The organism is Novosphingobium silvae (assembly GCF_009856825.1).
Classification (GTDB): Bacteria; Pseudomonadota; Alphaproteobacteria; order Sphingomonadales; family Sphingomonadaceae; genus Novosphingobium; species Novosphingobium silvae.
The window spans coordinates 278,832-333,748 of record NZ_WVTD01000002.1 but is presented as its reverse complement, the minus strand read 5'-3'; the positions used below and the strand labels follow the sequence as shown (position 1 = coordinate 333,748).

The following is a 54,917-nucleotide window of genomic DNA, read 5'->3' as shown; positions in this document are numbered from 1 at the left end:
CATCCGCGACGTTGCCGCCTGGATCAAGGATCCGTCCGGCAAGCAGACCTTCAGGCTGTTCGGCTTTGCCGGTACCGGCAAGACGACGCTGGCAAGGGAGCTGGCGTCAAAGGTGAAAGGCAAGGTGCTCTACGCCACCTTCACCGGAAAGGCTGCGCTTGTCCTGCGCAAGAAGGGCTGCAAGGACGCCTCCACGATCCACTCGCTGATCTATAAGGTGGAGATCGACGAGGCGACCGGGGCAGCCGAGTTCAAGCTGAACGATGAGAGCGACCTGGCCGACGCCGCGCTGCTGATCGTGGACGAGGTGTCCATGGTCGGCGAAGATCTGGCCCGCGATCTGCTCAGCTTCGGCAAGCGCATCCTCGTCCTGGGTGATCCCGCGCAGCTGCCGCCGGTGAAAGGCGAGGGCTTCTTCATCAACGGCGAGCCCGACGTCATGCTGACCGAGGTTCACCGGCAGGCGCAGGACAATCCGATCATCCGCATGTCGATGGACATTCGACAGGGCAAGCCGCTGCAGGTCGGCGCGCACGGCAGCAGCCTGGTTACGCGCAGCGCCACGCTCGGCCGGGACCGCCTCGGCGAGCTCGTGCTTGGTGCCGACCAGCTGCTCTGCGGCCTCAACCGCACCCGCGTGTCCTACAACCAGCGCATCCGGGCCATGAAGGGGCTGCAGGGCGTGGCGAAGCCATGGCACCCCACCGTCGGCGATCGGCTCATCTGCCTGCGCAATGACAAGGAAAAGCACATCTTCAACGGCGGCCTGTGGGACGCGCAGAAGATCGAAGAGCTCGGTGACGGCAAGCTGGCGATCCAGGTGGCATCGCTCGACGAGAAGCGCGACCCAATCAAGGTCGATGTGTTCGAGCACTTCTTCAACGGTACTGAGCAGACCATCGACTGGCGCACCCGGCGCGGCACGCAAGAGTTTACCTTCGGGTGGGCGATCACGTGTCACAAATCGCAGGGCTCCCAGTGGGACAACGTGATCATCTTCGATGAGAGCGGTTCGTTCCGGGATGCGAAGCGCAACTGGCTCTACACGGCGGTCACGCGCGCCGCCGAGCAGGTCACGGTGATCGTATGACGCCCGGAGAACTGCTCGAACTGGCCCGCGCCGCGCGCATGGTGCCCATCACTGCCGAAGATCGGGAAGAGTTCGGCAGAGCCCTGGTCCTGCAAGGATACACGCCAGAGCCCGCCGCCCGCATGGCCGTTGGCGAAATCCTCGACAACGACGGGGCGCTGCAAATGCTCGCCCGACACCGCATCCGCTACAGCCAAGAGGCCAAGGCCCATGTCTGACAACCCGCACCAGTGCTTCACCGTTGAAACGACGGCATACCTGCGCAACCTGAGCGCGGAAGATCGCCGCGAGGAATGCTACGCGATCTACTACCAGGACGCCCCCGAGAATCTGGGCGACGGTACCACACGCATTCACATGAGCGCGCCGGTTCTGATCGTCTCGTTTTGGATGGGCGAGCAAAAGGCTATCGCCGAATGCGTGTCGGGCATCTTGAACGCCCATTGGGATGAGAATGCCAGCTTGGCAGCCAGCGCCGCGGCCCTCCGCGACGCCGGTCTACTCGCCCCTGCTGACTACCACCGCACCATCAACCGCATTGAGGCCCGTGAGCGCCTCTGCCGCCTCAAGGAGATCGTGGCATAATGGGCCTCATCATCGACAACTTCGCAGGCGGCGGTGGCGCCAGCACCGGCATTGAGGCCGCGCTGGGCCGCGCCGTCGACATCGCCATCAACCACGACGAGGAGGCGATCCGGATGCACGAGGCTAACCACCCCGGCACCGTGCACATCCGCAACAACATCTGGCAGATCGATCCGAAGGAAGTCACCGGCGGAAAGCCCGTCGACCTCGCGTGGTTCTCGCCCGACTGCAAGCATTTCAGCAAGGCCAAGGGCGGCAAGCCCCGCGAGAAGTCGATCCGCGACCTCGCATGGGTGGTGGTGCTCTGGGCGCAGCGCGTCCGCCCGTCGCTTATCCTGCTCGAGAACGTCGAGGAGTTTCGCACTTGGGGCCCGCTCTGCGACAATGGCTTCCCGATCAAGGAGCGCGCGGGCGAGACGTTCGACAAGTGGCAGCGCGAGCTGCGGAAGGCCGGATACAAGATCCAGTGGAAGGAACTGCGCGCCTGCGACTACGGCGCGCCGACGATCCGCAAGCGCTTCTTCATGATCGCCCGCTGTGACGGCAAGCCCATCGTCTGGCCGGAGCCGACCCACGGCAAGCCGGGCTCGCCCGAGGTTCTAAGCGGGAAGCGCAAGCCGTGGCGCACGGCAGCCGAGATCATCGACTGGTCTATCCCGTGCCCGTCGATCTTCGACCGCAAGAAGCCGCTGGCAGAGAAGACCCTGCGCCGCATCGCGCACGGCATCATGAAGTTCGTCGTCAACAACCCGGCGCCGTTCATTGTGCCGGCCGTGATCGTCGGGTGTGGCGGCCGCCGCGGTCAATCGGCGCCGGTGGGGATGGATCAGCCTTATCCGACCACCACAGCAAAGGCTGATGCATGCCTGGTCATGCCACACATCACCAAGTTCCGATCCGGCGCGATCGGCCACGAAGCGACCGAGCCGCTCCACACTGTCACCGCGAACAGCTTCGTGAAGCGCCCGGGCGGCAGCGCGCCGTTGGGCGTGGTCGAAGTCGCGGCTGCACCGTTCTCCACCTATGCCCAGCAAGGCGGGGCGAACCGCTCGGTCGAGGATCCGCTGCACACCGTCACGGCTTCGAACAAGGATCAGAACTGCGTCGCGGCGGCGCACCTGGTGCACGTTGGCAATGGGGAACGCCAGGGGCAGGCTCCGCGCGCGATGGACGTGCAGGCACCGCTTGGCACCGTAGTGGCGGGTGGGATCAAGCACCATGCCGTCACCGCCTTCATGCAGAAGTTCGCGCAGAATGGGCAGGGCATCGACCCGTCGGAGCCGCTGCATACCGTCATGGCCGGTGCGCCGCGACACGCAGTCGTCTGCGCGCACCTCGAGCAGGCGAACGGCGGGCCGAACAACGACAACCTTGCTGGTCGCGCCGCCGATGCGCCGCCCTCGACCGTAGCCACCAGCGGGAGCCAGCAGCGCCTCGTCACCTCGAACCTGATCAAGCTGCGAGGCACCAGCGACGCGCATATCGAGAGCAGCGCGAGCGGTGTTGACGAACCCGTCGACACCATCAGCGCAGGCGGCACCCACATGGGCGAGATCAGGGCTTTCCTGATCAAGTACTACGGCAACGAGGAGGACGGGCACGGCCTGGGCAACCCGCTCGGCACCGTGACCGTGCAGGACCGGTTCGGCCTCGTCACAGTGATGATCGAGGGCGAGGAATACGTCATCGTCGATATCGGGATGCGGATGCTGTCGCCGCGCGAGCTGTTCAACGCGCAAGGCTTCCCAGCCGATTACCAGATCGAGTTCGACGCCCACGGCAAGCCGATCACGAAGACGGCGCAGGTCGCCAAGTGCGGCAACAGCGTCTGCCCGCCGCTCTCCGAAGCGCTGGTACGCGCCAATATGGCCGACGAGATCGCGCAGCGGGAGGCCCAGGCCGCATGATTTCGGAGCACCCCTCGAACCCAGGAGGCCGCCATGTAACCGGCAGCGCGTCGCGCGCACTCGAAAGCCAATCCGAAGCGGGACGGCGTCATGCCGGAACAGCAGGGAGGGGCGGCCGCTCCTCGCGTCGTCCCGTATTCAGAAAAGGCGTGCGGCACGGTGGAAACCGATGCAGCACGCCCGTCGTAGGAAGTGTATCAGTTCGTCGCGTCCTCTGCGGCGCCCTCGGCGGCGTCGCCCACCGACTTTGCGGCGTTGCCGATATCATTGGCCGCGCCGGCAACCGCGTTATCTTTGGCGACTTCGCTGTTCGAACCGCGGCTCAGGAAGTAAACACCTGCAATCACGACAATCAGCAGGGCTATCGCGGCGATGATGACGCCGCTCGAGCTACGACGGCCTTCAACTACGGTAGTGTTGCGTTCGACGACCATTTTGTGAACATCCTTATGGTTGTGACCGGAGACGACAACACGGCTCCCCATAGCTGGTTGCCCAGACAGAAAGCCTCAAAGCGGCGGTATCCACGCCCGCAGCCGGGAACGCCGTTGGCGTTTGCAGCTGGCTCATGAGCGCAATCTGGCCCTTCGGCACCATGCGTCCCATGTCCTACGGCGCCCTTCTGGTCGACCCGCCGTGGCGGTTCGCCAACTACTCGGCCAAGGGCGAGACGAAGAACCCCTCGGCCCACTACAGCTGCATGTCGCTCGAAGACATCGCGGCGCTCCCGGTCGCGCATCTCGCCGCGCCGGACTGCGCGCTGTTCATGTGGGCCACGGCTCCGTTGCTCCCGCAGGGCTGCGATCTGATGCAGGCGTGGGGCTTCACCTTCAAGTCGGCCGCTGCCTGGGCGAAGCAGTCCAGCACGGGCCAAGCATGGGCGTTCGGCACAGGCTACGTCTTCCGCAGCGCCGCCGAGTTCATCCTGGTCGGCACGATCGGCAAGCCCAAGGTCCGGTCGCGATCCATCCGCAACCTGATCGTCGCGCCGGTCCGCGAGCACAGTCGCAAGCCCGAGGCGCAGTACGAGATGGTCGAGGCGCTCTACGCCGGACCCTACGCTGAGATTTTCAGCCGCAATACGCGCCCGGGCTGGGATGCTTGGGGCGATGAAGCCGGCAAGTTTGATGAGGACGCAGCATGACCGCCCCGGCACGCATCACTCAGGCCGACGTCGAGCGCGCTACCAAGTCGGTGAAGGCGGCCGGCTTCGAGCGCGCGCGGATCGTCATGGATTTGGTGAATGGCCGCATAGAGATCATCCTCGGCGAATCGGGCGAGCCGCCCAAGGTCAGCCGCGGTGGTTGGGAAGAAGAGTGATGGTCCGCAAGCGAACAGGGACGAACCGGTTTCTGCCGAAGCACGTCAGCAAGTTCGAGAGCCAGCATGGCACGGTCCGCTACCGTTTCCGGAAGGCGGGCCTGCCAAGCGGCTATTTCACAGCCAAGCTCGGATCTGAGGAATTCCGGGCCGAGTATCAGGCCTTCCTCAACCCGGCAGATCTGCCGAAGCCGGAACCGGTGATCCGCGCCGCCAAGGGCACGATCGACGAATTGCTCGACCGATACATGAGCGTCCCGGAGCGCCTGGGCCCCACCAAGATCACCCAGGACAAGATTCGCGCCGTGCTGGAAGACTTTCGCCGTGGCGATACCGCAAAGGGACGAGGGTGGAGGATGGTCGCGCCAACGACGTTCGAGGACATCGACAAGATCGTGGCGAAGAAGCTCGTGAAGACCGGAACCGGCAACAAGACCAAGGGCGGGGTCCACGCAGCCCGCAAGCTGCGCAAGGAGCTGGTGCGGCTATTCGACTTCGCTGAGAAATCGGGGATGATCGCGCGCAACCCGGCGAGGCTGTCGGAGAAGGTGAAGGCGCCGGCCGCTGCGAAGTCGCATGGCTTCCATACGTGGACCGAGGAAGAGATCGAGCGGTACCGCGCCTACCACGAACTGGGCACCAGGGCGCGACTCGCGATGGAGTTGGCACTGTGGACCGACCAGCGCCGATCCGACGTCGTCAGCATGGGCCGCGCCCAGATCCAGAACGGGCGCCTGCCGGTGACGCAGGAGAAGACTGGCGAGGTCCTCTGGCTTCCCGTCGCGCCGCAGCTGCTCGAGGCCATCGTGGCGATGAAGCCGGGTGATACCAGCCCGTTCTGCTTCCTCATTACCGAGCGGGGCCGCCCGTTCAAAAATGCGGCCAGCTTCGGTACCTGGTTCAAAAAGCAGTGCGTTGCCTCCGGCCTGCCTCACTGCACGATGCACGGCCTGCGCAAGGCGACGCTACGCCGCATGGCCGAGTTGCGCATGACCAATAAGGACATGAAATCCGTCAGCGGTCAGCGGAGCGACAAGACGCTCGCCAAGTACATCGAGATGGCCAATCAGAAGCGCTTGGCGGATGCCGCGATGAAGCAGCTTTCGGCTTGGGAAACGTCGGTGAGGACTGATGCCAGCGGCTTGAAGGACGCCGTGAATGACTAAGCGACTACCGAAATACGTGACGCGGTTCGTGAGCCAGCATGGTTCGGTACGCTACAGGTTCCGGCGGAAGGGCCACCCCTCGTACTACTTCGTCAGCAGGTACGGCTCGAAGGGCTTCCGTCAGGAGTATGAAGCCTGTCTAGCTGGCGAGCCACAGGTCAAAACCGAGCGAAGATCGTTTAGGACCAAGAAGCCGCTCACCTCAGCGAGCGAAGGGCGGGTTTACTTCATCGGGAGCCGAACGGGGCCGATCAAAATTGGCTACTCCAAGAATCCGGCGTCTCGTCTACGCGAGCTTCGAATTGGCTCTCATGTCGAGCTGAACGTGCTGGCTTCGCGACCTGGAACGCTTGCTGACGAATGGGCCCTTCATGAGCGATTTTCGCATCTGCGTCTGAGAGGCGAATGGTTCGACAGGGCGCCAGAGCTGATGGCTGAAATCCGCTCGTCGCAAAAATAGTTTGTCTCCGCCGCCGCTGGGCCGGAGACATTCGATACCCCGAAGGGATTGATTATGCTGGGCTATCTAGAAGATGTTGGCTCCCCGAGTAGGATTCGAACCTACGGCCATTCGATTAACAGTCGAATGCTCTACCGCTGAGCTATCGGGGAGCAGCCTGTCAGTGTTACCACCGCCGGGCAGGGGTGCGCCTATAACAGCGCCAGAAAGATTGGCAAGCCCGTTGAGGCAGAAATTTCACGCGACCTGCGATAAAATCTGCCGAGGCGGCGACCGGAGGCGCCAGGACCCGGATCGACGGCGCTCAGACCTGGAACTGCTCGGCGAAGATGCGCTCTTCCAGCGTGAAGCCGGGGTCGAACAGCAGGGTCAGTTCCTTCTTGGCCGAAGCGATGATCCGCACCGATGCGACGTCGCGCACTTCCTTCTGGTCCGCGACGGCGGCGACGGGCCGCTTGCCCGGCTCGCGGATCCTGAATTCCACTTCGGCGCTTTCGGGCAGGATCGCGCCTTTCCAGCGGCGCGGGCGGAATGGGCTGAGCGGCGTCATCGCCAGCATGCGGCTGCCCAAGGGCAGGATCGGGCCGTTCGCCGAAAGGTTGTAGGCGGTGGAGCCCACCGGCGTCGCGACCAGGATACCATCGCCCACCAGTTCTTCCATGCGTACGTGGCCGTTGATGCGCACTTCCAGCTTCGCCGTCTGGCGCGTTTCGCGCAGGAGCGAGACTTCGTTGATGGCATAATAGCTGTATTCGCGCCCATCGTTCGCCCGCGCGTGCATGCGCAGCGGGCGGACCGGCACGCGGTGCGCCTCGGCTACGCGGGTGGAGATCGGCACCCCGTCGTGCGGGCCGTTCATGAGGAACCCCACGGTTCCCAGGTTCATGCCGTAGACCGGCTTGATCGGCTGACCGTCGAGCATCTCGTGGAGGACGTGGAGCAGGAAACCGTCCCCGCCGAGCACCACGAGGATGTCTGCCTCCTGCTGGCTGACCCAGGGATGGGAATCGCGCAGGGCCCTTGCGCCGTCCTGCGCCTTGGCGCTGTCGGATACGATCAGCGCCAGTTTCGCGTCCATGCTCGTCATTTCCGGGATCGTCCAGCTACAGGGCGTGATCGTCCTGTTCCGGGACCGGGGCTGTAGAATTTTGAAGGGATTTGCAAGGCCTTTGGGCTATGGCGAGGCGATGCGGTCAAAACCAGACGACACGGTTGCGGGCTCCTCCAGAGGCAGGGCTGCGGCAAAGGGCGCGGCCAAGGGCATCGCCGACAGGCTGACCGGCATTCCCGGCGTGGAGGCGGTGTTCGAGCGGATCGCCGCATGGCGCGCGGATCCCGTGCTCATGCCGCACATGGCCCACGTCCACGCCATGCTGCTCAGCCTGCGGCGGCTCGACGCGATCAACATGGCCTATGGCGAGGCGGCGGGCGACGGCGCGCTCGAGGAAGTGGCGGCGCGCATCTCGCATTTCGCCGAGGAAGAGCTCGACGGGCCCTGGCTGCTGGCGCGCGCGGGCGGCGGCAGCTTCATCCTCGTCGCCAACGAGGCCTGCAGCCGCGAGCGCTGGCAACTGGTGGCCGACCAGCTGGCGGACATGATCGCGCGGCCGATCCCCGTTCCCTCGGGCATCCTGCGGCTCTCCCCCCGCATCGCGCTGATCCGTGCGCTGACCGGCGAGAGCGTCGAATCGATGCTCGACCGGCTCGGCCATGCGCTGGGCGAGGCGCACGAGCAGCAGGGCACGCGCCTGGCCTGGGCCGACGGGGAAGTGACCGTGCCCGGCCGCTCGGCGCAGCAGCTCGAGGCGGACCTTCTTGTCGCCATCGACAGGGACGAGATCGAGGTGCTGTTCCAGCCCCAGTTCGACCTTGCCGACGACAGCCTGACGGGCGCGGAGGCGCTGGCGCGGTGGAACCATCCCGAGCTTGGCCGGATCGGGGCAGGGGCGCTCTTCGCGATTGCCGAGCGGGCGGACCATGTGGGCCCGCTCTCGCGCCACATTGCGCGCAAGGCGCTGTGGGAGGCGCGGGAGTGGCCGGGATCGCTGCGCCTGTCGATCAACGTGACGGCGGCCGACCTCGCTTTCGGCAGCTATACCCGCCAGATGCTGGACCTGGTGCGCGAGAGCGGCTTCCCGCCGCGCCGCCTGACGCTGGAAGTGACCGAGCAGACGCTGATCGGCGACATCACCATGGCCGCGCAGACGCTGGCGGACTTTTCCGCGCAGGGCATCCGGATCGCGCTGGACGACTTTGGCGCGGGGTTCTGCAACTTCCGCTATCTCAAGGTGCTGCCGATCCACTATCTCAAGCTCGACCGCTCGATGATCGACGGCATCGTCACCGACCGGCGCGACGTCGCCGTGCTGCGCGCGATCGTGGCAATGGCCCGCGCGCTCGACCTTCAGGTCATCGCCGAGGGCATCGAGGACGAGGGCCAGCGACAGGTCGCCGCCCGCGAAGGCTGCGCCTACTTCCAGGGCTTCCTGCGCGCCCAACCCATGAGCGCCGCCCTGTTCGCCAGACTTGCCCTGAGCACGCCCAAGCAGCCCGGCAGCATCCCCCTCAGGAGCGTGTCACAAGCGGGGCCTGAGTAAGCGCGGAAAGCGGACGCGCTTTTCCTTTCAGGATCAGAGCCCAAGTCCGCTCGGGCCGAGCCCGCCGAAGGCCGTCTTGAATGCCGGGAGGAAGTTCCGTCAATCCGCTCACCCGGCGAGTGCCGGTATCCCGCTCGACGCTTCTTGCCGGACAAAGGCGACATAGGGGCACGCGGAGACGCGGAGGCGCGGAAGGTGTCCCGCAAGCCGCAGCCTTTCCTTGCTTCGCGAACCTGGCAACAATCGCAGCATCGAGGGAAACGTGGCGTCGCCGAAAAACCATCCTCCGCGTCTCCGCGCGGATAATGTTTCATCTTCTGCGCCCCGATCAGCGGCCGCAAAGGGTGGACAGCGGACGCTAGCTTGGAGGAACCTCATATCGATCATCCTCGGTCGCTTCATAGGAACCGAACTCATCGACGCAGCGCTTGTCGAGCCATCGTTGCCGTATGAGAGCTAACCGATAGAAGTACAAACCGAAGAAGGTTACAAGCAACCCAACAGCAGCCCAAAGGCCGTATGTAGCGACTGGTTCTGGAGAGAGCACAAGCAAAACGCATAGCGTTATCAGCGGCACTATGAGCCTAATCCATGTCCAGCGAGGAAAGTGAATAGCCGAAATTGTTGAGTTGAAACGCTTGACACCAAGCGGCTTTCTGCTGGCGGCTTGAACGCTGTTCAACGAGGCGACCACATCTTGATCGATAAGCCTGACGAGCCATTTCATAGATCGAACATAGCGCACCAATTCAGCGCGGCAAGGAAATGTCAGCAACGGGGCGTTTGCGGAAAGTCCGTCAGTCGCTTCATGTTTCATGAAAGCGGACGCGGCGCTTAGTGCCGTGTCTGATCGCTGCTCGCTCCGACACCGTTCTTTGCCTGCGAGCCGTTTTCAGACGCAGCGCGTCGCCGCCCGCCACGGTCAGGACTTGCGGGCGACGGCGCTGAGGCCTTTGGTCAGTTGCAGCAGGCCGTTCAGGCGGCTCTTCGGATCGCCCCAGGCGCGCTGCAGGACGAGCTTGTTGTCGGGGCGCAGCTTGACCGCGCCGTTGAGGCGTTCGGCGTAGGCGATGAGGCCTTCCGGGTTGGGGAAGCTGTCGTTGTGGAACGTCACCAGGGTGCCGCGCGCGCCGACGTCGATCTTCGCGATGTGCGCCTCGATGGCCTGCCGCTTGATCTGGATAAGCTGGACAAGGTTCGCGGTGGGCTGGGGCAGGGGACCGAAACGGTCGATCATCTCGGCCGAGAGCGATTCGATCTCGTCCTTGCTGTCGGCATCGTTGAGGCGCCGGTAAAGCGCCATGCGCACCGCGAGGTCGGGAACGTAGTCTTCTGGGATCATGATCGGCGCCTCGACCGTGATCTGCGGGGAGAGGCCCGTGGTGTCTTTTTCCAGCCCGACGCCGCCCGCGCGCGCGGCAAGGATCGCATCCTCCAGCATGGACTGGTAGAGTTCGAAGCCCACTTCGCGGATATGGCCGGACTGTTCGTCGCCCAGCAGGTTGCCGGCGCCCCGGATGTCGAGATCGTGGCTGGCAAGCTGGAAGCCCGCGCCCAGCGAATCGAGGTCGCCCAGAACCTTGAGGCGCTTTTCCGAGACTTCGGTGAGGCCCTGGCCCGGCGGCGTGGTGAGATAGGCGTAGGCGCGCAGCTTGGATCGCCCCACGCGGCCGCGCAGCTGGTAGAGCTGGGCAAGGCCGAACCGGTCCGCGCGGTGGATGATGATCGTGTTGGCACGCGGGATGTCGATGCCGCTCTCCACGATCGTGGTGGAAAGCAGGACCTCGTACTTGCCCTCATAGAAGGCGCCCATGCGCTCTTCCACCTCGGTGGCGGACATCTGCCCGTGCGCGGCGATGACCTTGACCTCGGGTACATGCTTGTGCAGCCAGTCCTCCATCTCCGGCATGTCGGAGATGCGCGGCACCACGATGAAGCTCTGGCCGCCGCGGTGATGCTCGCGCAGCAGGGCCTCGCGCATCACCATGTCGTCCCACTCCATGACGTAAGTGCGCACGGCCAGGCGGTCCACCGGCGGGGTCTGGATGGTGGAGAGTTCGCGCAGGCCCGACATCGCCATCTGCAGCGTGCGCGGAATGGGCGTGGCGGTGAGCGTCAGCACGTGCACGTCGGCGCGCAGCTGCTTCAGCTTTTCCTTGTGCGTGACACCGAAGCGCTGCTCCTCGTCGACGATGACGAGGCCGAGGCGCTTGAAGCTTACGCTTTTCGACAGGATCGCGTGCGTGCCGCACACGACGTCGACCGTGCCGTCAGCCAGCCCCTCGCGCGTGGCCTTCGCTTCCTTTTCGGGCACGAGGCGCGAGAGGCGGCCCACCTGCAGGGGAAAGCCGTTGAAGCGCTCGGCGAAGCCCGAATAGTGCTGGCGGGCGAGAAGGGTGGTGGGGGCGACCACGGCCACCTGATGGCCGGCCATAGCCGCGACGAAGGCGGCGCGCAGCGCGACCTCGGTCTTGCCGAAGCCCACGTCGCCGCAGACGAGGCGATCCATCGGCCTGCCGCTGGCGAGGTCTTCCAGCGTGTCCGAGATGGCGGCATCCTGGTCGTCGGTCTCCTGCCAGGGGAAACGGTCGACGAACTGGTTGAAGGTGGAGTCCTCGGCCGCGAGCACCGGGGCCTGGCGCAGCGCGCGTTCGGCCGCAGTCTTCATCAGCTCGCCCGCGATCTCGCGGATGCGCTCCTTCAGCTTGGCACGGCGCTTCTGCCACGCCTCGCCGCCCAGCTTGTCAAGCGCGACACCCTCGGCCTCGCTGCCGTAGCGCGAAAGGACGTCGAGGTTCTCGACCGGGATGTAGAGCTTGTCGCCGCTTGCGTAAGTCAGCATCACGCAGTCGTGCGGGCTTTCGCCGACGGGGATCGACTGCAGCCCTTCGTAGCGGCCGATGCCGTGGTCCATGTGGACGATGAGATCGCCCGGCGTCAGCGCCGCCAGTTCGGCGAGGAAGGCGTCGGAATCCTTCTTCTTTTTCTTCCGCCGGACCAGGCGGTCGCCCAGGATGTCCTGCTCGGTGATGACCTCGAGCGCATCGCTGGAGAAGCCGGTTTCGAGCGGGAGCACCAGCGCGGCGGAGCGGCCCTGCACCGCAAGGCCCAGGGCTTCCTGCCAGGCATCGGCGAGGCGCGGCTCGGGGCCATGCGCTTCGCCCAGGATCGAGGCGATGCGCGCGCGGCTGCCGGTGGAATAAGCCGCGAGGATCGCCTTGCGGCCCGACTTGGAGATCGCCTGCAAGTGCCGGGCGGCCGCTTCGTAGGCGTTGTCTCCCCGGGCCCGTTCGGGCGCGAAGTCGCGTGCGTTGCCGAAGCCGAAGTCGATGACTTTGGCCGATTCCGGCTGGGCGAAGGGATCGGCGCGGTGCACCGGATGAGCCGCGACGAGCCCGTCGATCTCTTCCTTGCCGAGATAGAGCGCATCGGCCGGGAGCGGGCGGTAGGAGCCGGCCTTCTGGCCCGAGGTGTCGAGACGCGCCTTGTGATAGTCCGCGATGTCGGTCAGCCGCTCGTCGATGGCGCCGAGGGCGGCGGAGTCCACGACGATGACGTCTTCGGGTCCGAGATGGTCGAACAGGGTGACCAGCCGATCCTCGAACAGCGGCAGCCAGTGCTCCATGCCGGCAAGGCGGCGCCCGTCGCTCACTGCCTGGTAGAGCGGATCGGCGGTGGCGTTGGCACCGAACATCTCGCGGTAGCGGGTGCGGAAACGCTTCACCGTCTCGTCGTCGACCAGCGCCTCGCTCGCGGGCAGCAGCAGGTGCTCGGGAGTGGTGCCGGTGGAGCGCTGCGTCCCGGTATCGAACAGGCGCAGCGTCTCCAGCTCGTCTCCGAAGAAGTCGAGGCGAAGGCCTGCCGAACCTTCCCCGGATTCCAGGCCTGAGGGCACGATGTCGAAGATCGAGCCGCGCACCGCGAACTCGCCCGCGTCGATCGCAGTGTCGGCTCGGTGGTATCCCTGGCGGCGCAGCAGCGCGATGAGGCTTTCGTGCCCCACTTCCATGCCGGGCTTGAGCAGCCGGACCGATTCGCGGATGCGGAACGGGGTCAGGACGCGCTGGAGCAGGGCGTTCGTGGTGGTGACGAGAAGCTGCGGACCCTGTCGCTTGAGCTGCAGCGCATGAAGTGCGGCGAGGCGGCGGGCGCTGACGGAAAGTGCCGGGCTCGACCGGTCATAGGGCAGGCAGTCCCATGCCGGGAATTCTATCACCTGCAGTTCGGGCGCGAAGAACTGCGCGGCGCTGGCGATGGCGGACATCGCCGCCTCGTTGTCCGCCACGAAAACGGCGCGTCCTGCCTTGGCGGCGGCGCGGGCGAGGTCGGCCATGACCAGCGGCTGGCTGCCACGGGTTACCGAAGCCAGCGTCAGCGGCGTCGAGGCGGAGAGGATGCGGGAAAAGTCAGGCATGTGAGGGAGGAAGCGAGATATGAGGAAGGGGTTGCAAATACAATGATGTTCTTGATCCGTGCTGCACGGGCACAGAGGCGGCCTCGGGAGGGCTGTCAGGGCCTCGCCTTGACAGATATAACCAATTGGGTTATAAGCCTCGCCATCGATTACGATCGATCAAGCGGCGGAACGGAAAGAAGCGCGCAGCTGACGCTTCTCCCGCTTCTTTTCGCAAGCGGTCGGCGCCCGGCAGCAGCACCGGTGATTGCCGCAAGAGGATGCGTGGACGAAGATGAGGGTATGCCCTCAGGGAAGACGGCCTGGACGCGAGCCCTGCCCGTCACCCCCACGCACCGCACGGGCCGAGCCCGGGAGAGCAAGGCCGCTCCCGAGCCGTTCGCAAACGAGAGCCGACCGGCAGCGCCCGCGTGATGCCCGCGAGCAAAAACACCAGCGTCGACCGCTTTTCCGTCCGCTGACTTTCCCAACCGGCGTTATCCCGCACTCGCCAGCGGGCAATCAGGCTTGTCCGAAGATGGCGGCAGTAGCTGCGGCTGAGGCTGCGATTGCGGCCGTTCAGTCCCTCGGGATGATGACGTAGTCCAGCTTCATCATGCGCTCCACCAGCGGCCCGCGGTATTCCTCGGGGATGCTGAGCGTGCCGAGCGCCCAGCCCATGATGTCGACGTCTTCCTCTTCGATCATGCGCTCGAACAGGGCGATCTCGTCCTCGGACCACTGCGCGTGGAAGCGGTCGAAGAAGCATCCGATCATGTAGTCTGCCTCGCGCGTGCCGCGATGCCAGGCGCGGAACTTGAGGCGGGCGAGGCGGGGTGAGAGGTCGCTCATGCCCGCGCGTTACAATGGCGCACGGGCATGAGCAAGCCGGAGCCGGGTGGCGGCCCGGAGCGGTCAGCTGTGAAGGACGCGGATGATCTCCTGCGTCGGGCGGCCGGTCAGCGTCTTGGGCACTTCGCCCAGCAGCACGCCTTCGAGTTCCTTGTGGTAGTGTCGGCGCATCTGGCCGAGCGACTTGGGATCGGCAACGACCACCAGCTTGTCGATCTGGCGGCTGAGCACCTGCGAGTTCAGCCACTGGGCCACGGCGGTGACGTGCGCGGCCTCCTCCATCTTGTCGAGCCGGTCCTTGGGCGCGCCGGACTGGAAGCGCGAGATCTTGTCGTGGTCCTTCGCGGCCGAACTGTAGTTCGTGGCCTCCAGGTCAGGCGTCTCGATCGCGGTGAGCTGCGGCTCGGCCTCGATGCCGGAGTTACGGTAGAGTTCGAAGTTCTCCCCGTCGACGATCGCGAACACGGTTCCGTGCGGCAAGAGCATGAGCTTCTCCTATGAGGGTGACGGTCTCTGGTTGACGGTGATCCAACGGGGGCGTGACAGGCAAAGTTCCATTCGCTCTGGCGAAACGCTCCGCATCCGCGCCGGAGCGGGCCCCATCGTTTTCCCTGCCGAGCGGTGTTTCCACCAAGCCCGAAAAGGCTCTAAGAGGCGCGCGTCATGCGGCCCGAAGCGCTCAATCCCCTTTTCGTCGAAGTCGAGGCGCTGGAAGGCGTCGGCCCCAAGCTGCGCAAGCCGCTGGAGAAACTGGGCCTGACCCGCATCCGCGACCTCGCCTATCACTTGCCCGACCGCTTCGTGGAGCGGCGCGCGGTCACCAGTCTCTACGAGGCGAGCGTCGGCGAGAACGTGATCGTCGCGCTTACCGTGCGCGAGCATCGCTCCCCCGCCGGGCGCGGGCCCTTCCGGGTCATGGCCGAGGATGGGGCGGGCAACATTTGCACGCTCACTTACTTCGGGCGGGCGTCCTATTCCGCGCGCAAGCAGCTTCCGGTGGGCGAACTGCGCTGGGTGGCGGGGCGCATCGACCAGTATGGCCAGATGCTGCAGATCGTCCATCCAGAGCATGTCTCCGAAAACGCATCCGCGCCGCTCGGCCAGCTCTGCGAGGCGGTCTACCCCCTTTCCGAAGGCCTGACGCAGGGCCGCGCCGCCGCTCTCGTCGCGCAGGCGCTGAAGGCCCTTCCGGTGCTGTCCGAATGGATCGAGCCCGGCCTCCTGAACAAGATGGGCTGGCCCGCCTGGCACGATGCGGTGGTCGAGGCGCATCGCGGCGTCCACCAGCCCGCGCGCGACCGGCTCGCCTACGACGAACTGCTCGCCAATGCGCTGGCGCTGATGCTGGTGCGCGAATCCAACCGCTCGCAACGGGGCACTCCGCTGGCCGGGGACGGAAGCCTGCGCGCCCGGCTGAAGCTGCCTTTCGCGCTGACCGGCGCGCAGGCCCGCTCCATCGCCGAGATCGAGGGCGACCTTGCCCAGGCCGCGCCGATGCTGCGCCTGCTGCAGGGCGACGTGGGTTCGGGCAAGACGGTGGTGGCGCTCACCTCGATGCTGATCGCGGTGGAAGCGGGGGCCCAGGCCGCGCTGCTCGCGCCGACCGAGATCCTCGCCCGCCAGCACTACGAGACGCTCTCGCGGATGCTGCAGGGCACAGGCGTCGAGATCGCGCTGCTCACCGGGCGCGACAAGGGCAAGGCGCGGGAGGCGATCCTGATGGGGCTGCTGGACGGCTCCATCCAGATCGTGGTGGGCACGCACGCGATCTTTCAGGACGCCGTGGCCTACCGCAACCTCGCGCTCGTTGTGATCGACGAGCAGCATCGCTTCGGCGTCGGTCAGCGCCTGATGCTGGCGCGCAAGGGCCGCCGCACGCCGCATACGCTGGCGATGACCGCGACCCCGATCCCCCGCACGCTGACGCTCGCGCAGTACGGCGAGATGGAAGTCTCCAAACTCGACGAACTGCCGCCCGGGCGGCAGGCGATCGACACGCGCGTGGTTGCGGTGGAGCGGATGGACGATGTCGCCGCTGCGCTCGCCCGCCATATCGAGACGGGGCAGCAGGCATACTGGGTCTGCCCGATGGTCAACGAGAGCGAGACCGACGACCTCGCCGCCGCGGAAGCGCGCTACGCCGCCTTGAAGGAGCGCTTCGGCGATGCGGTCGCGCTGGTCCACGGGCAGCTGCGGCCCGAGGCCAAGGACGCGGCGATGGAGCGTTTCGCGCGCGGCGAAGCGAGCCTGCTGGTCGCCACCACCGTGATCGAGGTGGGGGTCGACGTGCCTAATGCCACGCTCATGGTGATCGAACAGGCGGAGCGCTTCGGCCTTGCCCAGCTGCACCAGCTGCGCGGGCGCGTGGGGCGCGGCTCGGGCAAGTCCACCTGCCTCCTGCTGCGCGGAGCCCAGCTGTCCGAAACCGCGCGCCAGCGCCTGGCGCTCATGCGCGAGACGCAGGACGGCTTTCGCCTTGCCGAGGAAGACCTGCAACTGCGCGGCGGCGGCGAACTGCTAGGCACGCGCCAGTCGGGCGACACGCCGTTCCGGATCGCCAGCCTCGAGCAGATCACCAAGCTGCTTCCCCTGGCGCATGACGACGCACGCCTGCTGATCGAGCGCGACGGCGGTCTTTCCGGGCCCCGGGGCGAAGCGGCGCGCCTGCTGCTCTACCTCTTCGAGCGCGACTGGGGGGTACAGCTGCTTCGATCTGGCTGATCGGTGCGATGCCGGTGCGAGCCATGCGGCCCGGAGCGTTGCTGCTCGCCTTGCAGGAGAAAGGAACGGAAGGGGGAGCGGCTGGGCCCGGAACGACAAAGGGCGCATCCCGAAGGACGCGCCCTTTGCGAATAAATGGTCGGGGAAAGAGGATTCGAACCTCCGGCCCCTGCCTCCCGAAGACAGTGCTCTACCAGGCTGAGCTATTCCCCGACCGGAGGGCGATCCGAAGACCGCCCGAGGCAGGAGCGCGCCTATAGAGAGCGATTCCGGGGGTGGCAAGGGGGCTTTCGTGGAAAAATGTCGGCGCAGGGCTGCGCAGGCGCATGCCGGGTTCTTGCGGCGAGCGGGGGAACGGGAATGCGTGCGCCTTTTCATCGGGGAGCCCTCCGGTTAGGCTCGCGCCCATGACCACCGCCACGCTTGACGCCGCGCCCGCCGCCACTTGTGCAAACCCGCACTGGGAGCACCAGTACCTCGATCTCATGCGCCGAATCTGGACGCAGGGCGACGAGCGGGTGGACCGCACCGGCGTCGGCACGCGCTCGCTGTTCGGGGCCACGATCCGCTTCGATCTGTCCGGCGGTGCGATGCCGCTGCTCACCACCAAGCGCGTCTACTGGAAGACCGCGACGCGCGAACTGCTCTGGTTCCTGACAGGCGACACCAACATCCGCGCCCTTTGCGCGCAAGGGGTGGAGATCTGGACCGACTGGCCGCTCGATCGCTATCGCCGCGAGACCGGCGAGGCGATCGAACGCAAGGATTTCTCCGCAAGGATCGTCGCGGACGAGGCCTTCGCGCGCGAATGGGGCGATCTTGGCCCCGTCTACGGCAAGCAGTGGGTGGACTGGCCGACCTACGAACCGGCGGGAGAGGAGGGGCTGTTCCGGCGAGGGCCGGGCGTGAACCAGATCGCGCAGGTGTTGGAAAGCCTGAAGTCGAACCCCGGCAGCCGCCGCCACATCATCGAGGGCTGGAACGTCGCGGAGCTGCCGGCCATGGCCCTGCCGCCCTGTCACAAGACCTACCAGTTCCACGTCTCCGACGGGAAGCTGTCCTGCCTGCTCTACCAGCGCAGCTGCGACCTGGGCCTGGGCTTTGCATTCAACATGTGGTCGCTGGCGCTGCTGACTCGGATGATGGCGCAGCAATGCAACCTCGAGCCGGGTGAAGCCGTTTGGACAGGCGGCGATGTCCATCTGTACCTCAACCACGGCTCTCTCGTCGAAGAGCAGCTTTCGCGCACGCCTTCGGGAGAAGCGCGGATGACGATCCTGCGGCGCCCCGAATCGGTGTTCGACTACCGGATCGAGGACTTCGACGTGAGCGGATATGCGCCGCAGGGCCATATCGCGGCGCCGGTTGCGGTCTGATTGACATTGCCCAGACTTGAAATAATATGACTGAACCGTAGAATTTTGAAACTCAAGGTTCTCGCGGCCCGACATCGGCGGGAGAGCAGAAAACATGGGTGAAGGCCCGATTCCTGAAAGCACCCGGCGCGGCAACCTGCCGCCGCTGGAACTCTATGTACCCGAGCCCCGGTACCGACCGGGCGACGTGGTCGATTATTCGCACCTTCCGGTCCCGCCTGCAGGGCAACTGCCGCGTCCGGACGAATCCTGCGAGGCGGCCGAGACATGGCCCCTCACGCTCGACATGATCCGCGTGCTAGACGAGGACGACCGCGCGGTCGGTGCATGGAACCCCGGCCTCGATGCCGAGACGCTGCGCCGCATGCTGCGCATGATGGCGCTCACCCGCGCCTTCGACGACCGCATGTACCGCGGCCAGCGCCAGGGGAAGACCAGCTTCTACATGAAGAGCGTGGGCGAGGAGGCGATCTCGGTCGCCCATGCACAGGCCCTCGCGCGGGACGACATGGTGTTCCCCACCTATCGCCAGCAGGGCATCCTGATCTCGCGCGGGTATCCGCTGGTGGAGATGATCAACCAGATCTACTCCAACCGGGCGGACACCCTGAAGGGCCGGCAGTTGCCCGTCATGTACTCCGCGCGCGATTACGGGTTCTTCTCCATCTCGGGCAATCTGGCGACCCAGCTTCCCCAGGCGGTGGGCTGGGGCATGGCAAGCGCCATCAAGGGCGACACGCGCGTCGCTTCGGCCTTCGTGGGCGAGGGATCGAGCGCGGAGGGCGACTTCCATGCCGCCATGACCTTTGCCGCCGTCTACAATGCGCCCGTGGTGCTGAACCTCGTCAACAACCAGTGGGCGATCTCCAGCTTCTCGGGTTTCGCGGGCGCGGAGCGCACGACGTTCGCCGCGCGGGCGACCGGCTACGGCATCGCCGGGCTGCGGGTGGACGGGAACGATGCGCTGGCGGTCTATGCCGCCTCGCGCTGGGCGGCCGATCGCGCGCGGGCGAACAAGGGCCCGACGCTCATCGAGCATTTCACCTACCGCGCCGAGGGGCACTCCACCTCGGACGACCCGTCCGCCTACCGTTCGGCGCAGGAGCGCGAGGAATGGCCGCTCGGCGATCCCATCATGCGCCTCAAGAAGCATCTCATCGCGCTCGGCGAATGGTCGGAGGAGCAGCAGGAAGCGATGGACCGCGAACTCGTCGACCAGGTCAAGGTCGCCACCAAGGAGGCCGAGAAGAACGGCGTGCTGGGCCACGGGCTGCACCACCCGTTCCACACCATGTTCGAGGACGTCTTCGAGGAACTGCCCTGGCACCTCGAGGAGCAGGCCGCGCAGGCGATCCGCGAGCGCGAGATCAAGTGGCCTCACTGGAAAGAGGAGGGGCGGAGCGATGGTCATGATTGAGGAAGCCGCAGCCGGCGTCCACGATGCGCCCACCCGCCATATGAACATGATCGAGGCGATCAACGACGCGCTCGACATCATGATGGGCCGCGACGACGACATCGTCATCCTGGGCGAGGACGTCGGATATTTCGGCGGCGTGTTCCGCGCGACGGCAGGCCTGCAGAAGAAGTACGGCCGCAACCGGGTGTTCGATTCGCCGATCAACGAATGCGGCATCGTCGGCGCTGCGGTGGGCATGGCTGCCTACGGTCTGCGGCCGGTGCCGGAAATCCAGTTCGCGGACTACATCTATCCCGGCCTCGACCAGCTCGTCTCGGAGGCGGCGCGCATGCGCTATCGTTCGGCGGGGGAGTTCACCGCGCCGATCACGATCCGCTCGCCGTTTGGCGGCGGCATCTTCGGCGGGCAGACCCACAGCCAGAGCCCGGAGGCGCTGTTCACGCACGTCGCGGGCCTGAAGACGGTCATCCCCTGCACGCCGCGCGACGCCAAGGGACTGCTGATCGCAGCGATCGAGGACAACGATCCGGTCATCTTCTTCGAGCCCAAGCGCATCTACAACGGCCCGTTCGACGGCTACTACGACAAGCCTTCGCGGACCTGGAAGGGGCATCCGGGCGGCGATGTGCCCGAGGGCTACTATCGCATACCGCTCGGCAAGGCGCGGATCGTGCGCGAAGGCGCGGCGCTGACCGTGCTGTCCTACGGCACGATGATCCATGTCGCCGAGGCGGTGCTCGCGGAGAAGGGCATCGACGCCGAGATCATCGACCTGCGCACGCTTGTCCCGCTGGACATCGAGGCTGTGGAAAAGTCGGTGGAGAAGACCGGCAAATGCCTGGTGATACATGAGGCGACCCGCACCTCCGGTTTCGGCGCCGAGCTTGTGGCGCTCGTCCAGGAGCGCTGCTTCTACCACCTCGAGGCACCTGTGGAGCGCGTCACCGGTTTCGACACGCCTTATCCGCACAGCCTCGAGTGGGCCTATTTTCCCGGTCCCGTCCGCATCGGCGAGGCGGTCGATCGTCTGATGAAGGACTGATCCCATGGGTCGTTATACGTTCACGCTGCCCGACATCGGGGAAGGCATCGCCGAGGCCGAGATCGTCGCCTGGCACGTCAAGGTCGGCGACAGGGTCGAGGAAGACGGCCGCCTCGCCGACATGATGACCGACAAGGCCACGGTCGAGATGGAAAGCCCGGTATCGGGCACCGTCATCGAAGTGGCGGGAGCGGAAGGCGATGTCGTCGCCATCGGATCGCCGCTGGTCGTGATCGAGGTGGAAGGCACAGGCGAGCCCGAAGGGCAGGCGCCTGCTCCCAAGGCCGCTGTGGTGGAAGAGCGCATCGAGGTGGAGAACCCCGATGCCGGTGACGCCGAGCGGGTGCAGGCCGCAGCAGCTGCCGCCGGGGAAGAGGCTCCCGCCTCGCCCGGGCCTGTGCCTTCGCATGACGAGCTGGCACCAATTGCAACACCAACGCCGCCGCCGGCCGTAGACGCAGAGAAGAACCGCGTGCTTGCCAGCCCCGCCGTGCGCAAGCGCGCGAAGGACCTTGGGATAGACCTCGGGCAGGTACGGTCCGCCGAGGACGGCCGCGTGCGGCACGCGGATCTGGACGCGTTCCTCTCCTACAACGCGGGCGGCGGTTTCCACGCCGCAGGCGTCAGGGGCAAGGACGAGCAGGTTCGCGTCATCGGTTTGCGGCGTCGCATCGCCGAGAACATGGCCGCGTCCAAGCGCAACATCCCGCACTTCGCCTATGTCGAGGAATACGACGTGACGGCGCTGGAGGATACGCGGGCGCAGCTGAACGCCGGGCGCAGCAACCGCCCCAAGCTGACCATGCTGCCTTTCCTCATCACCGCCATCTGCCGCCTGCTGCCCAGCTATCCGATGCTGAACGCGCATTACGACGATGAGGCAGGCGTGGTGACCCGCCATGGCTCGGTCCACCTCGGCATCGCGGCGCAGACGCCGGCAGGGCTGATGGTGCCGGTGATCCGCAACGCCGAAAGCCGCAACCTGTGGCAGCTCGCAACGGAGATCTCGCGCCTTGCGCAGGCCGCGCGCGACGGATCGGCGAAGTCGTCCGAACTCTCGGGCTCGACGATCACCGTCACCTCGCTGGGCCCGATGGGCGGCGTGGCGACCACGCCCGTCATCAACCGTCCGGAAGTGGCCATCATCGGTCCCAACCGGATCGTCGAACGGCCGATGTTCGTGAAGGGCGCGGACGGCACGGAACGCGTGGAAAAGCGCAAAATCATGAACATCTCGATGAGCTGCGATCACCGCGTCGTCGACGGGTTTGACGCGGCCAGCTTTGCGCAGGACCTCAAGAAGCTGATCGAGGCTCCGGCACTCATTCTCGCAGGCTGAGGGAAAGGTGGCTGGCATGGACCGGGATTCGCGCGTGGACGCTTACATCGCCGCCATGGCGCCTCCGGTTCAGGCCATGCTGCAGCACCTGCGCGAAGCGATCGCGGCCGCGCTTCCCGACGCTGCTGAGACCATAAAGTGGAAAGTGCCGCACTACACCGTGGCGGGTCGCAATGTAGCGGGCCTGGCGGGGTTCAAGGCACACTGTTCGCTCGGCATCCACGGCGACAAGGAACACAGCCGCTACATCAGGATCGGATCGATGGCGGACATGCCGGGCCGCCACGAGCTTGCCGCCATCCTCGTCGAAGCGCGTCAGCGGATCACCGCTCCCAAGCCCTGAGAGCGGCGTACGCGGCGATCTTCCGCCACTGCGGCACCAAATCATCGTCAGACGTGACGCTCCCACTGCTCTGCAAGGCTTGCGAAGGCGGCGGAAAGTACCGGAAAGCCCGGGCAATCCGGCGTACGCCAGACCGGCGGAAGTGGCTCTCAGAAAAAAGTCCGCGCGGCCTCTGCAAGGCTGTTGACAGCCCTGCGAGGCTGGCCTAGTGGCGGCGCTCCCAAGCGGACGCAACCGCAAGAACGCGGGTGTAGCTCAGTTGGTTAGAGTGCCGGCCTGTCACGCCGGAGGTCGCGGGTTCGAGCCCCGTCACTCGCGCCACTTGGGGCAGTTTCTCTCTTTCACAAGAGGGGGACGGTCCGGCCTGAAGGCTGGAGATGCCGGTAACCCGGTGGTTTGAAGCCTGCCTCAAGGTTTCGCACACATCGCTGCGCGGGTGTAGCTCAGTTGGTTAGAGTGCCGGCCTGTCACGCCGGAGGTCGCGGGTTCGAGCCCCGTCACTCGCGCCACTTCTTGAACGAAGTGGCCAGCAGCGCACAGCATGTGGAAATCCCCGAAAACTGGATTGTTGTCCCGGACTTGCTCCGGGGGATGCCTCTGGCTTGCAGGAGCGTTGTGCGGACTTGCCGGGGCTACCCGGCAGGGTCCTTCTCAGGCGCGCTCCAGCGGCCGGTTTCCATCCAGATCAGGAACCGCCCCAGCGGCAGGATCCAGACGATCCCCAGGACCACGTAGACAGGCGTCTGTGCAAGCGCGTTCCACCCGCCGATGAGCGGCGGCACGAAAGTGGCCACCGCAATGCCGTAGAGCGCCAGCACGCCCACGAGCGCGAGGATACCGACAGGGATGCGCCAGGTGGGTGTTTCCCGCATAGGCTCAGCCTTCGCCTGCCGTTTCGGCGTGGTAGATGCGCGTGGGCGTGACCACCGCGACCAGCGTGCGGTCATGGCTCTCCACGGGCAATTCGGCGGCCAGCTGGCAGTCCCAGGCCAAGCCGATGGCGGGGACGCGGGGATGGGCATCGAGCCAGCGATCGTAGTGGCCTCCGCCCTGGCCGAGCCGATGGCCTTCGGCGGTGAACGCCAGCAGAGGCACCACCACGATGTCGGGGGCTGCGACCGGGGCGTCGGCGGCAGGCTGCAGTGCGCGCCAGGGGCCGGGCGCCAGAAGGCTTTCGTCCCAGGGGTTGTCCCAGATGCGAAAGTCCATGGGCGCGGTCCGCGATGCGAACCAGGGCAGGGCGACGCTCCACCCGTTCTCCGAGAGCCAGCGGGCCCAGCCCAGCGCAGGCGCCTCCGATCCGACCGGGTGGTAGAGGCCCACGGTCGCTCCTGGCGGGATCATCTCGACCACCGGAGCAGGGGGACGGCTGAGCATCAATGCGCGAAGACCGGCGGGCAGGCCTGCGACGTGTTCGGCCCGGGCCTGCCGATAGGCGCGCCGAAGCGCGGCCTTGGCGTCGGCGAAGGAGCCGGAAGATATGGGGGGTGACGGGTCCACCATGGGTCGTTTCCTAGAAATCCTCTGACGCCTCGACGTCAGGTGGGGACCATGTGCTTCGGACCAGGATCCGGGCAGGGACAGCCCCCAATGGATTGCTTATAGCCTCAGGGATGTTCGAACGGCACGTGCCGGGCAGATCCCGTCACGCCCTATCTAGGCGCTCTTCTTCTCCCCCTCAAGGAGGGATGCGAGATTTTCGATCCGCGCGGCGATGCGGGCCAGCCTTTCCCCGGCTTCCCGGGGCATCCGTGGTGCTTCGATGGGCGAAGCGACGGGTTCGGGAACAGGTTCCGGAGCGGGGCGGCTGCGCAACTCGTGCAGTTCGTCGGCAAGCATGAGCGAGGCGAAGAGCAGCATCCGCGTCTCCGTCTGCCCGCTCACGCCGGCGGCGCGGACCTTCTCGTCGATGAGGCGGCCGAGTGCCTCGACATGGGCCTCCTCGCCGTTCGCGCTGGCAAGCGTGAAGCTGCGGCCGCCGATGGAGAGCGTGACGTTGCCCATCAGGCGTCACCCCGCTGGCCAAGCAGTTCGTCGAGGTCTGAAAGCGAGCGTGCGACGCTCGCCTTGAGCGCTTCGTGGCGGCGATGCAGATCGTCTTCGCGCTCGCGGGCGGCGGGCTCGTCCTGCACTGCCTGCGCGGCAGCTTCGATCCGGGCCAGGGCTTGCTCGATACGGTCGAGCGCCAGCAGGGCATCAGCCTCGTTCATGGCTTCTCGCTGGCGACATAATGTTCGCCTCGCAAGCACTTGCACGCGCTTGTTCACAATCTTGTCACGCACGCATGGTTCAAAGGGCATCTCATGCGACGGGACGCATGCCGCTTGCGGCCGTTCGCAGGGGCGTCCTCGCGAAAACCGGTGCCGAACTTGACGGAACGCAGCCTCTCCCTAAAGGGGGTCCCAGTTTTCGAATCGTCCCGCAATTTTCGCATACCCGGAGCTCTCCCATGACTTTGTCTCCCGACCGCCTTGCGCCGATGGCCAACGCCATCCGGGCGCTGTCGATGGATGCGGTCCAGGCGGCGAACAGCGGCCATCCGGGCATGCCGATGGGCATGGCCGACGTCGCCACGGTGCTCTTCTCGAAGTTCCTGAAGTTCGATCCCGCCGTGCCGGACTGGGCCGATCGCGACCGCTTCGTGCTGTCGGCGGGCCACGGCTCGATGCTGATCTACTCGCTGCTGCACCTCACCGGCTATGCGAGCCCCACGCTGGAGGACATCCGCAACTTCCGCCAGCTCGGCTCGGTCTGCGCCGGCCACCCGGAGAACTTCCTGATCCCGGGCGTGGAATGTACCACCGGTCCGCTGGGTCAGGGCGTGGCGATGGCCGTTGGCATGGCGATGGCGGAGCGCCACCTGAACGCGACCTTCGGGGACGATGTGGTCGACCACAACACCTGGGTGATCGCGGGTGACGGCTGCCTGATGGAAGGCATCAACCACGAGGCGATCGGTCTTGCGGGCACGCTGAAGCTCAACCGCCTCAAGGTCCTGTGGGACAATAACAAGATCACCATCGATGGCGACACCTCGCTTTCGACCTCCGAAGACATTCCGGCGCGCTACCGCGCATCCGGGTGGGACGTGTTCGACTGCGACGGTCACGACTTCGACGACATCGAGCGCGCGCTGGCCGCCGCCGCCACTTCGGACAAGCCCGCGCTCGTGTCGTGCCGCACGGTGATCGGTAAGGGCGCTCCCAACAAGCAGGGCGGGCACGATGTCCACGGCGCGCCGCTTGGCGAATCCGAGATCGCCGCTGCGCGCAACCACCTGCTCTGGACGTCCGCCCCGTTCGAGATCCCGGCCGAGATCGCGGCTGACTGGCACTTCGTCGGCAAGCGCGGCACGGCCGACCGCCAGGAGTGGGAGGCGCGTCTTTCGGGCCATCCGCAACAGGCCGAGTTCGCGCGGCGCATGGCCGGTGACCTGCCCGAGCTGGACACCATCCGCGAAACGCTGACCCAGTGGGTTGCCGGCGATTCCACCGTCGCCACGCGCAAGGCCTCCGAGAACTGGCTGAACGTGCTGGCTCCCGCGATCCCCGAGATGATCGGCGGCTCTGCCGACCTCACCGGTTCGAACAACACGAAGGCCAAGTGCCAGGCGCCGTTCACGCCCGAGGACTACGCCGGCCGTTACGTCTATTACGGCATCCGCGAGTTCGGCATGGCCGCCGCGATGAACGGCATGGCGCTGCACGGCGGCGTGATCCCCTATGGCGGCACCTTCCTGATCTTCTCGGACTACTGCCGCAATGCGATCCGCCTCTCGGCGCTGCAGCAGACCCGGGCGATCTACGTACTGACGCATGACAGCATCGGCCTTGGCGAGGACGGGCCCACGCACCAGCCCGTCGAGCACATCATGTCGATGCGCCTGATCCCCAACCTCAACGTGTTCCGTCCCGCCGACGTGGTGGAGACGGCCGAGTGCTGGAACCTCGCGCTGGAATCGAAGGAAACGCCTTCGGTCCTCGCGCTTACCCGCCAGAACCTGCCGCAGCTGCGCACTTCGGGAGAGATGCTTTCGGCTCGCGGCGCCTACACGCTGCGCCGCGCCGAGGGCGAGCGCAAGGTGATCCTCATCGCCACCGGCTCGGAAGTGGAACTTGCCGTCAAGGTGCGTGACGAACTGCAGGCACGGGGGATCGGCGCCGACGTCGTGTCGATGCCGTGCATGGACCTGTTCGCCGCCCAGGAAGAGGCCTACCAGCGCGAGATCCTGCCCAACGACCCGTCGATCCTGCGCGTTTCCATCGAGGCGGGAACCACGCACGGCTGGGAACGCTACACTGCCTTCAGCCGCAACGGCGGCCTGAATATCGGTCTGGACCGCTTCGGCGCGTCGGCCCCGGCCAAGGTCCTGTTCGAGCGCTTCGGCTTCACCGTCGATGCGATCGTACCCAAGATTATGGACAAGCTCAGCGCCTAACTAGGAGGAGAATTACATGGCGACGAAGGTTGCGATCAACGGTTTTGGACGTATCGGGCGCAATGTCGCTCGCGCCATTCTCGAGCGTACCGACCATGATCTCGAGCTGGTGTCGATCAACGACCTGGCCGACGCCAAGGCCAACGCCCTCCTTTTCAAGCGCGACAGCGTGCACGGCACGTTCCCGGGCGACGTCGAAGTCGACGGCAGCGACCTGATCATCAACGGCAAGCGCATCAAGGTGACTGCCGAGCGTGATCCGGCGAACCTGCCGCATGCCGCGAACGGCATCGACATCGCGCTGGAGTGCACCGGCTTCTTCGTGGACAAGGACAGCGCGTCCAAGCACATCGCCGCCGGCGCGAAGCGCGTGCTGATCTCGGCCCCGGCCAAGGGCGTGGACCTGACCGTCGTCTACGGCGTCAACCACAAGGACCTGACGGCCGAGCACCTTGTCGTCTCGAACGCCTCGTGCACCACCAACTGCCTCGCGCCGTTCGCCAAGGTCCTGCACGAGAAGATCGGCATCGAGCGCGGCCTGATGACCACGATCCACTCGTACACCAACGATCAGAAGATCCTCGACCAGATCCACAAGGATCCGCGCCGCGCCCGCGCCGCCGCGATGAACATGATCCCCACCAGCACCGGCGCCGCCGTTGCCGTGGGCCTCGTTCTTCCGGACCTCAAGGGCAAGCTCGACGGTTCGTCGATCCGCGTGCCCACCCCGAACGTCTCGGTCGTCGACCTGACTTTCGTGCCCAAGCGCGACACCACCGCCGAGGAAGTCAACGCGCTGCTCAAGGAAGCGGCCGAGGGCGAGCTCAAGGGCGTGCTCGGCTATACCGAGGAACCGCTGGTCTCGATCGACTTCAACCACGATGCGCACTCGTCGACGATCGACAGCCTCGAGACCGCCGTACTCGAAGGCAAGCTCGTGCGTGTGCTTTCGTGGTACGACAACGAGTGGGGCTTCTCCAACCGCATGGTCGACACGGCCGGCGTGATGGGCGGCCTGCTCTGATCGAAAAGACGGCGATGGCGGGACGCCTCATCGGTATCTCACGGCGGCAACGTCGCCGTGCTCCGATGGAGGACCTGCGCTCTGCCGTCGTAACTGCCGCCGCGGGAGTCCACGGGGACTTTCGCGGCGCGGTGCGTCCGGGAAAGGTGCCGAGGCGGCAGGTCTCCCTTATGGAGATCGAGAGCTGGCGGGCGGCTCTGGACGAGGTGCATGCAACCGATCTGTTCGGGCAGCGCCCGCCATGGCATGCTCGCCGTGCGAACCTTCTGGTCGAAGGGCTGCGCCTGCCGAGGAAGGCGGGCGCGGTCCTGGTGATCGGCAGGCACCTGCGCATCGAGGTCACCATGGAATGCGATCCGTGCGGCCGCATGGAGGAAGTGGCGCCCGGCCTCGAGCGCGCGCTCACGCCGGACTGGCGTGGCGGCGTGCTGGGCAGGGTGCTGGATGACGGCGAGATCGCCGTCGGCGACGAGATAAGGATCGAGAGATGAGCGCTTTCAAGACCCTTGATGACCTGGGTGACGTGAACGGGAAGGTGGCGCTCGTGCGCGTCGACCTCAACCTGCCGATGCAGGACGGGGCCGTTACCGACGATACCCGCATCCGCGCGGCGGCGCCCACCATCCTGGAACTGACCGAGAAGGGCGCCAAGGTCCTCCTGCTCGCGCATTTCGGCCGCCCCAAGGGCGAGCGCGTTTCCACGATGTCGCTTTCCATGGTCGTGGGCGCGGTGGAGAAGACGCTCGGCAAGGAAGTCATGTTCGTGCCCGAGATCGCGGGCGACGTGGTCAGGCAGGCCATCGGCATCCTGCGCGCAGGCGACATCGCCATCCTCGAGAACACCCGCTTCTGGAAGGGCGAGGAGAAGAACGACCCCGAACTCGCGCAGGCGATCGCTGCCAACGCGGACTTCTACGTGAACGATGCGTTTTCTGCGGCGCACCGCGCCCATGCGACCACCGAAGGCCTCGCCCGGGTCCTGCCTGCCTATGCGGGACGTTCCATGCAGGCGGAGCTGGAAGCGCTCGACAAGGCGCTCGGCAATCCCGAAAAGCCGGTCGCGGCCGTCGTCGGCGGCGCCAAGGTCTCGTCCAAGCTCGACGTGCTGAAGCACCTCGTGACCCAGGTCGATCACCTGATCATCGGTGGCGGCATGGCCAACACCTTTCTCGCGGCCAAGGGCGTGGACGTGGGCAAGTCGCTGTGCGAGCACGACCTGACCGGCACCGCCAACGAAATCCTTGCAGCGGCCGATGCCTCGGGCTGCACCGTCCATCTGCCCTACGACGTGGTGGTGTCGAAAGAATTCGCGGCCAACCCGCCCAGCCTGCGTACCTGCAACGTCCATGAAGTCGCGGCCGACGAGATGATCCTCGACGCTGGACCGAATGCCGCCGAAACCCTTGGCGACGTGCTAAAGACCTGCCGCACCCTCGTCTGGAATGGCCCGCTCGGCGCGTTCGAGATGGCGCCTTTCGATGCCGCGACGGTGGCGCTCGCCAAGACCGCGGCAGCGCTCACCGCCGAGGGATCGCTGGTGTCCGTGGCCGGCGGTGGCGATACGGTCGCCGCGCTCAACCACGCGGGCGTGGCGCAGGATTTCAGCTATATCTCGACCGCGGGCGGCGCTTTCCTCGAATGGATGGAAGGCAAGGAGCTTCCGGGCGTCGCGGCGCTTTCCGCCTGATCGCGACAAACGGGACCAAAGCGAGTATGCGGCGCGCATGAATCACCATCGTCATGCCGCCGCGCCGCCCTGGGAAGGGCGGTACGTCACGCTGGACGGGATGCGCGGGATCGCCGCGCTTGCCGTGGCGCTGTTCCACTACAACATCTCGCAGGCGCCCCACGGCTATGTCGCCGTGGACTTCTTCTTCGCGCTGTCCGGCTTCGTTCTATGCCGCACGTACCTGCCGCGCTGGCAGGCCGGGATGACGGCCGGGGCTTTCATGAAGCAGCGGCTGATCCGGCTCTATCCGCTGTTCCTTGTGGGGATCGTCGTCACCACGCTGTCCGCCATTTCCAACCATTTTACCGGGCAGGGCAACCTCTACGGCTATGGCATGATGGCGCGCGCGCTGCCCTTCAACGTGCTGATGCTTCCTTCGCCGGTGACGAACACCCTGTTCCCGCTCAACGTGCCGGCATGGTCGCTGTTCTTTGAACTGGTGGCCAACCTCGGCCTGGTGCTGGTGCTGTTCCGCCTGCCGCGCATCGGGCTGCTGGCTGTGGTCCTGGCAGCCGCGCTCTGGTTCGTGCCCGTGGTGCTGGAGAACGATGGCGGCAACCTGGGAGCAGTCTGGCATCAGGTGGGGACCTCGATGGTGCGCACCACGATGTCGTTCACCGCCGGCGTGCTCCTCGCCCGTCTCCCTGCCGCCGTCGCGCGTCCCGCCGGTTGGCTGGGCGCCGCCTGCCTCGCCGCGATCGCGGCCATGCTGATGCTGGACCCGGTGTCCATTCCGGATGCCTGGTACGACCTTGCGTGCAGCATCGTCGTCTCGCCCCTGCTGGTGTGGCTGGGTGCGCGGTGCGAGCCGCCCCGGTTCCTTGCGCCGCTCGCCTGGTTTCTGGGAGAGGTGTCCTATGCCGTCTATGCGGTGCACTGGGCGCTCATGGAGCCGCTGCGCTACTTCAAGGACGACCTCGGCTATGATCCGGTGCTGATGGGCGCCATCTATCTGGCATGCTGCGTGTTGCTGGGATGGGCGGCGGTACGCTGGGTGGACCTGCCGATGCGTACCCGGATCAACGCCGTGCTGCGCGCCCGCGCGGCCATCCCGCAGCCGATGAAGGAGCGCGTGCTGCCCAATTAAGGCTTACCGCAGCCTTGCTGCTGTTGCGGGACATGTCCCCGCGCGATAGGCTCGAAAGCAAGTGCTGAACACACTAGGAGGAGAACCCATGCAGTATTCAGAGATGACCGCCAAAATGGCGGACGGCGACGGTTTCATTGCCGCGCTGGACCAGAGTGGCGGTTCCACCCCCAAGGCTCTCAAGGGCTACGGGATCGAGGAAGGTGCATGGTCGAACGAGGAGGAGATGTTCGGCCTGATCCACGAAATGCGCGCGCGGATCATTTCGTCTCCTGCCTTCACCGGTGAGAAGGTCATCGGCGCCATCCTTTTCGAGCGCACCATGGATGGCCAGGTCGAAGGCGTGCCGACCCCCCAGGCACTGCTCGCAAAGGGCGTGGTTCCGTTCATCAAGATCGACAAGGGCCTTGAAGACGAAGCCAACGGCGTTCAGCTGATGAAGCCGATGCCCACTCTGGATGCGCTGCTGGCGCGCTCGAAGGCGCTTGGCGTGTTCGGCACCAAGGAGCGCTCGGTCATCAACTCGGCCAATGCCGAGGGCATCGCCGCCGTGGTCAAGCAGCAGTTCGAGATCGGTCTGCAGGTGCTCGGCCACGAGATGATGCCGATCATCGAGCCCGAAGTGAACATCAAGAGCGAAACGCGCGCCGAGTGTGACACCATCCTGCGCGACGAGATCCTCAAGAACCTCGACGCCCTTCCCGAAGGCAAGCAGGTGATGCTCAAGCTTTCGCTGCCGGTCGTTCCCGGCACTTTCGATGCACTTGTCGAGCATCCCAAGGTCCTGCGCGTGGTCGCGCTCTCGGGCGGCTTCTCGCGCTCGGAAGCTTGCGTCGAGCTTGCCAAGAACAAGGGCATTATCGCGAGCTTCAGCCGGGCGCTCCTGTCCGACCTGCGCTCGCAGATGAGCGATGCCGAGTTCAACGCAGCGCTGGCGGAAGCGATCGACGAGATCTACCAGGGTTCGACCCAGAAGGCCGAGGCGGTTCCTACTGCCTGAACCCCGGGCCAGTCCCGCTGAACAAGGAAAGGCGGCGCCGGAAGGTGCCGCCTTTTCCGCCTGCTAACGAGGGCGGAAGGCCGGGCTTCAGTACCCGCCCATGAACCGCAGGCCGAAGCGATAGTCCGCCGGCCTCACCGCTCCGTTGCCGGTACCCGCCATCTTTTCGGGACGGACTTCCACAAGCTCCAGCGTGCCGTCGGCGACCATCGCCGGCTTGCCCGTGGTCAGTTCCACAACGCCGCCCGTGCCGCTGTCTATCCGGACCTTCAGCCTGACCTGCCCGGCCCAGACACAGCGGGCATTCATCGGGCAGCGGCTGTCTTCCAGCACTTGCAGCGGCGTGACGCGCGGGCCGTCCACCGTCACGCTCTCACCCAGTCGGGCATAAGTAAGCGAGGGGGCCTGGTCCGGAGCGGCCCGAGGAAGCGGCTCGGGAGAGGGCACGGGCGCATAGGGCGGCGCATAGGGCATGGGGGCGGGCGCGGTATGGACCGGCGCGACAGGGCGAGCCCGGACATGGCCTCCAGCCATTCGCGACGGGTCGGCCGGCGGTATGACGGTGCAGCCCGCAAGCACGCAGGCAGTCGCAGCGGCGAATGCTGGGAGGGTCCTCATGGCGCACGATGCAACACGTGCGCGCATGAACGGTTCCGGAACGCTTGGCCTCGAGCCCGCGCGGAGGTAGAGCGGCGGACATGAAAGAAGATATTCCGCGCGAACCCACGCAGCTTTACCTCATCTCGCCGCTGGACGTGGGAGGGACTTTCGCCGACCGTCTGGCCCGTGCGCTCGATGCAGGGCCGGTGGCCGCGTTCCAGTTCCGGGTAAAGGACGTGGACCAGCACGAGGCCGCGCGGTTGGCGGAGCCGCTGCGGCGCCTCTGTGCGGACCGGGAAGTCGCCTTCATCGTTAACGATTCGATCGGGCTGGCCAAGCGGCTCGGTGCGGATGGCGTGCACCTGGGGCAGGATGACGGTACGATCGAGGAAGCACGCGACGCGCTTGGCCGGGATGCGCAGATCGGCGTGACTTGCCATGACAGCCGCCACCTTGCCATGGAAGCCGGCGAGCAGGGCGCCGACTATGTGGCCTTCGGCGCATTCTTCCCGACGGCGACCAAGCAGACCAAGCATGTCGCAGGGCTCGACCTGCTCGAATGGTGGCAGTCGATCTTCGAGATTCCGTGCGTCGCCATCGGCGGTGTCAGCCCCGACAACTGCGCGCCCTTGGTGCGGGCGGGAGCGGACTTCCTTGCCGTGTCCGGCGCCGTCTGGAACGGGAACGAGGAAGCCGCCGTGAAGGCCTTCCACGAGGCGATCGTCGCCGAGTTCTGAGAGGTTTTCGAAAACGGCGGAGCGTTCGCAGCGCATGGCGGTGGATGCTGCGGCGTTCAGAAGTCGATCCTGGAGATGACTTCCTCCCCGAACCTCTGCGCCTGCTCCAGATATTCCACGCGGGTCGCGGCGTGGATGGTCGCGCCCGAACCATCGACGCCCAGCGACTTCAAGTGGGCGAAGTGGTCCAGTGCTTCCTGCGGATTCCAGCCCACTCTCACAGAGTAGGTCGAGGAGGCGATGACCTGCGGCGGGGACGAGCGGCCTATCTTCTCGCAATGCTCGGCCATATAGGCGATCGCAGCCACGATGTCGTCGTCGCCCTCGAGACTGGCGGTACGGGCGGTGTCGGTCATCGCTTTGGGCACGAAGAAGGGGTGCCATGCATCGCCCAGTTCCACCGCCCGTCGCAGCGCACGCTTGGAGTTGCCGCCCACCAGCAGTGGCGGATGGGGTGTCTGCGCAGGGGTCGGCCGTACCCGGTTGCCCGGCGCGGTGTAGCCGTTGCCCTCGAACGTGAAGTCCTCTCCCGTCCAGGCCAGCTTCATCGCTTTCATGTACTCGTCCATGATGTCGTTCCGGCGGTCGAAATCGACGCCGAGCGCCTTGTATTCGCCCTTCATGTAACCGGCGCCCACGCCCAGGATCACGCGGCCAGCGGTGAAGTGATCGAGGCTCGAAACAGCGCGTGCGGTGATGAACGGGTTGCGATAGGGAAGCACCAGGATGTTGGTCTGCAGCCGAAGCGTGGTCGTGGCCGCACCCAGCATGGAAAGCATCACGAAGGGGTCCTGCGCATAGTGCCCGCCGTTGTCGAGCCAGCGCGAGGAGGGAACCGGGTGGTCGGTGACCGTGCCGGCGTGAAAGCCCGCAGTCTCGACCGCCCTTGCGATCTCGTGAAGGGCCCGCATGGTGCACCACTCGCCCGGCTTGTCGATATGGTCGAAAGGCAGGCTGGTGCTGAGAGTGAAAGTCATCGCGCGTCCGTTTCCTGTGTTCTTGCGGCCTATTCGACGATCTCGGGAGGCAGGATCCAGGCGTCGGCGCGGTCGCGCACCCAGCCACCCGAAGCCCACGATCCGCCATCAACTGGGATGATCGCACCGGTCACGTAGCTCGCGCTGGGGGAGGCGAGGAACGCGGCCACGCGGCCGCATTCCTCGTCGCGGCCTGCGCGGCCCGCCGGGATGCGTCTGCGAACGGCATCCTCCTGCGCCGGGGTCAGGGTGGGCCACTTGCTCTCGTCCACAGGGCCGGTGAAGTTGCCGCGCGTGCCCGGCGTCACGGTGTAGTCCGGCGCGATCGTGTTGACCCGGATGCCATGTTCGGCGAATTCGAGCGCGAAAGTGCGGGTCAGGTTGTTGATCCCCGCTTTGCATGCGGCATAGACGGCGTAACCGGGCGCCGCGCGGCTTGCCTCAATGCTGCTGACGTTCACGATCGCTCCGCCGCGTCTGCCCGCCATCATCAACGGCACGGCAGCCTGCGTCGCGGCGAGATTGCTGACGAGGTTGAGATCGATGTGCCGTCGCCAGTTCTTCTCGGCAAGGTCCAGGAAGCCGCGGCGGCTGACCCCGCCGGCGTTGTTCACGAGGATGTCGAGGCGTCCGAAGGTCTCGGCCGCTCTGGCGATGGCCTCTTGCAGCGCTTCCAAGTCCGTCACATCGCCGGGAATGCACAGCGCACGGCGGCCGCGTTCCTCCACCATCGCGCCGACCTGTTCGCACCGTTGGGGCACCGCTTCGATAATGGCGATGTCCGCGCCCCTGTCTGCCATGCAGAGGGCAATGGCGCGGCCGATGCCTCCGCCGCCACCCGTGACGAAGGCCACCATTCCCGTCAGATCGATGTCGCCGGGCTGCATTTTCCTCTCCTTAGCGCGGTGCCGTTCTCGGCATCCGTCGCCAGCGATCAACTCGCAGGACTGAACATGTGCGCAGCATCAGCCAGATCACTATGCTCGTCTATGTCTTTCTCCAGGCCCGGAGTGGTGATCGTCACCACGCTGAGCCGAAGGATTTCCGCCTCGAGGCGGTGCAGCGCTGCACTGTCCGGCCCGAAGCGGAAGCGGAACCGGGCCGCCGCCGGAAGAGGCAGGGACAGGGCATTGGTGCCATGCCCGTGACGGTCGGGCGCTATCCCGACAGCGCCGGCGGCAAGGTCTCGCAGCCGGGCCACATCGTCCGGAACAAGGCACGGCAGGTCCGCAGGAAGCACGATCAGCCGTTCGGGTGCATCGCTGCGCGACGCTATCCCGCGGCGGCCATGTTCCAGCGCCGCGTTGAGGCCACCGCCCGGGTCCTCGAAGCGCTCAAGGTGAGCGGCGATGCCTCCGCGCTCCGGTCCGATGATGACGATGCGCGCGACCTGCGCCTGCGTCACGTCGACCACGTGCTCCAACATCGCCTCGACCAGACTCTCGCGCTCCGCCGCCGAAAGCAGTGCCGCCAACCGGGTCTTGCCCGCTCCCCGAGCTTTGACCGGGATCAGCACCCATGTGGCAGCAGCCAAGGTCATGGTATCCCGGGCGCCTCGCTCAGATTCGTGAATCGGATACCTGCGCCGTCCGCCTTGTAGGTCCTGTTCATGTAGATGAGGATCGAGGTGAGGGCTTCGGCGGCGGCCGAATTGGCGAGAGCGCCGCCGGACAGCGCGCGGATGCCCATACCGGGGCAAAGGTCGGCCACGATCCCCCGCGCTTCTACGTCGTCGGAGAACACCAGCACATCGCAGTCGATCGCGTGGTCGGAAGCGAGGTGATGGGCCGAGACGTTATGGAAAGCGGTGACGAGCCTGACATCCGGCCCGAGATGCGCGCGCGCCTGGAGCGCGGCGCTGCCCTCGGCGGGAAGCTTGACGCGCATGACCTTGGGCGGCACCAGCGGCACGGTGGTATCGACCACCACCGCGTGCCCTACGCGGTCCCGGATCAGCGCCAGAGTCTCTTGCTGCGAGGCATGCGGCACCGCGACGATCACCACGTCCTTCCCTTCCGCCGCGTCTGCAACCGAAGCGGAACCGGCCGCGTCGAGCTCCGTCGCCGTGGCCCGGGCCTTCTCGGGCGAGCGGGATCCGATGGTGACTTCGTGCCCTGCGCCGATGAGCCGGCGCGCCAGCCCCCTCCCGAGGGCGCCCGTGCCACCGATGACTGCAATCCTTGCCACGCCTTTTATCTCCCCCGCGGATTCTGGATCCTGCCGATTGTCCTTGCGTTGCGCGGTCGCCAGAGTGCCGTCCGGGAGGATCGATGACCGCTGTTCCAGAACTCACCGTGCGCCCGCTGGCAGGATTGCCCATGTTCGCCCCCGGTATGTCGATAGCGCAAGCGATTTGCTCTGCGCTCGCGGCCGAAGGCGACGCCTTACGCGGCGGCGATATATTCGTGATCGCACAGAAGATCGTCTCGAAGACCGAGGGACGAACCCTTGACCTGCGATCCCTGCCCGTCAGCGAAGAGGCGAGGAGCCTCGCCGCCGCGACGGGGCGCGAGCCTGGGCTGGCGCAGGCCATTCTGGACGAAAGCGCCGAAGTGCTCCGCGCGCAGTCTGCTGCGATCATCGCCCGTCACCGAACTGGACACGTTCTTGCCAATGCCGGAATCGACGCCAGCAACGTGGAGGGCGGTGATGCCGGCACGGTGCTGCTCTGGCCCGAAGACCCCGATGCCTCCGCGCGCGCGATTCGGACGGAACTGCAGGACCTCTGCGGGGGAGAGGGACGGGGCGGGGTGGGCGTGGTCCTCACGGACTCCATGGGCCGCGCGTGGCGGATCGGGACGGTGGGCACCGCGATCGGCTGCGCGGGGATTGAGGTGCTGGAGGATCGGCGGGGCTGGGCGGTCGACCTGTTCGGCCGGACCCTGCAGGCAACAGTGATTGCGGTGGCGGATTCGCTTGCCGCGATGGGAACGCTGGCCCTTGGCGAAGGCGACGAAGGCACGCCCGTTGCCCTTGTGCGAGGCGCCGGACGGTGGACCATCAATGAGGATGGACCGGGCGCGGCCAGCGGCTTGCGACCGGTGTCACAGGACATGTTCAGATGAGCGCCAGGCACGTACTCGCGCTCTCCGGAGGCGTCGGCGGCGCCAAGCTCGCCGCAGGCCTCGCCGCCGTCCTGCCGCCCGAGGACCTGACCATCGTCGTCAACACCGGCGACGATTTCGAGCATCTCGGCCTGACCATCTGCCCGGACATCGATTCGGTCGCTTATGCGCTCACCGGGTTGAATGACGTCGTGCGCGGATGGGGGATCCGGGACGAAAGCTGGCACGCCATGGCTATGCTGCGCGCGTTGGGAGAGGATGACTGGTTCAACCTTGGCGACCGGGACATGGGCATGCACATCGCCCGCTCGTGGCGATTGCGCGAAGGCGCCACGCTGAGCGAGGTGACTGCGCGCCTGACCCGGTCGCTCGGTATCGTGCACGCGATCGTTCCCATGAGCGATGGTCCGGTGCGTACCCGGATCGGCACCGCGGAAGGCTGGATGGACTTCCAGCGCTACTTCGTTGCGGAGCAGTGCCGCCCGATAGCGACAGGAGTCCGTTTCGACGGGGCAGCGACGGCGCGTCCGTCTCTCGCGTTTGAGGCGGCGCTCGCGCGAAAGGACTTGGGCGCGATCGTCATATGTCCGTCGAATCCGTACCTCAGCGTCGATCCCATCCTGGCTCTTCCCGGCGTGCGAGAGGCACTGGCGGGTCGGCGCGTGCCGCTTGTCGCGGTGTCTCCACTGGTGGGGGGCGCCTCGCTCAAGGGGCCCTTGGGCAAGCTCCTGCACGAGCTGGGCCGACCGGTGGGCAACGGCTCCATCGCGGATCATTACGGCGATCTTCTCGATCATCTGGTCATCGACGAGGCCGATGCGGCGGATGCCGGCCCCTTGCGCGACAGGGGGCTTTGCGTCACCGTCACGGGAACAGTCATGTGCGATGCCGAGGTTCGGGAGCGGCTTGCGCGCGTAGCACTGTCCGTAGCCCGTATCGAAACAGGATGACCATGGCTCGCGACGACGAAGCGCTGATAACCCGACTCCTTTCCACGCCGCTGGACGATCTGCTGGCGCAGGCACGTGCGCAGCGTGCCGAGAAGGCCGGGGCCTGTGCGTCGCCGCGCATGACCTACTCGCCCAAGGTGTTCATTCCCCTGACACGGCTATGTGCCGACGTATGCCACTACTGCACTTTCGCGACTACGCCATCGCGGCTCGAGGCGCCGTTCCTGTCCGAGGATGAAGTGATCGCGATCGCCCGTTCCGGTGTGGCGGCCGGGTGCAAGGAAGCGCTCTTCACTCTCGGCGACGCGCCCGAACGGCGTTACGCCGCCGCGCGTGAGTGGCTGGCGGAGCGGGGCTTTGCCCGCACGATAGACTACGTGCAGCATTGTGCCGGGCGGGTGCTCAGGGAGACCGGGCTCCTGCCGCACATCAACGCCGGAGTGCTGGAGGAGGACGACTGGCTGATGCTGCGCACGGTGGCCGCCTCCATCGGGCTGATGCTGGAATCGACCTCCGAACGGCTTCTCGAGAAGGGAATGTGCCACCACGGCTCGCCCGACAAGGCTCCAGAGGTGCGCCTTGCCTCACTGGCGGCGGCGGGACGCGCGCGCGTGCCGACGACCAGCGGAATCCTCGTCGGCATCGGCGAGACCGCGCGCGAGCGGATGGCCGCGCTCATCGCGCTGCGCGATCTGCACGAGGCGCATGGACACATCCAGGAAGTGATCGTGCAAAACTTCTGCGCGAAGCCCGGGACCAGGATGTTCGAGGCCCCAGAGGCGAGCGAGGCGGATTTCCTGCGCGTCGTCGCCGCTGCCCGCATCGTGCTCCCGCCCGAGGTTTCCGTTCAGGCGCCGCCCAACCTCAACGACGAGCGCCTTGTCGAACTGATCGAGGCGGGAATAGATGACTGGGGCGGCATTTCCCCGGTGACGCAGGATCACGTCAATCCGGAAGCGCCCTGGCCCGGGATCGCGCGGCTGGAAGCGACCTGCGCCGCTTCGGGCATGGCGCTGGTCGAACGCCTCACGGTCTACCCGCGCTTCATCGGGAACGAGGGGTGGATCGATCCCGCCGTGCGTCCCGCCGTGCTGCGGATGGCCGACGCGGACGGCCTCGGCCGGGACAGCATGTGGAGCCCCGGCATGGCCGAGCCAGCGCCGGGGACCGTCCGGATACCGCTGGGCCGCCGCTATCACGGAGCGGTGACGGGCCGGCTGAACCGCATCCTGGACCGCGCCGCGAACGGCAACGGTCTTGATGAAGCCGAAGTCACCGCGCTCTTCGCAGCGCGCGGGCGTGCGGCCGAGGCGGTGATCGAGGCAGCCGACACGCTGCGAGCGCAAGTGCGCGGCAACGACGTGACCTATGTCGTCAACCGGAACATCAACTACACCAACATCTGCACGCACGCGTGCTCGTTCTGCGCCTTCTCCAAAAGCAGCAGCAAGGCGGGCTTTCGTGACCGGGCCTATAACCTCGACCTTGCCGAGATCGCCCGGCGCGCGCGCGAAGCGGTTTCGCGCGGAGCGACCGAGGTGTGTCTCCAGGGCGGGATCCACCCGAGCTACACGGGCGAGACCTACCTCTCGATTGTCCGCGCCGTGAAGGATGCCTGCCCGGACCTGCACGTCCATGCATTCTCCCCGCTGGAGGTGAGCCAGGGCGCCCGGACCCTAGGCATGACCGCTGCGGATTACCTCGCGATGCTGCGCGACGCGGGCCTGGGCTCGCTGCCCGGCACGGCGGCGGAGATCCTGCACGACGACATCCGCGCAAAGATTTGCCCGGACAAGCTGACCACGCGCGAATGGATCGACCTTGTCCGCTCGGCGCACCGCGTGGGACTTCCAACGACCTCGACGATCATGTTCGGCCATCTGGAAAATCCCCGGCATTGGGCACGGCACCTCAACGAGCTGCGCAACCTGCAACTCGATACCGGCGGCATCACGGAGTTCGTGCCGTTGCCGCTGGTCCACATGGAAGCGCCGTTCTATCGCCGTGGACAAAGCCGCAAGGGACCCACGTGGCGCGAGACGGTGATGATGCATGCCATCGCCCGCCTGGCCCTGCACGGCGCAATCTCCTCCATCCAGGTTTCATGGGTAAAGCTGGGCATGGATGGCGCCGCGGCGGTGCTGGCAGCCGGCGCGAACGACCTTGGCGGCGTCCTCATGGACGAGAGCATCAGCCGTGCGGCTGGTGCTTCCCACGGCCAGTTGGCGGACGTCGCCGCAATGCGCGCCGCAGCGGAGGGCGCCGGACGGAGACTTCGGCAAAGAACGACGCTCTACAAGGACGCGGCCGCCGAAATGGCGTGAGTCACATCGCGCGGATGTGCTGCCACATCGGCTCGGGCATCCAGGTGTACTCGATGTAGTGCCCGAACACGGCGCGGGCATCGAGATACAGGAACCTGAGGCTGTCTTCCGCTTCGTCCGCAAGGTCGCGTTCCATCGCCACGGGAAACTCCTGCTCCCCCGCACGGCGACGCAAAGCGCCCCAGTCCGGCACGCGAAAACAGATGTGATGGAAGCGCAACGGCCCGCCGTTCGACCGGCAGTGGGCGTAAAGACCCACCTCGTCGATCTCGCTTTCGATCAGTTCGTACTGCAGGTCGCCTATCCAGATGAAGCAGACGCGCCCCTTCTGCCGCCTGAGGCCATGAGGTGTGATCACCCTCTGGTCAACCGGGATGATCGTGGGCTCTTTCGTGAGCCCACGTCCGCGGAACAGGTCGATGCCGGCTTCCAGGTCGTCGCACACGTAGGCATTCTGGTAGTGCAGGCCTTCGAGCATGTCTTTTCCCTCTTACCAGCGCTTGCGGCTCAGCCTTCGCGCGCGACGTCGTAGCGTGACAGATAGCGCTCGAAGAGGGGTTCAATCTCGGCCTTGGCAAGTCCGTACTGCGCAAGCTTGTACTCGTGGCGCCCGAACTTGTCCTGCGGGTTGTCGGCCACCCACTTTTGGATTCCGGCTTCCGCCTCGGCGGTCCACTTGTCGCCCAGCTGCGCATAGACCTTTTTCGTCGCCCCGAGAGGGTCGCTCACGAGGTCGGCATAGTGGACATCGATGATCTTGTCCTCGCCGAACCTGTCGCGGAAATCCATGATGCGGTTGGCGTGCTCGGCGGCTTGCCAGGGATAGTTCTCCTTCAGCCATTCCGCATCGATCCGGCCCATGTGGGCCTTATGGCTGAGCGAAATGATCGAACAGAGCGAACCTGTCGCGGTGAAGGGGTCGCGATGCGTCCAGATCACCCGAGCATCCGGGTAGACCTTGAAGATCGTCTCCAGCCAGAGCGCGTGGCTGGGCTTCTTGACGTTCCAGATGCCGCTCGTGTGGTGCTGCAGCATCTGCAGAAACCTGCGGTGGTATTCATAGGCGCTGGTCATGTCGCACGAGAAGATGAACTCCTTGTACGCAGGCAGCTTGCCCTTCGATTCGATCATCAGCGTCTTGAAATCATGCGCCATGAAGAAGACGCATTCGTTGGGATAGACGGCCGAACCGCGATAGTACTTGCCCATCTCGGGATTGGCTTCGAGCGCCTTTCTTTCCTGCGTCAACCTGGCCACCGCCCTCGGATCGGTGGTCAGCAGGTCGTCCGACGCGACCGGCGGCACCGGATCGTCGATCTCCCAGGTCAGGGGGGAACGGCGTGCGGGATCGGCGGCAAGCAGGTTCGACATCAGTGTAGTGCCCGTGCGCGGCACCCCCATGACGAAGACGGGACGCGCGATCCTCCGTTCGAGCACCTCGGGGTTGTCCCGGATATACTGCGAAACCCTGAGGCGGCCGCGCAGGTAGTGGAGCGTGTCGCTCCGCGCGCGAGCGATGCCGCCTTCGCTCATCCAGCCTTTGTCGATGCCCTCGTTGAACGATGCGGTGAACACATCGAGCCCTTCACGAAAGCTGTCGTTGTCGAAGGCATGGATGCCGGTCCCCTTCATTGCCTGTTCGACAAGGGCGTCGGCGACGAGTTGCTCGGCGGCGGTGGTGGCCATGGCGTGATGATCCTCTTCCCATTGGTCCGCTTAAGCGGCCGTATGCCCCTCATAATCGGCTTCCGACTGACGTTGGCAACGTGCGTCGAATGCCAGATCGGGCCCTTGTGTCGAGTTCGGGTCAAGACCGCGCGACGGGAATGGTGCGTTAAGCGAGCACTCGCGCCTGCCGTTGGCGGAAAGTGGTCGGGCTCGCTCCCACGGCACGGCGGAAGGCGAAGGTAAAGCTGGAAGGAGAGGCGAAACCCATGGCGAAGGCGATCGTCTTCACGCTCTCTCCTTCCACCAGCAGCCGCTTGGCGGCATCCATGCGTCGCTGCTCGATGTAGTCGCCGATGGAACAGCCACGGCTCACGCGGAAGCCGCGTGTCAGCTGGCGGACGGAAAGCGAGCACAGCCTCGCCAGTTCTTCGAGCGTGGGGGCGCGAAGGTCGTCGGCAAGGCGCTCGTCGATCAGGCGCAGACGCCAGCCCGAGAGCCCACCGGTGACCGGTTGCTCGGCGACCTCGATGCAATGGCGGCCCAGCTCGATCGCCAGTTCTCCGCCAAGAAAACCCAGCATCCGCTGTGCGGCCGCGCCGGGGTGGCGTACTTCCGCCGTAATGCGGAACAGGAGCGCGCGCATCTGCGCGCTTCCGATATCCAGCGTGGCGGCAAGATGAGGGTCGTTCCAGGCCAGTTCCCGCCCCGCGAGATCGTGCACCAGTTCGGCATCGATAGTGCAGACAAGCGCGGCCTGCCTGCCGCTGCCGCCCTTGATGAACAACACTTCATTGGGAGGCAGGACGAAGATGTCGCCAAGCCTCTCCAGCCGGTTCGGACCCCATCGCTCCCGATATCCGCCGCGCGATTGCAGGGGCCTCGGCGTAAGGCACATGTTGACGTGATAGCCTCGTGAAACTGAGTGGCGTCCAACTGTCGGCTCGGGGATGTCGTAGCGCACGATCTGGGCGAGGACACCATCGGTCGCCAGTTCGGCGTCTATGCTCGCCGTTGGCCGGTGGACAATGCCGTATGTCATCGATCCTCTCCCGCAGCGCTTCCCGGAAGCCGTTCGCAATATGTCCGGGACGCCATCTTAGGTCCTGATTTCTACGTCTCGCGTCCTTGCCCCGCAAGCCGCCCCCGAGGAACATCGCGCCCACGAACGCCCGGGCGAAAAGGCGCCGGGCCAGCGATGGGATGGAGAGAACGATGGGCGGCCTTTTCGACTGCACCGGCAAGGTAACGGTGGTGACCGGGGGCAACGGCGGCATCGGCCTCGGGTTTGCCACGGGCGTGGCCCGGATGGGCGGCGATCTCGCGATCTGGGCTCGCGACGCGGAGAAAAGCGCACGCGCCAGGGCACAGCTCGAGGCCTCCGGCGCAGGGCGCGTGATCGCTTACAAAGTCGATGTCTCGGAGGAAGACAACATCCTTGATGGATACCGGAGGGTGATGGCGGACTTCGGCCGGGTCGACTGCGTTTTCGCGAACTCCGGCGCGTCTCCGCGCTACAACTCAGCCTTCGAAATGCCCACGGAGCACTGGTACGAGTTCCAGAAGACCGCGTTGCATGGGGCCTTCTTCACCTTGCGCGAAGGCGCGCGGCTGATGAAGGAGCGGGTGGAGAAAGGAGACTCCAAAGGCGGCAGTCTGGTCGCCTGCGGCTCCCTCTCGCTGTTCCAGGGATTGCCGGGGAAGATGGAATATGCGGCTTCGAAGGCGGCCGTGGCGGCGGCGATCCGCTGCCTTGCCATCGAACTCGCGCCGCTTGGCATTCGCGCCAACGTGGTGGCGCCCGGGCTTATTATCACCCCGATGATGGGCGAGGGCGCGCGCGCCGAGGCGGTCGCGCAGCACTTTGCTCCCACCATCCCGATGAAACGCACCGGGTATCCGGAGGACTTCGAAGGCATCGGAGCGTACCTGTGCTCGGATGCCAGCAGCTTCATGACCGGCGAGACGATCACGATCGACGGCGGGTACATGGTGCGGCCGTGACCGGATGCGATTGGAAAGGGCGAACATGAAACGGCTCAACATCCACGGCGCGGGCGATGTGCGCCTCGATCCGTACGAACGTCCGGCGGCGGGGCCGGGCGATGTGGTCATCCGCATGAAGTCGGTCGGTATCTGCGGCAGCGACCTTAGCTACATCAAGGTGGGCGGCATGCCGTACGAACCCGGCGGCCAGACCGCGCTCGGGCACGAGGGCGCCGGCGAGGTGCTCGAGGTCGGCTCGCAGGTGAGCGGGATCTCGGTTGGAGATGCGGTGATCGTCAATCCGATGATGACGCCCAGCAACATCGGTTCGGGCGGTCCGGAGGGCGCCTTCACTCAGGAGCTTCTGGTGCGGGAGGCTCGGCTCGGATACTCGATACTCCCGGTGCCCGAGGGAGTTGACTATGAAGTCGCTGCCATGTGCGAGCCGCTGGCGGTGGCCATGCACGGCGTCAACCGCGCCGAGGTGAAGCCGGGCGACAAGGTCGTCGTGTTCGGCTGCGGGCCGATCGGCCTTGGCATGCTGCTATGGCTGAACGACCGGGGCATTACCGATGTCGTCGCACTGGACCTTTCGGAAGAGCGCCTCGAGCGAGCCCGCGCCATTGGCGTGCAGGCGGCGTTAGATCCCACCAAAACCGACCTGCGCTCCGAACTGGCAAGGCTCCACGGCGAAGTGTCCAGCTATGGGCGGGTGGGAGTGGGAACCGACGCCTATATCGATGCGGCGGGCGCTCCGCACATTCTCTCGCAAGTCATCATAATGGCGAAGTTCCATTCGCGGCTGGTGATCACCGCCGCCTACATGAAGCCGCTGGAGTTTCCGGCCGGACGCATGCTCACCAGCGAGATGACGATCACTACCGCCATGGGCTACCCCACCGAGATGCCTGAGGTGATCGCCGCGATGCCTCGGTTGAAGGACAGGATCGCTGCCATGATCAGCCACCGCCTGCCGTTCGAGGATGTCCTGCAGGGCCTGGAAATCGCGGCAACTCCGCAATCCGCCAAAGTCATGATAAATTTCGGAGACGCTCACCATGAATGACGTGAAGGATGCAGGGCCCGCGCTGGCCGGTCTGGTGCGTTCGGGAGACGAGCAGGCCGAAGCGATCGCGGTCACCGACTTCATCTTCCAGGCCAACGACATCTCCAACGCCTATCTCGTCACCACGACCGAAGGCGACGTGATGGTCAACACGGGCTTCATGGACAACGCCCAGCGTACAAAGCGCCTGCTGGCGCCGCACCGCACCGGGGCACTGGCCTTCGTCATCCTGACCCAGAGCCATGCAGACCACTACGGCGGATTGCCCCAGTTCCTGGAGGACGGAACGCAGGTGATCGGAGGACCCGGTTTCAACGAGGCGCTGGCCGACATGAACCGCCTGCAGCCCTTCTTCGGCCCTCGCAGCGCCAAGTTGTGGGGCGCCACTCTCAGGCGCGGCGCCGCCCCCAAGGCGCCGCCGCCGATCTCACCCGACATTATCGTGGATCGACGCCTTCGTATCGACGTGGGGAACAGGACCTTCGAACTGATTTCAACGCCCGAGGGCGAGACGGTAGACAATCTCACTGTCTGGATGCCGAAGGAGAGGATAGCCTTCACCGGCAATGTTCTGGGTCCGGTATGGTTGTCGATGCCGTTTCTCAACACTCTTCGCGGAGACAAGCCAAGGCTGGTACGCAACTACCTTAAGTCGATCGAGACGGTGCGTGACCTCGGCGCGGAGATCGTGATCACGGGCCACGGCGATGCCATCGTTGGCCGGGAACGCATCCGTTCCGACCTCGACAGGCTGCATGCCGCCGTCAGCCATGTTCGGGACTACACGCTGGAAGGCATGAACGCGGGCAAGGACGTGCACGCGCTGATGCGGGAGTTCGCCTGGCCGGAGGGTCTGCAGATCGGCGAGTTCCACGGGAAGGCCAGCTGGGCGGTCAAGTCCATCTGGCGCGAATACGCAGGCTGGCTCCATTACGAGGATGGCACGACCGCGCTTTACGGCGTGCCACGATCAAGCGTCGATACCGACCTGGTCGAACTCGCGGGCGGCGCTGGAACGCTTGCCAAGCGCGCACAGGCGCGCCTTGAGGCGGGCGAACCGCTCCAGGCCATACACCTTACCGACATAGCGCTTGGCGCGGATTCTGGTCATCGCAGGGCGCTGGAAGTGCGCAAGGCTGCCCATGAAGTCCTGCTGGAACGCAGCGGAAGCGCCAACCTCAGCGAGACCATGTGGCTTCGCTCCGAAATCGCTGCCATCGCGGCAAGGTTGGAGGGATAAGGGCCCATGGCCGTGATGGGCTGACTTGCCTCCGGAGGACGGCGGGCGGGATCAGGCCATCACGGCCACGCTGTCGCAGACGAGCCGGACCAGTTCGGGCTGCCCGCGCACCCCTAGCTTGGCGTAGAGCCGCTTTGAATAGTTTCGGGCGGTCTCGATCGTCAGGCCCATCGACGCGGCGGCTTCGGCAATCGTCTGACCCTCGTTCAGCGCTATCGCCAGTGCGGCTTCCCGTGGAGGAAGGTCGAACAAGCGGGACAGGCGCTCGACGCTTTGCGCGGTGCGCGCGTTGGGAAGCCGGCAAAGCGCCAGCATCGAGGGGCGCGGCATGTCCGTGGTAGCTGTCAGCAGCGCCTCGAGCCTTGGCTGCTCGTGCAGCACGAGGGGCCGGGGGGCGGGCGGGTCGGCCGATGCGAAGAGCGCTGCCGCCGCGCCAAGTTCGCGTTCCGCTTGGACGCCAAGGTCGCGCAGGCGCTCGCCCGGACGCGGGACGTAATGCAGGTTGCGTTGCATCCAGACGCCAAGACGTGGATCTATCGCCAGCAGCCGCGCTTCGCGGTCGAGCACCATCCACGCAGTCGCGCTACGTGCCATGCCCTGAGTGCTGACGCTTGCCCTGACGCGGTGCTCCTCCAGCGCGACGTAGCTGCGCAAGGCCGCCTCGACGTAGGGAGCGAGTGCCGAAAGCAGCGCGCTGTCCGACGCCGTGCAGGGCCGCGCACGCGCCATGATCAGCCAGGCACCCGTCTCGCTGATGTCGGGCAGGCGAACCACCCGCTCGTCCGCGATGCCGAGGCGGCGCATCTTCTCCGCGCATTCCGCCCGGAAAACCGGATCATGGTCCACGAACTCCGCTACGGAGTAGACCCGCCCGGGTCGCAGGCGATCGTAGTGCAGCCGCTCCAGTGCATGCATGTCGAACGGGTCTGCGTCGTGCGCCGAAGCCCGCAAGTCCTGCCCTGCGTGAAAGTCGATGATCTGCGCGTGCGGCCCGTCCCCGCGCCTCAACAGGATACCCACGTTTTCAGCGCCGGTACGCCTTTTAAGCCTGTCCAGAAATTCCGCGAAACGGCCCTGCTCACCTACGCCCTTCAGTAGAGGCAAAAGCAGATCCGTCTCATCGGTTGAAGTCAGCGCCATCACCCTCCCATATGGGAGGTTTGTGCCGAAGTCATCCCTGCAAAGGAGATTCGCGCCCGCCGCATGCCTCGTTCCCCGAGGCGGTGAACCCAACGAAGGGAAGCCTGATGAAGACCCTGACGCATCTCGAGCGCCTGGAAGCCGAGAGCATCCACATCATCCGGGAAGTCGTTGCCGAGGCTGAACGGCCGGTAATGCTCTACTCGGTCGGCAAGGATAGCGCGGTGATGCTTCACCTTGCGCGCAAGGCCTTCTATCCGTCCCCGCCGCCATTCGCGCTGCTCCACGTCGATACGACCTGGAAGTTCAAGGCGATGTACGAGCTGCGCGACAAGATGGCTCGGGACAGCGGCATGGAACTCCTAGTGTACCAGAACCCCGAAGCCAGGGAGAAGGGGATCAATCCCTTCGACCATGGCGCCCTCCACACCGACATGTGGAAGACCGAAGGGCTCAAGCAGGCGCTCGACAAGTACGGCTTCGATGCGGCGTTCGGCGGCGCGCGGCGAGACGAGGAAAAGAGCCGCGCGAAGGAGCGCATCTTCTCGTTCCGCACCTCGTCCCACGGCTGGGATCCAAAGAACCAGCGGCCCGAGCTGTGGAACCTCTACAATGCGCGCAAGGCGAAGGGAGAATCGATCCGGGTCTTCCCGATCTCCAATTGGACCGAGCTCGACATCTGGCAGTACATCCACCTGAACGACATTCCCATCGTTCCCCTCTACTTCGCCGACCGGCGCCCTACGGTGGAGCGGGACGGGATGCTGCTGATGGTGGACGACGAGCGCTTCCCGCTCCTTCCCGGCGAAGAGCCCGTGCTCCGCTCCGTCCGGTTCCGCACGCTCGGCTGCTATCCGCTGACGGGAGCCGTGGAGAGCGAGGCGAAGACGCTGCCCGAAGTGATCCAGGAAACTCTCCTGACCACCACCTCGGAGCGGCAAGGCCGCGCCATCGACAAGGACGCCGGCGGTGCCGGCATGGAAGTCAAGAAGCAGCAGGGGTACTTCTGATGGCCGACATCGACACCAAGGAACCCGTCTACGTCACGGACAAGCTGATTGCCGAGGATATCGACGCCTATCTTGTTAGCCATGAGCACAAGACGATGCTGCGTTTCATCACCTGCGGCAGTGTGGACGACGGTAAGTCCACCCTGATCGGGCGGCTGCTCTACGATTCCAAGATGATCTTCGAGGACCAGCTCGATGCCCTGCAGGCGGACTCCCGGAAGGTGGGAACGCAGGGTCAGGAAATCGACTTCGCGCTGCTGGTCGATGGCCTGGCGGCGGAGCGCGAGCAGGGCATCACCATCGACGTTGCATACCGGTTCTTCAATACCGAGATGCGCAAGTTCATCGTCGCCGACTGTCCCGGGCACGAACAGTACACCCGCAACATGGTGACCGGCGCTTCGACCGCGGATCTTGCGGTGATCCTGATCGATGCGCGCAAGGGCGTGCTGGTGCAGACGCGCCGCCACTCGTACCTGTGCCATCTCATCGGCATCAGGAACATCGTGCTCGCCGTGAACAAGATGGACCTCGTCGGCTATGACCAGGCGGTGTTCGACGCCATCGTCAAGGACTACTCCGATTTCGCCGCGTCGATTGGGATCGAGAGCTTCACCGCCTTGCCCATCTCGGGTTTCAAGGGCGACAACATCACCACGCTTTCCGCCAACACGCCGTGGTACTCCGCGCCCCAGTATGCAGGCACCACGCTTGTCGAGCATCTCGAAACAGTGGAAGTGCTTTCCTCGGTCGATGCCGACAAGCCGTTCCGCATGCCTGTGCAGTGGGTCAACCGGCCGAACCTCGACTTCCGCGGCTTCTCGGGACTGATCGCCACCGGCTCGGTGAAACCGGGAGACAAGATCCGCGTGCTGCCCTCCGGCAAGACCAGCACGATCACCCGCGTGGTCGCCTTCGACGGCGATCTCGATGAGGCCGTGGCTGGGCAGTCGGTCACCGTGTGCTTCGAGGACGAGATCGACTGCTCGCGCGGATCGGTCATTTCGGTTGCGGACAATCCGCCGCAGGCTGCCGACCAGTTCGAATCGACGATCGTCTGGCTGGCGGACGAGGCGCTTATTCCCGGCCGCGCCTACTGGCTCAAGCTTGGCACGCAGATGGTCTCGGCCACGGTGCAGGAGCCGAAGTATACGGTCAACGTGAACACCATGGACCGTATGGCGGCAAAGACGCTGGAGCTGAACGCGATCGGCGTCGCGGAAGTTACCGCCGACAAGCAGATCGTGTTCGAACCCTACGCCGATAACCGGATGCTGGGCGGGTTCATCCTCATCGACAAGATGACGAATGCGACTGTGGCTGCAGGGATGCTCAACTTCTCGCTGCGTCGTTCGCAGAACGTGCACTGGCAGGCTGTCGACATCGACCGCAAGCAGCACGCCGGGCTCAAGAACCAGAAGCCGGCCGTCCTGTGGTTCACGGGTCTTTCCGGATCGGGCAAGTCGACGATCGCCAATCTCGTCGAGAAGAAGCTGCACCGGATGAACCGGCACACCTTCCTGCTCGACGGCGATAACGTCCGCCACGGCCTCAACAAGGACCTGGGCTTCACCGAGGCCGACCGCATCGAGAACATCCGCCGCGTGGGCGAAGTGGCCAAGCTGATGACCGATGCGGGGCTGATCGTCATCACCGCCTTCATCTCGCCCTTCCAGGCCGACCGCGAGATGGTGCGCTCAATGATGCCGGAAGGCGAGTTCATCGAGGTGTTCATCGACACGCCGCTGAAGGTTGCCGAGGCGCGCGACGTCAAGGGGCTCTACAAGAAGGCCCGCTCCGGCGAGTTGAAGAACTTCACCGGGATCGACAGCCCTTACGAGGCGCCGCGTAACCCGGAAGTCCGCATCGACACGACCGCTCTCTCGCCCGAAGAAGCGGCCGAGCTGATCGTCAACACCTTGCTAGGCGACGTCTGATGAGCGGCTTCACCGATGGCGATCTTGCCGCACGCCTGGCAGACGAAGCCGGGCGTATCCTCCTGCAGGTGCGCTCTTCGGGCCTGTTTTCCGGCAAGTCGCTCGGCAAGGCCGGCGACCAGACCGCGAACCAGTTCCTGTGCCATGCCCTGCGCGAGCAGCGACCGCTGGATGGCCTTCTGTCCGAGGAGGAGAAGGACAGCCCGGCACGGCTCGGCAAGGAGCGGGTATGGATCGTCGATCCGGTGGACGGTACGCGCGAGTACGGCGAGGAGCGGGCCGACTGGGCTGTCCACGTCGGTCTTGCGGTGGAGGGTGTACCGGTCCTTGGCGCCGTGGCGCTGCCGGGGCTGGGCGAAGTGCTGCGCTCCGACCAGCCACGCGCGATCCCTTCGGCGCCCGATATCCTGCGCATGGTGGTGAGCCGCACGCGTCCCGCGAGGGAAGCGACCGGCGTGGCGGAGATCATCGGCGCGCAGCTCGTGCCGATGGGGTCGGCCGGTGCCAAGGCCATGGCGATCCTGCGCGGGGAAGCCGACATCTATCTTCACTCCGGCGGGCAGTACGAGTGGGATAGCTGCGCTCCCGCTGCCGTGGCGCTTGGGTGGGGCCTGCACGTTTCGCGCATCGACGGGACACCGCTCGAGTACAATCAGGCAGACGTATACATGCCGGACCTGCTGATCTGCCGGAAGGAACATGCCGAGATGGTCCTTCGCGAAGTCGCCGCACTCGCCTGATCCGGCGGCTTTGCGCCCGTCGGCGCGAAGGCGATCCCCGGCCCGGCAATGTCCATCAACATTGTCGTTCATCGATGTGCTCGTTATAGGCGGACCCTTTCCGGCTAAGGGGCCATGATGGAAGCCAGAACCAGGCGCAGGGTCCGCGATCCTGCCGCGACCCGCGAGACGATCCTCGAGGCTGCGAGCAACCTGCTTGCCAAGGACGGGCTGGAAGGCGTCAGCCTTTCGGCAGTCGCTCATCTTGCCGCCGTCAACCGCGGCACGGCATACCAGCATTTCGAAACCCGCGAAAAGCTGATCGAAGCGACGATCGAGTGGGTTTCGGACAAGCTGTTCCGCGCTGTCTTCGGCGATCCGGAAACGGTGGGTCAGCGGCGGGTGGAGGAAGTCGATACCGCAGCCCTTACCGATCGGCTTTGCGGGTTTGCCATGGAGAACCCCGAGATATGCCGCGTCTGGCTGCAGCAGGTGCTGGCCTCCCCGGACCCGAGCCAGGATCCGTTCTGGCGGGAATATTCCGGCTCGCTGCAGCGCTTCGCGGAGACGAAGCTCGCAATGCCCGGAATCGACGCGGAAGTGCTCTCGGTCGTCAATCTCGCCGGCGTGTTCTTCTGGCCGATCTTCGCGCGCGCGCACGCCGCGGACGACAAGGAGCGCGATGTTCTGGGTGCTCGTTTCACCCACGAGATACTTCGCCTCTCGATGTACGGCTCCATGAATGCTTCGCGTTTCCCGGAAGTTGCCGAGCGATTGGGGAAGGGCATCGGACAGGACTGACGCTGTCCTAAGAGCCCATGTGCTACGCCTCTGCGATGCCGTGCCTCCATGCCATTGACGCAGGGGCACACTAGCCGTCAGCAGGGTAGGCGAGTTCGACCCGCAGGGCCGACAAGGGAGTCTTCAGTCCATGTTTTCCGCGATCATGATCGACAAGACCGATGATGGCCAGGCCGTCACGCTGCAGCAGCTCGACGAAGGCTCGCTGCCCGAAGGCGATGTCACCATCGACGTTGCCTACTCGACGCTCAACTACAAGGATGGCCTCGCCATCACCGGCAGTTCGCCGGTCGTACGCAAGTTCCCGATGGTGCCCGGTATCGACCTCGTGGGCACGGTGGCCGAGAGCAGCCATGCCGACTGGAAGGCCGGTGACACCGTCGTGCTGAACGGATGGGGCGTGGGCGAAGGGCACTGGGGCGGACTTGCGCAGAAGTCCCGCCTCAAGGGAGACTGGCTGGTGCCGCTGCCGACTGCCTTCACCCCGGCGCAGGCCATGGCGATCGGGACCGCAGGTTATACCGCTGCGCTCTGCGTCGATGCGCTTGTCGACTGGGGCGTGACTCCCGACAAGGGCGAGGTGCTTGTGACCGGCGCTACGGGGGGTGTCGGTTCGGTCGCAGTGGCCATTCTCAAGAAGCTCGGCTTTTCGGTGGCCGCTCTGACCGGGAAGACTTCTGAGGCAGACTACCTGAAGGGCCTGGGCGCGCAGACGGTGATCGACCGTGCGGAAATGTCGGCCAAGGGCAAGCCCCTGCAGAAGGAGCGTTGGGCGGGGGTGGTCGATACCGCGGGCAGCTTCACGCTTGCCAATGCCTGTGCGCAGACCCGGTATGGCGGCGCGGTTGCGGCGTGCGGGCTTGCGCAGGGAATGGACCTTCCCGCCACTGTCATGCCTTTCATCCTGCGCGGCGTCGCCCTGCTCGGGATCGACAGCGTCATGGCGCCAAAGGCCAGACGCCTGAAAGCCTGGGACCGCCTTGCCAAGGACCTCAATCCCACAGCCTTGGATGCCATTGGACAGACCATTGGGCTGGGCGAGGCGATCGAGGCTGCGGGCCGGTTCATGTCAGGCGAGGTCAAGGGCCGCTACATCGTCGACGTGAACGCCTGAACGCGACTGGGCGGCGGTATCGCAGCCATGCCGGCTTCCGGATGGCAGCCCGAGGACAGACGAGGATGATATGACGGGATCGGTCGAGGTGGTGGATGGGCTGTCCATCGTTCACGGTATTCCGCTGAGCGACGAGGAGGGTATCGGTGCGCTGACCCTTGGCGGATACCTCCGCGAGGTCGCCGCACGCTACGGACCACGGGACGCGGCGGTCATCCACCTTCACGGCGAGGATATCCGCTGGACGTATGACGAGCTCTACGCCCGCTCCGTGGCGGTTGCCAAGTCGTTGCTGGCGCTTGGAACCGGCAAGGGGACACGCGTGGGCGTTCTCGTCACGAACCGGCCGGAATTCCTCTCATCAGTGTTCGGTGTGGCTCTGGCCGGGTGCGTGGCGACGCCGATCAGTACCTTCTTCACGCCTGCCGAACTGGAGGTCGTGCTCAAGGCTTCGGGCGTTTCCGTCCTCCTTCTGGAGCGCAGGGTGCTCAAGAAGGATTTCGCCGAGATGCTGGCCGATCTCGAGCCCGAAGTTCTCACCAGCGATCCGGGTGCGCTGGCATCCTGCAAGTTCCCGTTCCTGCGCTATGCGGCGATGGTTGACGAGGAGGAGCCGTTCGGCATGATCGAGGGATCGGGTGCCTTCATCGCGCGCGGCCGGTCGGTTCCGGAAGAGCTCGTGCTTGCTGCCTCTGATGGTGTGGCGCCCGCGGATCCGGGGATACTACTGTTCTCGTCGGGATCCACGGGCAAGGTCAAGGGCATCCTGAGCGCTCATCGCGGCGTTTGCCTTCAGCTTTGGCGTTGGCCGCAGTGGTACGCCATACGAGACGACCTTCCGGCGCGAACATGGTCGGCAAACGGGTTCTTCTGGTCGGGCAACTTCACCATGGCGTTGGGCGGCACGCTATCCAGAGGAGGTTGCCTGGTGCTTCAACGCTGGTTCGATCCGGCCGAAGCGCTGGAGATCATGGGAAGGGAAAGGGCGAACATGGCGCTCGCCTGGCCGCATCAGTGGCCCCAGCTCGAAGCCGCGCCGAATTACCGGAATGTCGACCTTTCCTCGCTCGTCTACGTGGACCGGAACATGCCGATCGCGAGGCAGCCCACGGTCGCGGTCGAATGGCGCGAGCCGGGTCAGGCCTACGGAAACACAGAGACCTTTACTCTCGTCACCGTCTACCCCGCCGGGACCCCTCCGGAAGTGGCGGGCACATCGCACGGCATTCCCACCGCAGGCTCCACCATCAAGATCGTCGATCCGCTGAGCGGCGTTACGAGGCCGCTGGGCGAGCGGGGCGAGATCGCGGTGAAAGGGCCAACGCTCATGCTGGGTTACCTCGGCATTCCACTCGATGAATCGCTGGACGGCGAGGGTTTCCTGCGAACTGCTGACGGGGGCTATGTCGATGCACAAGGCCGTCTCTTTTGGGAAGGCCGTCTCAACGACATCATCAAGACCGGCGGCGCCAACGTGTCTCCTTTGGAGATCGACGAAGTCATCCGGGCGCATCCCGAGGTCAAGGTTTCGCAGACGGTCGGCGTTCCGGACGAACTGCTCGGCGAACTGGTGGTCACGTGCATCGTCCCCGTAGCGGGCGCGAACCTCGACGTCGATGCTATCCGGACCTTCGCAAAGGATAAGCTCGCCAGCTACAAGGTACCGCGCCGGATCCTCTTCGTCGAGGAAACGGACC

Annotated in this window: 53 protein-coding genes and 4 tRNA genes (2 of these 57 cut by a window edge); 36 read left to right on the top strand and 21 right to left on the bottom strand. The window is 65.7% G+C overall.

Going from position 1 to position 54,917, the window contains the following annotated elements; genetic code table 11:
- The 4 genes in view from GR702_RS04555 to GR702_RS04540 are tightly spaced (each overlapping or abutting the next) and all read left to right on the top strand, a layout consistent with a single transcriptional unit that may run on beyond the window.
- Window positions 1–1,090, top strand: partial view of an ATP-dependent DNA helicase gene (locus GR702_RS04555; RefSeq protein WP_160984773.1) — the 3' portion only. 29 nt of this gene lie to the left of the window's left edge; the window shows 1,090 of its 1,119 coding nt (coding positions 30–1,119); the start codon falls outside the window, past its left edge; the stop codon is at window positions 1,088–1,090.
- Window positions 1,087–1,308, top strand: coding sequence for a hypothetical protein (locus GR702_RS04550; protein WP_160984772.1), 222 nt, complete (start codon window positions 1,087–1,089; stop codon window positions 1,306–1,308). Before GR702_RS04555 ends, GR702_RS04550 begins: the two co-directional genes overlap by 4 nt.
- The gene (locus tag GR702_RS04545; protein ID WP_160984771.1) at window positions 1,301–1,675 is read left to right on the top strand and encodes a hypothetical protein; all 375 of its coding nucleotides are present in this window, start codon (window positions 1,301–1,303) and stop codon (window positions 1,673–1,675) included. Before GR702_RS04550 ends, GR702_RS04545 begins: the two co-directional genes overlap by 8 nt.
- A complete protein-coding gene (locus GR702_RS04540) occupies window positions 1,675–3,582 on the top strand; it encodes a DNA cytosine methyltransferase (RefSeq protein ID WP_202408044.1) in 1,908 nt (635 codons plus the stop codon). Before GR702_RS04545 ends, GR702_RS04540 begins: the two co-directional genes overlap by 1 nt.
- Window positions 3,583–3,779: 197 nt before the next feature.
- On the opposite strand, the gene GR702_RS04535 is transcribed toward GR702_RS04540, so the two are convergent.
- Window positions 3,780–4,016 carry a hypothetical protein gene (locus GR702_RS04535; RefSeq protein WP_160984770.1) on the bottom strand — a complete coding sequence of 79 codons (237 nt, stop codon included), beginning with the start codon at window positions 4,014–4,016 and terminating at the stop codon, window positions 3,780–3,782.
- A gap of 134 nt (window positions 4,017–4,150) precedes the next feature.
- On the opposite strand from GR702_RS04535, the gene GR702_RS04530 reads away from it, so the two are divergent.
- Genes GR702_RS04530 through GR702_RS22755 form a run of 4 tightly spaced genes read left to right on the top strand, consistent with a single transcriptional unit; the run spans window position 4,151 to window position 6,528 of the window.
- Window positions 4,151–4,726, top strand: a complete 576-nt coding sequence (locus GR702_RS04530) for an MT-A70 family methyltransferase (RefSeq protein WP_160984769.1) — start codon at window positions 4,151–4,153, stop codon at window positions 4,724–4,726.
- Window positions 4,723–4,902 carry a hypothetical protein gene (locus GR702_RS04525; RefSeq protein WP_160984768.1) on the top strand — a complete coding sequence of 60 codons (180 nt, stop codon included), beginning with the start codon at window positions 4,723–4,725 and terminating at the stop codon, window positions 4,900–4,902. Before GR702_RS04530 ends, GR702_RS04525 begins: the two co-directional genes overlap by 4 nt.
- Window positions 4,902–6,068 (top strand): tyrosine-type recombinase/integrase, encoded by a 1,167-nt coding sequence (locus GR702_RS04520; protein WP_160984767.1) that lies wholly within the window; start codon window positions 4,902–4,904, stop codon window positions 6,066–6,068. The genes GR702_RS04525 and GR702_RS04520 overlap by 1 nt, the downstream gene beginning before the upstream one ends.
- Entirely contained in the window at window positions 6,061–6,528 is a 468-nt protein-coding gene (locus GR702_RS22755) for a GIY-YIG nuclease family protein (protein ID WP_160984766.1), read from the top strand. The genes GR702_RS04520 and GR702_RS22755 overlap by 8 nt, the downstream gene beginning before the upstream one ends.
- 77 nt (window positions 6,529–6,605) lie before the next feature.
- Here the strand turns inward: GR702_RS22755 and GR702_RS04510 are convergent.
- A tRNA-Asn gene (locus GR702_RS04510) sits at window positions 6,606–6,680 on the bottom strand.
- A gap of 152 nt (window positions 6,681–6,832) precedes the next feature.
- The gene (locus GR702_RS04505; protein WP_202408043.1) at window positions 6,833–7,606 is read right to left on the bottom strand and encodes an NAD kinase; all 774 of its coding nucleotides are present in this window, start codon (window positions 7,604–7,606) and stop codon (window positions 6,833–6,835) included.
- A 109-nt stretch (window positions 7,607–7,715) separates the two neighbouring features.
- Between GR702_RS04505 and GR702_RS04500 the strand changes: the two genes are divergently transcribed.
- On the top strand, window positions 7,716–9,125 hold the full coding sequence (locus GR702_RS04500; protein WP_419880282.1) for an EAL domain-containing protein: 1,410 nt from the start codon (window positions 7,716–7,718) through the stop codon (window positions 9,123–9,125).
- A gap of 358 nt (window positions 9,126–9,483) precedes the next feature.
- Here GR702_RS04500 and GR702_RS22750 read toward each other — a convergent pair whose 3' ends face one another.
- The 4 genes from GR702_RS22750 to GR702_RS04485 form a co-directional block, all read right to left on the bottom strand.
- Window positions 9,484–9,852 carry a MauE/DoxX family redox-associated membrane protein gene (locus GR702_RS22750; protein ID WP_419880281.1) on the bottom strand — a complete coding sequence of 123 codons (369 nt, stop codon included), beginning with the start codon at window positions 9,850–9,852 and terminating at the stop codon, window positions 9,484–9,486.
- 195 nt (window positions 9,853–10,047) lie between these two features.
- The gene (gene mfd, locus GR702_RS04495; RefSeq protein ID WP_160984764.1) at window positions 10,048–13,539 is read right to left on the bottom strand and encodes a transcription-repair coupling factor; all 3,492 of its coding nucleotides are present in this window, start codon (window positions 13,537–13,539) and stop codon (window positions 10,048–10,050) included.
- Window positions 13,540–14,097: 558 nt separating this feature from the next.
- Entirely contained in the window at window positions 14,098–14,370 is a 273-nt protein-coding gene (locus tag GR702_RS04490) for an FAD assembly factor SdhE (RefSeq protein WP_160984763.1), read from the bottom strand.
- A gap of 63 nt (window positions 14,371–14,433) precedes the next feature.
- On the bottom strand, window positions 14,434–14,856 hold the full coding sequence (locus GR702_RS04485; RefSeq protein WP_160984762.1) for a host attachment protein: 423 nt from the start codon (window positions 14,854–14,856) through the stop codon (window positions 14,434–14,436).
- Window positions 14,857–15,033: 177 nt separating this feature from the next.
- Here GR702_RS04485 and recG point away from each other — a divergent pair, with 177 nt between their 5' ends.
- Window positions 15,034–17,091: an ATP-dependent DNA helicase RecG gene (recG, locus tag GR702_RS04480; protein ID WP_160984761.1), complete on the top strand. Its 2,058-nt coding sequence runs from the start codon at window positions 15,034–15,036 to the stop codon at window positions 17,089–17,091.
- A gap of 136 nt (window positions 17,092–17,227) precedes the next feature.
- Here recG and GR702_RS04475 read toward each other — a convergent pair.
- Window positions 17,228–17,304 (bottom strand) — tRNA-Pro (locus tag GR702_RS04475).
- A gap of 194 nt (window positions 17,305–17,498) precedes the next feature.
- Here GR702_RS04475 and thyA point away from each other — a divergent pair.
- From thyA to GR702_RS04440, 7 genes are all read left to right on the top strand, one after another.
- The gene (gene thyA, locus GR702_RS04470; RefSeq protein ID WP_160984760.1) at window positions 17,499–18,467 is read left to right on the top strand and encodes a thymidylate synthase; all 969 of its coding nucleotides are present in this window, start codon (window positions 17,499–17,501) and stop codon (window positions 18,465–18,467) included.
- A gap of 94 nt (window positions 18,468–18,561) precedes the next feature.
- Complete coding sequence (locus GR702_RS04465) at window positions 18,562–19,884, top strand: 3-methyl-2-oxobutanoate dehydrogenase (2-methylpropanoyl-transferring) subunit alpha (RefSeq protein ID WP_160984759.1); 1,323 nt, start codon at window positions 18,562–18,564, stop codon at window positions 19,882–19,884.
- Window positions 19,877–20,929 (top strand): alpha-ketoacid dehydrogenase subunit beta, encoded by a 1,053-nt coding sequence (locus GR702_RS04460; protein WP_237449545.1) that lies wholly within the window; start codon window positions 19,877–19,879, stop codon window positions 20,927–20,929. Before GR702_RS04465 ends, GR702_RS04460 begins: the two co-directional genes overlap by 8 nt.
- 4 nt (window positions 20,930–20,933) lie before the next feature.
- On the top strand, window positions 20,934–22,268 hold the full coding sequence (locus GR702_RS04455; RefSeq protein ID WP_160984758.1) for a dihydrolipoamide acetyltransferase family protein: 1,335 nt from the start codon (window positions 20,934–20,936) through the stop codon (window positions 22,266–22,268).
- Between the two features lie 16 nt (window positions 22,269–22,284).
- Complete coding sequence (locus GR702_RS04450) at window positions 22,285–22,611, top strand: DUF1801 domain-containing protein (protein ID WP_160984757.1); 327 nt, start codon at window positions 22,285–22,287, stop codon at window positions 22,609–22,611.
- 244 nt (window positions 22,612–22,855) lie between these two features.
- Window positions 22,856–22,932, top strand: a tRNA-Asp gene (locus GR702_RS04445).
- A 111-nt stretch (window positions 22,933–23,043) separates the two neighbouring features.
- Window positions 23,044–23,120 (top strand) — tRNA-Asp (locus GR702_RS04440).
- A 123-nt stretch (window positions 23,121–23,243) separates the two neighbouring features.
- On the opposite strand, the gene GR702_RS04435 is transcribed toward GR702_RS04440, so the two are convergent.
- From GR702_RS04435 to GR702_RS04420, 4 genes are all read right to left on the bottom strand, one after another.
- Complete coding sequence (locus GR702_RS04435; protein WP_160984756.1) at window positions 23,244–23,483, bottom strand: DUF2842 domain-containing protein; 240 nt, start codon at window positions 23,481–23,483, stop codon at window positions 23,244–23,246.
- 4 nt (window positions 23,484–23,487) lie between these two features.
- Window positions 23,488–24,114 carry a 5-formyltetrahydrofolate cyclo-ligase gene (locus GR702_RS04430; protein WP_160984755.1) on the bottom strand — a complete coding sequence of 209 codons (627 nt, stop codon included), beginning with the start codon at window positions 24,112–24,114 and terminating at the stop codon, window positions 23,488–23,490.
- Window positions 24,115–24,267: 153 nt separating this feature from the next.
- On the bottom strand, window positions 24,268–24,615 hold the full coding sequence (locus tag GR702_RS04425) for a cell division protein ZapA (RefSeq protein ID WP_160984754.1): 348 nt from the start codon (window positions 24,613–24,615) through the stop codon (window positions 24,268–24,270).
- The gene (locus GR702_RS04420) at window positions 24,615–24,821 is read right to left on the bottom strand and encodes a hypothetical protein (protein ID WP_160984753.1); all 207 of its coding nucleotides are present in this window, start codon (window positions 24,819–24,821) and stop codon (window positions 24,615–24,617) included. Before GR702_RS04420 ends, GR702_RS04425 begins: the two co-directional genes overlap by 1 nt.
- A gap of 239 nt (window positions 24,822–25,060) precedes the next feature.
- Here GR702_RS04420 and tkt point away from each other — a divergent pair, with 239 nt between their 5' ends.
- The 6 genes from tkt (at window position 25,061) to GR702_RS04390 (ending at window position 31,889) form a co-directional block, all read left to right on the top strand.
- A complete protein-coding gene (gene tkt, locus GR702_RS04415) occupies window positions 25,061–27,049 on the top strand; it encodes a transketolase (protein ID WP_160984752.1) in 1,989 nt (662 codons plus the stop codon).
- 16 nt (window positions 27,050–27,065) lie between these two features.
- Window positions 27,066–28,073, top strand: coding sequence for a type I glyceraldehyde-3-phosphate dehydrogenase (gene gap / locus GR702_RS04410; protein ID WP_160984751.1), 1,008 nt, complete (start codon window positions 27,066–27,068; stop codon window positions 28,071–28,073).
- Between the two features lie 14 nt (window positions 28,074–28,087).
- On the top strand, window positions 28,088–28,564 hold the full coding sequence (locus GR702_RS04405) for an MOSC domain-containing protein (protein WP_160984750.1): 477 nt from the start codon (window positions 28,088–28,090) through the stop codon (window positions 28,562–28,564).
- Window positions 28,561–29,760 carry a phosphoglycerate kinase gene (locus GR702_RS04400; protein ID WP_160984749.1) on the top strand — a complete coding sequence of 400 codons (1,200 nt, stop codon included), beginning with the start codon at window positions 28,561–28,563 and terminating at the stop codon, window positions 29,758–29,760. The genes GR702_RS04405 and GR702_RS04400 overlap by 4 nt, the downstream gene beginning before the upstream one ends.
- Window positions 29,761–29,797: 37 nt before the next feature.
- A complete protein-coding gene (locus GR702_RS04395) occupies window positions 29,798–30,889 on the top strand; it encodes an acyltransferase family protein (protein WP_160984748.1) in 1,092 nt (363 codons plus the stop codon).
- A gap of 88 nt (window positions 30,890–30,977) precedes the next feature.
- Complete coding sequence (locus GR702_RS04390) at window positions 30,978–31,889, top strand: fructose bisphosphate aldolase (protein WP_160984747.1); 912 nt, start codon at window positions 30,978–30,980, stop codon at window positions 31,887–31,889.
- An 87-nt stretch (window positions 31,890–31,976) separates the two neighbouring features.
- Here GR702_RS04390 and GR702_RS04385 read toward each other — a convergent pair whose 3' ends face one another.
- Window positions 31,977–32,507: a hypothetical protein gene (locus GR702_RS04385; RefSeq protein ID WP_202408042.1), complete on the bottom strand. Its 531-nt coding sequence runs from the start codon at window positions 32,505–32,507 to the stop codon at window positions 31,977–31,979.
- A gap of 80 nt (window positions 32,508–32,587) precedes the next feature.
- Between GR702_RS04385 and thiE the strand changes: the two genes are divergently transcribed.
- Window positions 32,588–33,226, top strand: coding sequence for a thiamine phosphate synthase (gene thiE, locus GR702_RS04380; RefSeq protein ID WP_160984746.1), 639 nt, complete (start codon window positions 32,588–32,590; stop codon window positions 33,224–33,226).
- Window positions 33,227–33,282: 56 nt separating this feature from the next.
- Here thiE and GR702_RS04375 read toward each other — a convergent pair whose 3' ends face one another.
- From GR702_RS04375 to npdG, 4 genes are read right to left on the bottom strand one after another with little or no spacing between them, the layout of a single operon-like run.
- Complete coding sequence (locus tag GR702_RS04375) at window positions 33,283–34,203, bottom strand: LLM class F420-dependent oxidoreductase (RefSeq protein ID WP_160984745.1); 921 nt, start codon at window positions 34,201–34,203, stop codon at window positions 33,283–33,285.
- Window positions 34,204–34,232: 29 nt separating this feature from the next.
- Window positions 34,233–35,090 carry an SDR family NAD(P)-dependent oxidoreductase gene (locus tag GR702_RS04370; protein WP_160984744.1) on the bottom strand — a complete coding sequence of 286 codons (858 nt, stop codon included), beginning with the start codon at window positions 35,088–35,090 and terminating at the stop codon, window positions 34,233–34,235.
- Between the two features lie 47 nt (window positions 35,091–35,137).
- Window positions 35,138–35,743: a 2-phospho-L-lactate guanylyltransferase gene (gene cofC / locus GR702_RS04365; protein ID WP_160984743.1), complete on the bottom strand. Its 606-nt coding sequence runs from the start codon at window positions 35,741–35,743 to the stop codon at window positions 35,138–35,140.
- Complete coding sequence (gene npdG / locus GR702_RS04360) at window positions 35,740–36,390, bottom strand: NADPH-dependent F420 reductase (protein ID WP_160984742.1); 651 nt, start codon at window positions 36,388–36,390, stop codon at window positions 35,740–35,742. The genes cofC and npdG overlap by 4 nt, the downstream gene beginning before the upstream one ends.
- A gap of 83 nt (window positions 36,391–36,473) precedes the next feature.
- Between npdG and cofE the strand changes: the two genes are divergently transcribed.
- The 3 genes from cofE to cofH are packed head-to-tail and all read left to right on the top strand — an operon-like array spanning window position 36,474 to window position 40,542.
- Window positions 36,474–37,268, top strand: a complete 795-nt coding sequence (gene cofE / locus GR702_RS04355) for a coenzyme F420-0:L-glutamate ligase (RefSeq protein ID WP_160984741.1) — start codon at window positions 36,474–36,476, stop codon at window positions 37,266–37,268.
- Window positions 37,265–38,218 carry a 2-phospho-L-lactate transferase gene (gene cofD, locus GR702_RS04350; RefSeq protein ID WP_160984740.1) on the top strand — a complete coding sequence of 318 codons (954 nt, stop codon included), beginning with the start codon at window positions 37,265–37,267 and terminating at the stop codon, window positions 38,216–38,218. The genes cofE and cofD overlap by 4 nt, the downstream gene beginning before the upstream one ends.
- 2 nt (window positions 38,219–38,220) lie before the next feature.
- Window positions 38,221–40,542: a 5-amino-6-(D-ribitylamino)uracil--L-tyrosine 4-hydroxyphenyl transferase CofH gene (gene cofH, locus GR702_RS04345; RefSeq protein ID WP_160984739.1), complete on the top strand. Its 2,322-nt coding sequence runs from the start codon at window positions 38,221–38,223 to the stop codon at window positions 40,540–40,542.
- Window position 40,543: 1 nt separating this feature from the next.
- Here the strand turns inward: cofH and GR702_RS04340 are convergent, their stop codons facing one another.
- The 3 genes from GR702_RS04340 to GR702_RS04330 form a co-directional block, all read right to left on the bottom strand.
- Complete coding sequence (locus tag GR702_RS04340) at window positions 40,544–41,020, bottom strand: VOC family protein (RefSeq protein ID WP_160984738.1); 477 nt, start codon at window positions 41,018–41,020, stop codon at window positions 40,544–40,546.
- Window positions 41,021–41,049: 29 nt separating this feature from the next.
- A complete protein-coding gene (locus GR702_RS04335; RefSeq protein ID WP_160984737.1) occupies window positions 41,050–42,228 on the bottom strand; it encodes a sulfotransferase family protein in 1,179 nt (392 codons plus the stop codon).
- Between the two features lie 148 nt (window positions 42,229–42,376).
- The gene (locus tag GR702_RS04330) at window positions 42,377–43,249 is read right to left on the bottom strand and encodes a helix-turn-helix transcriptional regulator (RefSeq protein ID WP_160984736.1); all 873 of its coding nucleotides are present in this window, start codon (window positions 43,247–43,249) and stop codon (window positions 42,377–42,379) included.
- A 173-nt stretch (window positions 43,250–43,422) separates the two neighbouring features.
- Between GR702_RS04330 and GR702_RS04325 the strand changes: the two genes are divergently transcribed.
- From GR702_RS04325 to GR702_RS04315, 3 genes are read left to right on the top strand one after another with little or no spacing between them, the layout of a single operon-like run.
- Window positions 43,423–44,211 (top strand): SDR family NAD(P)-dependent oxidoreductase, encoded by a 789-nt coding sequence (locus GR702_RS04325; protein WP_160984735.1) that lies wholly within the window; start codon window positions 43,423–43,425, stop codon window positions 44,209–44,211.
- Between the two features lie 25 nt (window positions 44,212–44,236).
- A complete protein-coding gene (locus GR702_RS04320; protein WP_160984734.1) occupies window positions 44,237–45,259 on the top strand; it encodes a zinc-dependent alcohol dehydrogenase in 1,023 nt (340 codons plus the stop codon).
- Entirely contained in the window at window positions 45,252–46,499 is a 1,248-nt protein-coding gene (locus tag GR702_RS04315) for an MBL fold metallo-hydrolase (RefSeq protein ID WP_160984733.1), read from the top strand. Before GR702_RS04320 ends, GR702_RS04315 begins: the two co-directional genes overlap by 8 nt.
- Window positions 46,500–46,550: 51 nt before the next feature.
- Here the strand turns inward: GR702_RS04315 and GR702_RS04310 are convergent, their stop codons facing one another.
- A complete protein-coding gene (locus tag GR702_RS04310) occupies window positions 46,551–47,519 on the bottom strand; it encodes a helix-turn-helix transcriptional regulator (protein ID WP_337192520.1) in 969 nt (322 codons plus the stop codon).
- A gap of 224 nt (window positions 47,520–47,743) precedes the next feature.
- Here GR702_RS04310 and cysD point away from each other — a divergent pair, with 224 nt between their 5' ends.
- The 6 genes from cysD to GR702_RS04280 all read left to right on the top strand — a co-directional run.
- Window positions 47,744–48,649, top strand: coding sequence for a sulfate adenylyltransferase subunit CysD (gene cysD / locus GR702_RS04305; protein WP_272916650.1), 906 nt, complete (start codon window positions 47,744–47,746; stop codon window positions 48,647–48,649).
- The gene (cysN, locus tag GR702_RS04300; protein ID WP_160984730.1) at window positions 48,649–50,586 is read left to right on the top strand and encodes a sulfate adenylyltransferase subunit CysN; all 1,938 of its coding nucleotides are present in this window, start codon (window positions 48,649–48,651) and stop codon (window positions 50,584–50,586) included. Before cysD ends, cysN begins: the two co-directional genes overlap by 1 nt.
- On the top strand, window positions 50,586–51,326 hold the full coding sequence (locus tag GR702_RS04295; RefSeq protein ID WP_160984729.1) for a 3'(2'),5'-bisphosphate nucleotidase CysQ: 741 nt from the start codon (window positions 50,586–50,588) through the stop codon (window positions 51,324–51,326). The genes cysN and GR702_RS04295 overlap by 1 nt, the downstream gene beginning before the upstream one ends.
- A 117-nt stretch (window positions 51,327–51,443) precedes the next feature.
- On the top strand, window positions 51,444–52,106 hold the full coding sequence (locus GR702_RS04290) for a TetR/AcrR family transcriptional regulator (RefSeq protein ID WP_237449544.1): 663 nt from the start codon (window positions 51,444–51,446) through the stop codon (window positions 52,104–52,106).
- A 130-nt stretch (window positions 52,107–52,236) separates the two neighbouring features.
- On the top strand, window positions 52,237–53,220 hold the full coding sequence (gene acuI / locus GR702_RS04285) for an acrylyl-CoA reductase (NADPH) (protein ID WP_160984727.1): 984 nt from the start codon (window positions 52,237–52,239) through the stop codon (window positions 53,218–53,220).
- 70 nt (window positions 53,221–53,290) lie between these two features.
- A protein-coding gene (locus GR702_RS04280; protein WP_202408041.1) for a class I adenylate-forming enzyme family protein crosses the window boundary here: on the top strand, window positions 53,291–54,917 show its 5' portion. Its footprint extends 83 nt past the window's final position; 1,627 of the gene's 1,710 nt are visible here — the first part of the coding sequence; the start codon lies at window positions 53,291–53,293; the stop codon falls past the right edge of the window.

Coding starts and splice junctions, on each gene's coding strand:
- GR702_RS04550 (WP_160984772.1), top strand. CDS start 1,087: ATGACGCCCGGAGAACTGCTCGAACTGGCCCGCGCCGCGCGCATGGTG.
- GR702_RS04545 (WP_160984771.1), top strand. CDS start 1,301: ATGTCTGACAACCCGCACCAGTGCTTCACCGTTGAAACGACGGCATAC.
- GR702_RS04540 (WP_202408044.1), top strand. CDS start 1,675: ATGGGCCTCATCATCGACAACTTCGCAGGCGGCGGTGGCGCCAGCACC.
- GR702_RS04535 (WP_160984770.1), bottom strand. CDS start 4,016: ATGGTCGTCGAACGCAACACTACCGTAGTTGAAGGCCGTCGTAGCTCG.
- GR702_RS04530 (WP_160984769.1), top strand. CDS start 4,151: ATGAGCGCAATCTGGCCCTTCGGCACCATGCGTCCCATGTCCTACGGC.
- GR702_RS04525 (WP_160984768.1), top strand. CDS start 4,723: ATGACCGCCCCGGCACGCATCACTCAGGCCGACGTCGAGCGCGCTACC.
- GR702_RS04520 (WP_160984767.1), top strand. CDS start 4,902: ATGGTCCGCAAGCGAACAGGGACGAACCGGTTTCTGCCGAAGCACGTC.
- GR702_RS22755 (WP_160984766.1), top strand. CDS start 6,061: ATGACTAAGCGACTACCGAAATACGTGACGCGGTTCGTGAGCCAGCAT.
- GR702_RS04505 (WP_202408043.1), bottom strand. CDS start 7,606: ATGGACGCGAAACTGGCGCTGATCGTATCCGACAGCGCCAAGGCGCAG.
- GR702_RS04500 (WP_419880282.1), top strand. CDS start 7,716: ATGCGGTCAAAACCAGACGACACGGTTGCGGGCTCCTCCAGAGGCAGG.
- GR702_RS22750 (WP_419880281.1), bottom strand. CDS start 9,852: ATGAAATGGCTCGTCAGGCTTATCGATCAAGATGTGGTCGCCTCGTTG.
- mfd (WP_160984764.1), bottom strand. CDS start 13,539: ATGCCTGACTTTTCCCGCATCCTCTCCGCCTCGACGCCGCTGACGCTG.
- GR702_RS04490 (WP_160984763.1), bottom strand. CDS start 14,370: ATGAGCGACCTCTCACCCCGCCTCGCCCGCCTCAAGTTCCGCGCCTGG.
- GR702_RS04485 (WP_160984762.1), bottom strand. CDS start 14,856: ATGCTCTTGCCGCACGGAACCGTGTTCGCGATCGTCGACGGGGAGAAC.
- recG (WP_160984761.1), top strand. CDS start 15,034: ATGCGGCCCGAAGCGCTCAATCCCCTTTTCGTCGAAGTCGAGGCGCTG.
- thyA (WP_160984760.1), top strand. CDS start 17,499: ATGACCACCGCCACGCTTGACGCCGCGCCCGCCGCCACTTGTGCAAAC.
- GR702_RS04465 (WP_160984759.1), top strand. CDS start 18,562: ATGGGTGAAGGCCCGATTCCTGAAAGCACCCGGCGCGGCAACCTGCCG.
- GR702_RS04460 (WP_237449545.1), top strand. CDS start 19,877: ATGATTGAGGAAGCCGCAGCCGGCGTCCACGATGCGCCCACCCGCCAT.
- GR702_RS04455 (WP_160984758.1), top strand. CDS start 20,934: ATGGGTCGTTATACGTTCACGCTGCCCGACATCGGGGAAGGCATCGCC.
- GR702_RS04450 (WP_160984757.1), top strand. CDS start 22,285: ATGGACCGGGATTCGCGCGTGGACGCTTACATCGCCGCCATGGCGCCT.
- GR702_RS04435 (WP_160984756.1), bottom strand. CDS start 23,483: ATGCGGGAAACACCCACCTGGCGCATCCCTGTCGGTATCCTCGCGCTC.
- GR702_RS04430 (WP_160984755.1), bottom strand. CDS start 24,114: ATGGTGGACCCGTCACCCCCCATATCTTCCGGCTCCTTCGCCGACGCC.
- GR702_RS04425 (WP_160984754.1), bottom strand. CDS start 24,615: ATGGGCAACGTCACGCTCTCCATCGGCGGCCGCAGCTTCACGCTTGCC.
- GR702_RS04420 (WP_160984753.1), bottom strand. CDS start 24,821: ATGAACGAGGCTGATGCCCTGCTGGCGCTCGACCGTATCGAGCAAGCC.
- tkt (WP_160984752.1), top strand. CDS start 25,061: ATGACTTTGTCTCCCGACCGCCTTGCGCCGATGGCCAACGCCATCCGG.
- gap (WP_160984751.1), top strand. CDS start 27,066: ATGGCGACGAAGGTTGCGATCAACGGTTTTGGACGTATCGGGCGCAAT.
- GR702_RS04405 (WP_160984750.1), top strand. CDS start 28,088: ATGGCGGGACGCCTCATCGGTATCTCACGGCGGCAACGTCGCCGTGCT.
- GR702_RS04400 (WP_160984749.1), top strand. CDS start 28,561: ATGAGCGCTTTCAAGACCCTTGATGACCTGGGTGACGTGAACGGGAAG.
- GR702_RS04395 (WP_160984748.1), top strand. CDS start 29,798: ATGAATCACCATCGTCATGCCGCCGCGCCGCCCTGGGAAGGGCGGTAC.
- GR702_RS04390 (WP_160984747.1), top strand. CDS start 30,978: ATGCAGTATTCAGAGATGACCGCCAAAATGGCGGACGGCGACGGTTTC.
- GR702_RS04385 (WP_202408042.1), bottom strand. CDS start 32,507: ATGAGGACCCTCCCAGCATTCGCCGCTGCGACTGCCTGCGTGCTTGCG.
- thiE (WP_160984746.1), top strand. CDS start 32,588: ATGAAAGAAGATATTCCGCGCGAACCCACGCAGCTTTACCTCATCTCG.
- GR702_RS04375 (WP_160984745.1), bottom strand. CDS start 34,203: ATGACTTTCACTCTCAGCACCAGCCTGCCTTTCGACCATATCGACAAG.
- GR702_RS04370 (WP_160984744.1), bottom strand. CDS start 35,090: ATGCAGCCCGGCGACATCGATCTGACGGGAATGGTGGCCTTCGTCACG.
- cofC (WP_160984743.1), bottom strand. CDS start 35,743: ATGACCTTGGCTGCTGCCACATGGGTGCTGATCCCGGTCAAAGCTCGG.
- cofE (WP_160984741.1), top strand. CDS start 36,474: ATGACCGCTGTTCCAGAACTCACCGTGCGCCCGCTGGCAGGATTGCCC.
- cofD (WP_160984740.1), top strand. CDS start 37,265: ATGAGCGCCAGGCACGTACTCGCGCTCTCCGGAGGCGTCGGCGGCGCC.
- cofH (WP_160984739.1), top strand. CDS start 38,221: ATGGCTCGCGACGACGAAGCGCTGATAACCCGACTCCTTTCCACGCCG.
- GR702_RS04340 (WP_160984738.1), bottom strand. CDS start 41,020: ATGCTCGAAGGCCTGCACTACCAGAATGCCTACGTGTGCGACGACCTG.
- GR702_RS04335 (WP_160984737.1), bottom strand. CDS start 42,228: ATGGCCACCACCGCCGCCGAGCAACTCGTCGCCGACGCCCTTGTCGAA.
- GR702_RS04330 (WP_160984736.1), bottom strand. CDS start 43,249: ATGACATACGGCATTGTCCACCGGCCAACGGCGAGCATAGACGCCGAA.
- GR702_RS04325 (WP_160984735.1), top strand. CDS start 43,423: ATGGGCGGCCTTTTCGACTGCACCGGCAAGGTAACGGTGGTGACCGGG.
- GR702_RS04320 (WP_160984734.1), top strand. CDS start 44,237: ATGAAACGGCTCAACATCCACGGCGCGGGCGATGTGCGCCTCGATCCG.
- GR702_RS04315 (WP_160984733.1), top strand. CDS start 45,252: ATGAATGACGTGAAGGATGCAGGGCCCGCGCTGGCCGGTCTGGTGCGT.
- cysN (WP_160984730.1), top strand. CDS start 48,649: ATGGCCGACATCGACACCAAGGAACCCGTCTACGTCACGGACAAGCTG.
- GR702_RS04295 (WP_160984729.1), top strand. CDS start 50,586: ATGAGCGGCTTCACCGATGGCGATCTTGCCGCACGCCTGGCAGACGAA.
- GR702_RS04290 (WP_237449544.1), top strand. CDS start 51,444: ATGGAAGCCAGAACCAGGCGCAGGGTCCGCGATCCTGCCGCGACCCGC.
- acuI (WP_160984727.1), top strand. CDS start 52,237: ATGTTTTCCGCGATCATGATCGACAAGACCGATGATGGCCAGGCCGTC.